The following is a 57,671-nucleotide window of genomic DNA, read 5'->3' on the forward strand; positions in this document are numbered from 1 at the left end:
TCAATGATTGGGGTGAAGTCGTAACAAGGTAGCCGTAGGAGAACCTGCGGCTGGATCACCTCCTTTCTAAGGAGTCGACAAGAAGCGATGAGCTTTCTTGAAGGTTTCATTCTCTGTTTAATTTTGAAAGACTTTTAGTAAACGGTAAATAATTAAGAGCACATCAAGTATACTTGATGTGCTCTTTTAGATTTTAAATAACTTTAATCTTACTTTATTATAGCTATTACACCTATTGACCTTCCGTCTGATTCTGCAATTCATATATTTTCTTTAGTTTTATCGTGATGTTCATTCAATTTAGTCACATGGATTTCTATATAATCATAAAATTGAGAAGTGAATCCGTTCTCTATGACACCTTATAATATACGATTTAGTGCAATAAATCCTGAATATATATGCAAAAAATATTAATATTTATTCTGAAGCTATTGCATTATTATCCGGATTTATGTATAATTATTAAAAACGTAGAATAAATATATATTAGCTTTAAATTGAAGTTTGCTTATATACCAATGTATAAAAGCTTATGTGGTAATATTAGTGAAAATATAATATTAATGATTATGCAACAATTGGCATAGAAATGAGGTATATGTATGAAGGCGATACTCGTATTACAAGATGGTACCTATTTTATTGGAAACTCATATGGCGCAAAAGGAGATGGATTTGGAGAAGTAGTTTTTAATACCTGTATGACGGGATATCAAGAAATTCTTACGGATCCATCCTATAATGGTCAAATGGTTACAATGACTTATCCACTGATTGGAAATTATGGATGTAATGATATTGATAAGGAGTCTATTAAACCTTATGTAGAGGGTTTTATTGTTAGAGAAGGCTGTGAGGAACCAAGTAATTGGAGATGCAGCATAGGAACAGAAGAGTATCTTATAAAACATGGGATTGTAGGTATAAAAGATATAGATACAAGAGCACTCACAAAACATATTAGAAGTGCTGGTAGTATGTATGGAATAATCTCTACAGAATGCTTTGATATTGATAAACAAATTAATAATATTAAAGAAAAAGAATTAATTAAAAGAGAATTTGTGAAGGAAGTAAGTACTGAGAATATGTATAGAATTGAAGGTAAAGGAAAAAAGGTTGCTGTAATAGATTTTGGAATTAAGAAAAACATCTTAAGACATCTAGAAAACAGAGAATGTGATATTTATGTTTTTCCATCCCATTCCTTGCCAGAAGATATTTTATCCATAAACCCTGAAGGTATTCTCCTATCTAATGGGCCAGGAGACCCTAAAGATTTGGCTAGTGTTGTAGAGAATGTTAAAAAGCTAATTGGCAAAAGGCCAATTATGGGTATTTGTCTCGGACATCAGCTTTTGGGAACCTCCCTTGGAGGAAACACATATAAATTAAAATTTGGTCATCATGGAGGAAATCATCCTGTAAAAGATTTGAAAACAGGTAGAATATATATCACTTCACAAAATCATAGTTATGCTCTCGAAGAAAATATAAGCAATGAAGTTGAAATTACTCATATGAATGTTAATGATGGTACTGTTGAAGGTTTTAGGCATAAGAAGTATCAAATTTTAAGTATACAATATCACCCTGAAGCAGCTCCTGGTCCTCAGGATTCAGCTTATGTTTTTGATGAGTTTATTAAAATGATGGAGGTGCAGGACAATGCCTAAGAGAAAAGATATAAAAAAGGTTATGGTTATTGGATCAGGTCCTATTATTATAGGACAGGCTGCGGAATTTGATTATTCTGGCACACAAGCCTGCAGATCATTAAAAGAGGAAGGCGTGGAGGTTGTCCTAATAAATAGTAATCCAGCAACTATTATGACCGATGTGGATGTAGCAGATAAAGTATATATAGAACCTATCACATTAGATTTCATAAAAAAGATTATTTATAAGGAAAAACCTGATGGTATACTAGCATCCATTGGAGGGCAAACAGCACTTAATATGGCAGTAGAACTTTCTGAGGATGGAATACTAGAAGAGCTTAATGTAAAACTTTTAGGTACAACGCTTGAATCTATACAAAGAGCAGAGGATAGAGAGTTATTTAAGGCAACAATGGAACAAGTAGGTGAAAAGGTAGCAGTTAGTAGCATAGTAACCACTTTAGAAGATGGATTAGATTTTGCAAATAAAGTAGGATTTCCTATAATTATTAGACCTGCATATACCTTAGGAGGAACTGGTGGAGGAATAGCTAATAATTTAGACGAATTTAAAGATATTGCTAGCCGTGGTTTAAAACTAAGTATGATACATCAGATATTAGTGGAACAAAGTGTAGCTGGTTGGAAAGAAATTGAATATGAGATTATGAGAGATAATGCAGATAATTGTATTGTAATATGCAATATGGAAAACTTTGATCCAGTAGGTGTTCATACGGGAGATAGTATAGTGGTGGCGCCTAGTCAAACCTTAAGTGATGTTGAGTACCAAATGCTTAGATCTGCATCTATTAAAATAATTCGTGCTCTTAGGATTAATGGAGGATGTAATATACAGTTTGCATTAAATCCAAATAGTATGGAGTATGTAGTTATAGAGGTAAATCCTAGAGTAAGTAGATCTAGCGCATTAGCTTCTAAGGCAACAGGTTACCCAATTGCCAGGGTTACGGCTAAAATTGCTCTAGGTTTAAATCTTGATGAAATAAAAAACTCTATTACTGAAAATACTTATGCTTGTTTTGAACCTGCACTGGACTATGTAGTAACTAAAGTGCCAAGATGGCCTTTTGATAAATTTGGAGATGCAAATCGTGCACTTGGAACTCAAATGAAAGCCACAGGTGAAGTTATGGCAATTGGAAGAAATTTTGAGGAATCCCTTCTAAAAGCAATAGATTCATTAGATGTAAAACTAGATTATCAGTTAGGACTAGAGCTTTTTGAAGATAAGTCCATAGATGAGCTTATAGAGTTTATTAAAGAGCAAAGTGATGAAAGAATATTTGCCATATCAAAAGCCCTTCAAAAGGGAGTATCTGTAGAAGAAATCATTAATATAACTAAGATAGATTATTTCTTTATTAAAAAGCTTCAGAAGATAGTAACTTTAGCTGAAGAAATAAAAAGTAATAGCATTGATGAAATGGATTATGAACTCATGAATAGAGCAAAAAAAATTGGTTTTGGAGATTCATATATTGGGAATTTACTTAACGTATCTACAGAAGAAGTTACTAAAAAAAGAAAAGAGTTTAATCTTCATCCGGTATACAAGATGGTAGATACTTGTGCAGGAGAATTTGAAGCTACTACACCATATTATTATTCAACATATGAAGAAAAGAACGATGCAGAGGTAAGTGGTAGGGACAAAGTTATAGTAATAGGCTCAGGACCTATAAGGATAGGACAAGGAATTGAATTTGATTATTGTAGTGTTCATTCAGTACAAACGCTTAAAGAAAAAGGTATAGAATCAATAATTATAAATAACAATCCAGAAACGGTAAGTACTGATTTTGACATTTCTGATGGATTATATTTTGAGCCGCTTACAAGTGAAAGTGTACTAGATATTATCGAAAGAGAAAAGCCAATGGGAGTAATATTACAGTTTGGAGGGCAGACAGCCATAAATCTTGCAGCTTCACTTCAAAAAGCTGGTGTTAAGATTTTAGGTACTGACCTAGAAAGTATAGATATGGCTGAGGATAGGGAAAAGTTTCTTAAGTTGCTTGAAAGTCTTGATATACCAATACCAAATGGAAGTACTGCCCATTGTGTACAAGATGCATTAAGTATAGCAAATAAAATCGGATATCCAGTATTAGTAAGACCCTCTTATGTAATAGGAGGAAGAGCTATGGAAATAGTATATAGCGATAAAGAAATGAAAGAATATATGAAACTTGCAGTGAACGCTTCCAAGGAGCACCCAGTGCTTATAGATAAATATATAATGGGAAAAGAAGTAGAGGTAGATGGGATTTCAGATGGAGAGAATGTTTTAATACCTGGAATAATGGAGCATATAGAAAGAGCAGGGGTGCATTCAGGTGACAGCATTTCAGTATACCCTCCAATAACCTTAAGTAAAGATACTAAGGAAGTAATTGTAGATTACACCATAAGATTAGCACAGGCATTAAAAATAAAGGGACTATTTAATATTCAGTTTGTTATAGATGAAGAAGATAAGGTTCAAATCATAGAAGTAAATCCAAGAGCTAGCAGAACAGTACCAATACTTACAAAGGTTACTGGTATACCTATGGTTAAACTGGCTACTGATATTATTTTAGGGGATAACTTAGAGAATATGGGGTATACACCAGGCCTGGCAGAGGAAAGCTCTTTAGTAGCTGTAAAGGTTCCTGTATTTTCATTCTCGAAGCTTACTATGGTAGATACTTTCTTAGGTCCTGAAATGAAATCTACTGGAGAAGTAATGGGTGTTGATAAAAGTTTAGGAAAAGCATTATATAAGGGACTCTTAGCTTCGGGTGTAAAAATTTTAAAAGAAGGGAATGTACTTTTGTCTATAGCTGAAAGAGATAAGGAAGAGAGCTTACAGCTTTCAATGAAGCTATTGAAATTAGGATATAAGGTGTTTGCAACAGAAAATACTTATACTTACTTAAAGGAACAAGATATAGATGTTGCTTTAATACCAATGAAAGAAGTTAGTGAGCAGATTAAAGAATCTAAACTTCAAATGATAATAAATACTCCTACTAAGGGAAAGATAAGTTCTAGAGAAGGTTTTCTACTTAGACGAACTGCTATGGAATATAACTTGCCATGTATAACATCTCTAGATACTGTGAGTGCAATTATAAAGGCTTTAAGCAGTTTTGATGAGAAGGATGAAGTTGAAATATATTCGTTAGATCAATATTAAGATAATTAAAGGGGATGGGAAAATGAAGCATTTATTGAGCTTAAAAGATTTAACTACAGAAGAAATTTTCAATATACTTGAGATGGCTAAAAAACTAAAATATGAACTCCAAAATGATATAGAGCATAAGATTTTAAAAGGAAAGACCTTGGGTATGATTTTTACCAAGTCATCTACTAGAACAAGAGTTTCTTTTGAGGTTGGAATGGTTCAGTTAGGTGGATACCCATTATTTTTAAGTTCTCAAGATATACAGCTTGGTAGAGGGGAAACTATTGAAGATACAGCTAAAGTGCTTTCAAGATATGTGGATGGAATTATGATAAGAACTTATAAACAAAGTGACGTAGAGGATCTTGCAAAGTATGGAACGGTACCTATAATAAATGGATTAACTGATTCATTTCATCCATGTCAGGTTTTAGCAGACCTTTTAACTATATATGAAAGTAAGTCAAAGCTTGATGGACTTAAACTTGCGTATGTAGGTGATGGAAATAATATTGCACATTCACTTCTTTACGGCTGCAGTAAGGTTGGAATGGATATATCAATTGCTACACCTAAGGGATATGAATGTAATGATGAAATAGTTAAAAGCGCAAAGGAAGATGCTAAGCTTACAGGAGTAAATATAACAATTACAGAAGATCCTATAGAGGCAGTAAAGGATGCAGACGTAGTTTATACCGATACATGGGTAAGTATGGGCCAGGAAGAAGAGAAACAGAAAAGAATAGAAATATTTAAACCTTATCAGGTAAATGGTGAGCTCTTTTCCATGGCGAAGAAAGATGCAATATTTCTTCATTGCCTTCCTGCATACAGGGGTTATGAGGTAACTTCAGAGGTTATTGATGGCCCACAATCTCTTGTATTTGATGAAGCAGAAAACAGATTGCATGTCCAAAAAGCAGTAATGGCATTATTACTATAAGAAATAGGTATCATTTGAAAAGCTAAGATCCAAAAAGGAGAGTTTATAACTCTCCTTTTTTATAAATATTAATTTAGCATTATGTATGGCATTATACAGAGTTTTATATTAAAATAGTACAAACTTAAAAATTTATTTATTCTTGCTATAAATAAAAGGAGGGCTATTATGTTTTCGAAAAAAATAGTAAACAATTTGGACAAAGCTTCTTGGATAAGGGCTATGTTTGAAGAGGGAGAAAAACTTTCTAAAAAATATGGGGCAGATAATATTTATGATTTTAGTCTTGGAAATCCTTATGCAGAACCTCCAGTAGAGGTTATGGAATCACTTAAGAAATATATATTAAATAGTGAAAAAGGGATTCACAGATATATGAACAATGCAGGATATCCAGAGGTTAGAGAAAAAATAGCAAAATCTCTACAAAAGCAAAGTAATATTGAACTCTCAGCTGATAATGTTGTAATGACAGTTGGTGCTGCAGGGGGATTGAACGTAGTTTTAAAGGCTATACTTAACAATGAAGAAGAGGTTATTGTTTTTGCACCATATTTCGTAGAATATAATTTTTATGTTGATAATCATGGAGGGAAAACAGTAGTTGTTTCTCCAGATAAATCTAATTTTGAGCCGAATTTAAGTGATTTTGAAAATAGTATTACTAAGAATACAAAAGCTTTAATCATTAACAATCCCAATAATCCAACTGGAGTTGTATATAGTGAGGAGAAGCTAAAGCATATTGCAGAAATTATAGAGAAAAAAGAAAGGGAATATGGGACAACTATATTTGTTATTTCAGATCAGCCCTATGGTGAAATAGTTTACGATGGAACTAAGGTGCCCAGTATGCTTTCAATTTTTAATAATGCAATTATAGTAAATTCATTTAGTAAGTCATTGGGGCTTGCAGGGGAGAGAATAGGGTATATTGCTGCAAGTAGCAAAATAAAAGATATAAACTTACTTATGAATGCTCTAAGCTTCTGCAACCGTACACTTGGTTTTGTAAATGCCCCAGGATTATTTCAAAAAGTTGTTTGTGATTCTTTAGAAGCTAATATAGATATTGAAGAATATAAAAAGAGAAGAGATTTTTTATACGAAAATCTTACGAGAATAGGATTTGAATGCGTAAAGCCTCAAGGAGCTTTTTATCTTTTTCCTAAAGCACTTATAGATGATGATGTTGAATTTGTAAAGAGGGCGTTAAAATATAATTTGTTACTGGTACCAGGAAGTGGCTTTGGATGTCCAGGATATTTTAGAATTTCCTATTGTGTACAGTTTGATACGATTGAAAATTCTATTTCTGCTTTTGAGAGGTTAGCTAAAGAATTTAATGAAAATTAATAAGAAGAACTTACATTAGTTTAGAGAATAGTAATACCCCAATGCTTTGTAAGAGTATTGGGGTATTTGTATTATAATTATAGTTCTTTCATAACTGATTCAAGTATATTAAGAGCTTCATCAATTTCTTGTATTGTAACATTAAGAGGAGGAAGCAATCTTATAACATTAGTTCCTGCCGTTACTACAAGAAGACCTTTTTTAAAGCATAAATTCATAAATTCTTTTGGATTTGTGTTAATGCTTATTCCAATTAATAAACCCATGCCCTTTATTTCCTCTATAACATTATATTTATTTTTAAGTTCATTTAGCTTCTCTTTTATATATATTTCTTTTGAAGCTATTGTGGAAGTAATTCCACCTTCAATTAGCTCGTTTAAAACAGCTAAAGAAACAGCGCAACCAAGAGGATTTCCGCCAAAGGTACTACCATGATCACCAGGTACTAAAGCTTTGGAAGCTTTCTCATTAGATATAAAAGCACCAATTGGGAAACCACCACCCAAGGCTTTGGCAATACATATAACATCTGGGATTACATTGAATTTTTTATATGCAAAAAGTTCTCCTAATCTTCCCATACCGCATTGTATTTCATCAAATATTAGTAAAGCATCATATTTATCGCATAAATTTCTAACTTCTTTCAAATAATCAGAATTTACAACATTTATGCCTCCTTCACCTTGAATGGGCTCTAAAATAATACCGCATACATTTTCGTTAAAGTTTTCATTTAAGTCATCTATATCATTAAAATTTATTTTCTTTACATTAGGAATTAAAGGCAAAAAATCCTTTTGATATTTTTCCTGACCGGTAATAGAAAGTGCGCCCATGGATCTACCGTGGAAAGAATTATCCATATATAAGAGGGTTGATTTATCAGTATTACCTGTTGATTTACCATATTTTCTTACTAGCTTAAAAGCGCCTTCGATTGCTTCAGTTCCGCTATTGCAAAAGAATACTTTTTCATGATCACAGTTATTTATTAATTTTTCAGAAAGCTGTGTATGCTTGGTGTTCCAATAGTAATTTGAGATATGCATCAATTGTTTGCTTTGTTCTGTTATAGCTTTAATAATTGAAGGATGACTATGTCCTAAGCAATTTACTGCTACACCTGAAACAAAATCAATATATTCATTTCCGGTAATATCGTAAATTTTACTGCCAATGCCTTTTTCAAAAGTAACGTCAAATCTTCCGTAGGTATTCATTATATTATTTTTTGACATCTAAATACACCTCTTCTTTATATAATTTTAGTTCCACAATTTGTAGTTATACCATGTAATAAACTATGATTTTTTCTTCCATCCAATAAATGAACATTTTTTGCTCCTTTTTCTAATGCATTAGTACAACACTCCAATTTGGGAATCATTCCTCCATTAATAATACCAGTGCTTATTAATTCCTTAATTTCGGCAGCGGTAATAGAGCTTAGCAGTGTAGAAGAATCATTTATATCTGTGTATACTCCTTCGATATCTGTCATAATTATTAATTTATCTGCTTTCAAAGCACCGCTTATAGAAGCTGCTGCATAATCAGCATTAATGTTATAGCTGTTGCCATCTAAGTCACAACCAATTGGAGATACTACAGGAATATAATTTTTTTCAATTAAACTAAGTAATACAGTATCATTTATATTTACGACTTCACCGACAAAACCTAAGTCTATTTTTTCATCTTTTTCATAGATGTATTTCTTTTTAGCTTTAATTAGATTACTATCTTTACCACTTATACCAATAGCATTAGCACCTATTTTGCTTAAGCTTAATGATAAATTTTTATTAACATGCCCAGATAGCACCATTTCAACAATTTCCATAGTTGGTGCATCTGTAACCCTTAAGCCTTTAATGAATTTGCTAGTGATACCAATTTTGTTAAGCCACATTGAAATTTCAGGTCCACCACCATGAACTATTACAATATTGATACCTAGGTTACTTAAAGTTAACACATCTTGAAAAAAATCATGTTGAGCTGTTTGGTTGTCCATTATGCTGCCGCCATATTTAATTACAAAGGTTTTTCCAGTATATTTATTAAGATGTAATAAATTATTTGCATCTAAAAGATTATCTTGAGGATTCATAATATCACTCCATTCATAGTGTAATATGAGTATAATTATACAATCATATCTATAAAAATTCAATAACATATTGCATTTTTTATAAATTTATTGCATAATTATTCTTAAATAAAAAATTAATATGACTGAGGTGATAGTATGATTAATGTTGGTATAATGGGAGCAACTGGATATGCCGGAGAACAATTGGTATGGATACTTAATAATCATAAAGAAGTGAATATAAAATTTTTAAGTTCTCATAATTATACAGATATGAATTATGATGAAATTTATAAAAATTATTATGGATTTTTAGATGAAGTTTGCGTTAGCACGGAAGAGGCATTTAATAGGTTAAATTTAATCCATGTGCTTTTTATAGCATTACCACATGGTAAGTCTTTTGAGATAACAAAAAAGGCTCTAGAGTTAGGAGTTAAGGTAATAGATTTAGGTGCTGACTTTAGATTAGATTCAGAAGAAGTGTATAAGAATTGGTATGGAATTAAGCATGAATATTCATCAGCATTAAAGGATTCAGTATATGGTTTATCCGAACTTAATAGAGAATGTATTAAAGAAACTAATATATTAGCAAACCCAGGCTGCTATCCTACAGCTAGCATATTAGCATTAGCACCTTTATTAAAACACAAGCTAATTGATTCCAAGACTATAATTATAGATGCAAAGTCAGGAGTATCTGGGGCTGGGAGAGCAGCGAAAATTGATTCACTTTATGCAGAGTGCAACGAATCTATAAAGGCATATGGCATTGGAAGTCACAGACATACTCCGGAAATAGAACAAGAGCTAAGTAAAGTTTTTGGGGAAGATATAATGATATCTTTTACTCCTCATTTAGTTCCAATGAATCGTGGGATTTTAGCTACCTGTTATAGTAATTTGATAGATAAGTTATCAACAGAAGAATTAATCGATATATATAGGGAATTTTATAAGGATGAATATTTTGTAAAGATAATTAATGGATCACCAGAAACTAGATGGGTAAGAGGATCAAATTTGTGCCATATTGGTATAAAGGTAGATCAGAGAACTAACAGAGTTATTGTAGTATCAGCTATAGATAATTTAGTAAAAGGAGCGGCTGGTCAAGCAGTTCAAAATATGAACATTATGTTTGATTTAAGAGAAACAACGGGATTAGAAGCTTTATCTATGGGATTATAATATAAAAAGTAATATATGGAGGAGATAATCATGAAAGTTATATACAATAAGACCATTACTGACGTACCTCATATCAAGGCAACAGGACTTCATATTGGACTTAGAAAAAATGAAAAAAAGGATTTATGTATAATTTATAGTGAAAAAAAGTCAGTGGCTGCTGCTGTATTCACAAAAAATAAAGTTAAAGCAGCTCCGCTTTTAGTAAATATGAACCACATTAATTCAAATAATACTCAAGCTATAGTAATAAATAGTGGTTATGCAAATGCTTGCACGGGTGCAAGTGGAGTTGAAGATGCCTATGAAATGGGAAGAGTTGCAGCTAATTGTCTAGGATTATCTCCGGAGGAAGTATTAATTGCATCCACAGGTAGAATTGGAATACCATTACCTATGGATAAGATTATTCCAGGTATAAAAGCAGGATGCACAAAGCTTTCTTATGATGGTGGAAAAGAGGCAGAGGAAGCTATCATGACTACAGATACCTTTACAAAGAGTATATTTGTTGAGCTAGAAATAGATGGTGAATTAATATGTATTGGAGGTATTGCAAAGGGCTCAGGTATGGTTCATCCTGATATGGGAACAATCTTAAGTTTTATTGCTACAAATGTAAATATATCAAAATTAATGCTAACAAAGGCTCTAAAAGAAAGCGTTGTTGACTCATACAATATGATATCAGTAGATGGAGATACAAGTACAAATGATATGGCTGTTGTATTATCAAATTGTACCGCTGGCAATAAAGTAATAGATGAGAAAAATGATGAATACTTTAAGTTTAAGGAAGCATTTGATTTTGTTAATAAAGAATTATCAAAGATGATAGCTAAGGATGGCGAAGGGGCTACAAAACTTATAGAAATAAATTTAAATAATGCTAGAACTATGGAAGATGCAAGGATTTGTGCCAAATCAGTTATATCTTCTAGCTTAGTAAAATCAGCTTTTTTTGGAAGTGATGCAAATTGGGGAAGAATTATGTGTTCTTTAGGGTATTCTGGTGCAGAGTTTGATCCTCAAAATGTAGATATAACTTTTAAAAATAATATAGATACGGTTAAAATTGTGGAAAAAGGTTCTGGCACTATATTCAATAAGGAATTAGTAGAAAAAATTTTAAAAGAGGATTATATAAATATAATTATTGATCTAAATGATGGAATTTATAATTCAATTGCTTGGGGATGCGACTTAACTTATGACTATGTAAAGATTAATGGATACTATAGAGCATAGTGTATAAGCAAAATATAGGAGTAAATTTAATATAGAGGAGCTAGTTTTTTTAAGCTAGTTCTTTTTAAATTTATAAAATAAATATGATATAATAATTTTATTATGGAAAAATTTACTTTTAGGGGATGATATTTTATGAAAAGAATTTTAAAAGAAAAATCAGTATTTAGTATGACAAAGGAAAATGAATGGGTAGAAAGTGCAAAAGATGGAGATATCATAGCATTTGAAACCTTCGATTGTTATAAAAATCAAATTTGCAGTGAGAATCAAGAAAGAAGCAGCATTAATCCTAACTTTGGAAACCCTGCTACAGGACCGTTGTATATTGAAGGAGCAGAAGTATCTGATATTTTAAAAATAGAAATATTAGATATAAGAGTAGCTGAAGAAGGTACAATGAGAGTCAGACCTAATGTAGGTGCTTTAGGAGATGTAATTACTCATGATCAAATTAAAAAAGTACCTATTAAAGATGGAAAAGCCATATTTAATGAAAAAGTAGAAATTCCTATAAATCCAATGATAGGGGTTATTGGAACTGCGCCAGCGGAAGGCGAGATACACAATATGGTTCCAGATTATCATGGTGGAAATATGGATTGTAATAGAATAGTAAAAGGATCAATACTTTATCTTCCGGTAAATGTGAAGGGAGCACTATTATCTATTGGAGATCTTCATGCGGTAATGGGAGATGGTGAAGTTGCTATATGTGGACTTGAAATACCAGGAGAAGTAGAAGTTAAGATAAATGTATTAAAGGGAAAAACTATGCCACTTCCTATGCTTGTTCAAGGAGAACATATAATGACTATAGCTTCAGCAAAAACTTTAGATGAAGCATCAAAAATGGCAACTCATAATATGCATAAGTTCATGACTGAAAACTTAAATGTAAATGTTAATGAAGCTGCTATGCTGTTATCTCTTGTTGGTAATCTTAGAATTTGTCAAATTGTAGACCCTTTAAAAACTACAAGAATGGAAATGCCACTGTCTATTTTAGAAGAATATAATTTAAATTATTAGATTTTATGGTATCTAATGGATGAGTTCCCACCAATTTAATAGTGTATTAATTTTCAAATAGGTAATATTAATATTACAACAATGATTATTACTTAATACAACTTAAATTAAAGGAGGAATTTATCATGGCAAATAGAAGTAGTAACAAAGCATTAGTACCAGAAGCTAAAGAAGGTTTAAACAGATTTAAAATGGAAGCAGCTAATGAAGTAGGTGTTAATCTTAAACAGGGATATAACGGAGATCTAACTTCAAGAGAAGCAGGATCAGTAGGCGGACAGATGGTTAAGAAAATGGTAGAAGCTTACGAAAGCAATTTAAGATAGTTGATAAATGAAAGGAGCTGAATTTCAGCTCCTTTTTATTTGCAGTCTGGATATAGAAAAATTTATCTAAAAAATTAAAAGATATAGTTGACATTGATTGATAAGTATGATAAATTGATAATAATAAATTTTTAGAAAATTACTATAAGTGAATATTTATAAAACAGTGATAGGGACAAGTAAACAATAGAAGGTTTAAAAGAGAGTGGGGAAAGGTGAAAGCCCATAAACTAAGACTATGTTGAAATTCACCCTTGAGTTGCAGGTTGAAATCTTAAGCAGACATCTCGAATCTATGATTTGTTGATGGTCGCTTGCTCCTTCCAAGCATGAGAAGGAACTTTATGAGAGTAGGCTGTGCCGGCAAAATGCCGTTATTTAAATGAGATACAAATTTGGATGGTACCGCGAACAGACTTTTCGCTCCAGTGAGGAGATAAGTCTGTTTTTTTATATTCAAAATTAAATATTTATTATAAAAACAGTGATAGGGATAAGTAAACAGAGTAGGAAGTTTAAAAGAGAGTGGGGAAAGGTGAAAGCCCATAAACTAAGACTGTGTTGAAATTCACCCTTGAGTTGCAGGTTGAAATCTTAAGCAGACATCTCAAATCTATGATTTATTGGTGGTTGCTTGCTTCTTCTAAGCATGAGAAGGAGCTTTATGAGAGTAGGCTGTGCCGGCAAAATGCCGTTATTTAAATGAGATATAAATTTGGATGGTACCGCGAACAGACTTTTCGCTCCAGTGAGGAGATAAGTCTGTTTTTTATTTTACAAAAAATTAAATATTTATTATAAAAACAGTGATAGGGATAAGTAAACAGAGTAGAAAGTTTAAAAGAGAGTGGGGAAAGGTGAAAGCCCATAAACTAAGAGTATGTTGAAATTCACCCTTGAGTTGCAGGTTGAAATCTTAAGCAGACGTCTCAAATCTATGATTTGCTGATGGTCGCTTGCTCCTTCGAAGCATGAGAAGGGGTTTCATATGAGAGTAGGCTGTGCCGGCAAAATGCCGTTATTTAAATGAGATATAAATTTGGGTGGTACCGCGAACAGGCTTTTCGCTCCAGTAAGGAGATAAGTCTGTTTTTTTATTTTAAAAATCAATAAATAAATTTTAGGGGGCAAAAATTATGATGTGTAAAAAAACTTTAAAAACTTTAGTAACAATTCCATTGGTGGCTTTAGCTTTATTTTCGGGGTGTTCTAGTAACAAGGGGGATGAACAAGTTATTAGTAAGGGTAATGAAAAAGTTATTAATATTGGGGTAGCTCAAATAGTTGAACATCCATCTTTAGATTCAGCTAGGAAAGGATTTATGGATGCTCTTTCAGCAAATGGTTATAAGGAAGGCTCGAATTTAAAAGTAGATTTTCAAAACGCACAAGGAGATATGCCTACAGTGCAAACTATTGCTCAAAACTTTGCATCCCAGGACAAAGATTTAGTATTTGCAATTGCAACACCTACAGCTCAGGCAATGTATAATGCAATAAAAGATAAGCCTATACTTGTAACAGCAGTAACAGATCCTGTTAAAGCAGGTATTGCAAATTCTCTTGAAAAATCAGGAACAAACGTTACAGGAACTACAGATGCAGCGCCAATTGAAAAGCAATTAGAACTATTAAAAAAACTAGTACCTAATGCTAAGAATATGGGTATACTTTATAACACCAGTGAAGTAAACACTGAATCAGAAATTGAAAAGATTAAAAAAATAGCACCTAAGTATGGTTTGAAAATTATAACTTCAGGAGTTACTAATACAAATGAGATATCTCAGTCTTTAAGTGCCCTTGTGAAAGATATAGATGTTTTATATGCTCCAGCAGATAATGTTGTCGCATCATCAATGCCGTTAATATCATCTAAGTGCATTGAAAATAAGATTCCAATTATAGGAGCTGTAAAGGCTGAAGTCGAAGGAGGAGCTTTAGCTACTGAAGGTATAGATTATTATAAACTTGGATATCAAACAGGAGTTATGGCAGTAGAAGTTATAAAAGGAAAAAGCCCAAAGGAAATGCCAATTACAACTTTAAGAGATACTGAACTAGTTATAAATATGGATACTGCAAATAAGATAAATATAAATGTTCCTGAAGACTTAAAAAAATCTGCGACAATTATAAATGGTGGTGAAAAATAATGTTTAATTTTTGGTTAGGTGTATTAGAACAAGGACTTATATTTGGCATAATGGCTCTGGGAGTATATATTTCATACAAAATATTGGACTTTCCGGATTTATCAGTAGATGGCAGCTTCCCGTTGGGAGCTGCGGTTACTGCTGCATCTTTAACATCAGGTATGTCCCCAGCTATTGCTTGTGTATTGTCTTTACTAGCAGGTGCTATAGCTGGAAGCATTACAGGAGTTTTACATGTAAAACTTAAAATAACTAATTTACTTTCAGGAATTATAGTAATGACAGGATTATATTCCGTTAATTTAAGAATCATGGGAAAAGCAAATATTCCTCTTTTCAACAATAAAACTATATTTACAGGTAGTAATAATACTTTAATAGTTATTTTAATATTTGTTTTGGTGATGAAGTATATATTAGATTTTTTCCTAGATACAAAGATAGGCTTTCTTTTAAAAGCAACTGGTGATAATCCAAAACTTATAACTTCACTAGGAATTGATAAAGGGACGATTAAAATTCTTGGACTTGCTATTTCAAATGCATTAGTAGCTTTATCTGGATCTATAATGGCACAATATCAAAGCTTTTCAGATGTAGGTATGGGAAGTGGAATAGTTGTAATGGGGCTTGCCTCCATTATACTTGGAGAAGCCTTATTCAAGAAGTTATCATGGGTTAAGTTAACAACTGTTGCAGTACTTGGAGCAATTCTATATAAACTAAGTATTGGGGCTGCTTTAAAATTAGGATTAGAGCCTACAGATTTAAAACTTATAACTTCTGTAATTGTAGTATGCGCACTTGGATTAAGTCAAAATAAATTAAAGTTAAAGATTAAAAAATTATCACTTTGGGGAGGGATGACTAATGCTCAAGATACAGAGATTGTCTAAGGTATTTAATGAGAATACTATAAATGAAAATTTAGTTTTAGATAAATTATCACTAGATATTGAAGATGGAGATTTTATTACCATAATAGGGAGCAATGGGGCAGGTAAGTCAACTCTATTAAATATAATTTCAGGTTCTATAGAAGATTATAAAGGGAAAATAGCTTTAGACGATAAAGAAATATCTAATTTATCTGAGTTTAAAAGAACAAAATTTATTGGAAGAGTGTTTCAAGACCCTTCTTCGGGAACATCACCTTCAATGAACATATTGGAGAATTTATCCATGGCCCATAACAAAGGAAGGAGATTTGGACTTTCTAAGGGGATTTCAAAAAAAGATATTCCGTATTTTAAAGAGTTACTATCAAAACTTGATTTAGGCCTTGAAAATAATCTTTATAATAAAGTAGGACTTTTATCAGGAGGCCAGAGACAGGCGATGTCACTAATTATGGCTACAATGTCAAATCCAAGACTTCTTTTGCTTGATGAACATACTGCTGCACTAGATCCTAAAACTTCTGAAAAAATAATAAATTTAACTGAAGAAGTAGTCAGAAGTAAAAAGATAACTACCCTTATGATAACTCATAATTTAAATCATGCAATAAAGCTTGGCAATAGACTTATTATGATGCATAGAGGTAATATATTATTAGATATTAAAGGTGAGGAAAAGAAGTCTCTAACTATAGAAAAATTACTAAATTATTTTGAAAATCTGCAATCTCAAGATGTTATGAGTGATAGAGTATTATTTTCATAGAAATTATAAACTGAAAGCACATTAAATAAGGAGATTGAGTAATTTTGGATCATAGTATAAAGGGAAAGGGTACTAGGTACCATCCTATAAATATTGAATAAGATGAGCAGAGGAATGAAAAACTCTGCTCTCTTTATTTTTTGGTTGAGACTTCTTTAGGGGATTCAACTTGAAATTGATTGGTTCTTCCCATGATATAAGAGAGCTTAATTATTTTCTTCTCATCTTCGCTCATTTCTCTATTAAACATCTTTTCAAATTGCTTTATTAAACTATAGTAATCAATATTTTTCTTTTCTTTGATAAGAGTATTTTGAGCTCTTTGGCTTATAGGATTATATGTTTTAACTTGAATTTTGTTACTGTAAATTCTTTTAAATATTTCCGTAGTATAATGAGCATCAGCAAATGCATTATGAAATTTACTATCAAGGGGAATGTTTAGCAAATTAACTGCTTTATTTAATCCTATATGAGTTCCCTTTGGACATTTAAGAAATTTAGATGCATACTGTTGAAGATTTATATATTTCATAGGTATAATAGATATATCTAAATTATGGTATTTTATATTACGTAATAGCTCTTTAATATCTGCAAGGCCCCATACACACAGGATGCTTTTATCTCCTTGAATAAAGTCAATAAATTCCTCATATATATCTTTAAAGGGTTTTGAAGTATTTAAATCATCCATTGTTATGCCAGTAAGATTTTCAATAAATGGATTAAGTGTAGTATATATATGAGGTTTTATTAGCCTATTAAAGGTTTGTATTGTTTCAAAGTTTTCATTAAGTTTTAGTGCTCCAATTTGAATTATTTCAAAAGGACATTTTTCATTTGTTATAGTGATTTTTTCTTTTTTGCATTGGTAGGCTTGATTAAATTCTAAATCAAATACTATATAACTCATATATTTATCTCCTAAATTTAATTCTATTATTTAGTATGCCACAAAAAATTATATATAAGAAGGGGGGAAATAAAAATGTCTGATTATAATGCAGCAAAAGAAAGTAAAATGACAAAAACTCTTTCTTTATGGAATTACTTTACCATAGGTTTTGGTGCGATCATTGGTACTGGTTGGGTTTTGCTTGTTGGAGATTGGATGATTATAGGCGGGGGACCTACAGCTGCAATAATTGCATTTATTATAGGCTCTTTATTTTTACTTCCTGTAGGTGCAGTTTTTGGAGAACTCACCTCTGCTATTCCTGTTTCAGGAGGGATAATCGAATATGTTTCACGTACTTTTGGAGATAAGGCGTCATATTTTACGGGATGGTTTCTTGCTTTAGGTAATGGAATACTTTGCCCATGGGAAGCAATTGCTATCTCCTCTTTACTTGGTGAATTTATACCTGCACTTAAAATAATTCCCTTGTATGAAATTATGGGAGCTACTGTGTATCTTCCTACATTAATTATATCTCTAATATTTGCAACTTATGTTATTATGTTAAATTTTAAAGGTGCTTCAGAGGCGGCAAAACTTCAAGGCTTTTTAACTAAATTATTGCTTTTAGGTATGGTAATTGCAATGGGTATATCTTTTTTTAGAGGAGGGCCACATAACTTAACGCCTGTATATGATGGTATTTCAAAAGGAAGTAAATCACAAAGTATATGGATGGGAGTTTTACAGGTTCTTGTTATTACACCATTTTTTTATGCAGGTTTTGATACAATTCCACAACAAGCTGAAGAAGCAGCGGAGGGGCTAGACTGGAATAAGTTTGGTAAAGTTATTAGTATGGCATTATTAGCTTCGGGAATATTCTATGTAATATGTATATACTCCTTTGGGACAATAGTTCCTTGGAAAGAATTTGTTACTTATAGTATTCCGGCATTAACTATTTTATCAGTAATTGGTCTTAAGGTTTTTTCAAAAATAATGATATTTATTGCTATTATGGGGCCACTTGGACCTATGAATTCTTTTTTTGGAGCTACTACAAGAATTTTACTTGCTATGGGGCGTAAGGGTCTACTTCCTAAAAGGTTTGAAGAACTTGACAAAAAAAATGGAACTCCAAGGCTTGCCAATATTTTAATGGCAATTCTTACAGTAATAGGACCATTTTTAGGAAAAAACATGCTGATACCACTTACCAAGGTTAGTTCTTTAGCATTCATAATTGCTTGTTTTATGGTAAGCATTGCTTGTCTTCGTATGAGAAGTACAGAACCTGAAATGGCAAGGCCTTATAAGGTTCCTGGAGGAAAACTTGGAATAGCTTTAGCTTGCATTACATCTCTTGTTATTATAGGGTTAATGGTTATCCCAGGAAGCCCTGCAAACTTAAATTTTGTAGAGTGGATTATTGTAATTTTATGGTTTGTAATAGGAGTTATATTTATGCTTATTCAAAACAAAAAAATAAAAAGTAAACAATTTATATAAATCCATGATTAATTTTTAATTATTGTGGTATACTAGTAATATCAACGAAAAAGCACTATTGATAAAAATTAGTTATATCAATTATAAAAGTGTTTTAATTTTAGGAGGAATATTAAGCAATGAAAACAGGAACAGTAAAATGGTTTAATTCAGAAAAAGGATTTGGATTCATTTCCGTTGAAGGAGAAGATGACGTTTTTGTTCACTTCACAGCTATTCAAGGTAATGAAGGAAGAAAAAATCTTGAAGAAGGTCAAAGAGTTGAATTTGAAGTAGAGCAGGGATCCAGAGGACCTCAAGCAGCTAATGTTGTAAAACTTTAAATATAGTTTTATAGTGTATTAAGATTCCCTATGCTGTAAAGCTAGGGACTCTCTTATATACAATGATTTGTAAGTAATAAATGGTTACCACCTTTATAAAGGTGGTTTTTATATTTCCATATAATTAAAATATTTTTTAAATAATTAAAAAGAAGGAGAATAGCATTGAGAAAAAATTATAAATTAAAGAGAACCATATCTATGAAACAGTTTATTAGTGAATTTGGGGAAAGCTTTTCTGATCATATGAAGGAAAGATTATTAGAATTAGAAGTAAGATGTGTTTTAACGAGAAAAGAAGAGGAAAATAAGCTTGATTTAAAACATGTGGAACATACAAAATATGATTCTAAAGAATATGCATATGGACAACTTATAGCAAATGAGGGGGAATTATACTTTTCAGAAAAGTGTATGGAAGGACCTGATGTTATGGAAAATCCAGTTGTAGATCCTATTTATAATGCTTTAAAGACAGAAGAAGTAGTGATTAATGAAAATATTAAAGCTAAAAAAGTAGATGACAGCAATATTGATTATATAATTGACAATATATTAGAAGTATGTCCTCAAGTTACGGATAGATATCTAGAAATCATGTCTAAGTATTTATAAAATTAAAAACATCTAATATAATTTAAGTATTATAATTTACAATACAAGTTGGTCAGCTTGCACATTACAATATCTGAATCATCTAAGAATTAAAATCATGCAGAATACACATACTAATAGCCAAAGGTGGTGAAAGTATGGATGAAACACTAAATCAGCTTCATAATAAAACAGACCAAGCAATAGTTATGGGTATAGAAATACCCAAGGATGGCTATTGGGGAAATAAAACTTCTAAAGAATGTGGCATGGTCGGGGGAGCAACTGGCGGAAATTTCACAAAAAATGCTGTTGAAAGCTTTGAGAAAAATTTAGTTGAGAAAAAAACAACATTTTAAAAATAAGTTTAATATAGGAAAAGCTGTAATAATAGCTATAGTTTTTGAAATTATCTTAATGAGTACAGCCATAGTTAGTATTATAAAAAAACAATGGGGAAATGTATTTTTATGTATATTAGCTATGATTGTGCTTACGGCTCCCTTTATCATTAAATATATTACAAATAAAAATAATATAAACTTGCCAAAAGGATTTGAATTAGTAACTGTAGTGTTTATAATTCTAGCACAATATTTTGGAGAAATTTTAAACTTTTATAATTTTTGGTGGTGGGATTTATTTTTGCATGGAGCAGCGGGATGCTATTTATTTATAATTGGCATGAGCTTATACAATAGCATTAATATACCACGAAAAAAAAATAATGAAAAAGTGATTATTTTGTTAAGTATAGTATTTTCATTTGGATTTTCAATTGCTATAGGAGTTTTATGGGAGATATTTGAAGCTGCAGGAGATTATATATTTAAAACTCACATGACAGAAAATGGACTTAAAGATACAGCGGGGGATCTTCTTATAAAAACAATAATAGCATTTATTACTTCCATAATATATTATTTTTGTAAGAAAAAAGATAATATTAAATTATAAGATGATATTTTTAGCCAGGAATGTATAGGAACAATTGTCCTATATTCCTGGTTTATAATTTTGTTTAAAATTATATTTCGGTGGATATTATTTAGAGTGTACTTAGTGTATAGTCTTTTTTTAGGATCTATAATAGTAAAATATTTTTTGATAATCTTAAATTTATAAAGATAAGTATGATAATATTATTTATAGGTTCAGTTGCTAAAGTTTTTAGTACTATCTATATTGGATATAACACAGATAATGAAAGCGAGATTTTATGCTTCATAAAGCATTGTTATAGGATGAATAAAATACTATTATCAAATATTATAAATTAGCAAAATTCATATAAATATTTTGGTATGCATGAAGAAAGGAAGTAATTGATTTGTTACAGAAAGCAAAAGAGCTGCTTAAAAAGTATTATGGATATTCTGAATTTAGAATAGGCCAGGAAAAGAGCATAACAAGTATTTTAAATAGAGAGGACACATTGGCTATTATGCCTACTGGAGCTGGTAAATCAATATGTTATCAAATTCCTTCTCTTATACTAGATGGCCTAACATTAGTCATATCTCCCCTTATTTCTCTTATGAAGGATCAGGTGGATTCTCTAAATGATATGGGTATAAAAGCCACCTATATAAATAGCTCCTTAAGTAATTTAGAGGTAGAAGATAGAATTTTTAGAGCTAAGAATGGCGAATATAAAATGCTGTATGTTGCTCCAGAAAGGCTTGAGTCTCAAGGGTTTTGTCAGGTTTTAAGAAATATAAATATTTCCTTGCTTGCAGTAGATGAAGCTCATTGTGTATCTCAATGGGGGCATGATTTTAGGCCGAGTTATAGAGAAATTTCAAGGTTTATAAAAAATATGCCAAGTAAGCCTATAATTGCAGCTTTTACTGCCACTGCTACAAAAGAGGTAAAGGAAGATATAATAAGGCTTCTTGACTTAAGAAATCCTAATGAATATATTACAGGTTTTGATAGAGAAAATCTTTATTTATCAGTGGTACAAGGAGTAGATAAAAAGGATTATATTTTAGACTATGTAAAAGATAATGAAGACAAGGTTGGAATTATATATGCTGCAACGAGAAGAGAAGTTGACAGTATTTGTGAATTGTTAAGTAAAAAGGGATTTAAAGTAGGAAAATACCATGCGGGCTTAAGCGAAGATGAAAGAAGCAAAAATCAGGAGGATTTTTTGTATGATAATGTGAGTATTATTGTTGCAACTAATGCCTTCGGAATGGGAATAGATAAATCTAATGTTCGATATGTAATACATTACAATATGCCTAAAACTATGGAAGCATATTATCAGGAAGCTGGACGTGCAGGAAGAGATGGAGAGCCTAGTGAATGCATATTATTATTTTCTGAGCAGGATGTTGTGCTTCAAAAATATTTAGCTCAGCAAAACTTAAATTCTCATGAAAGAAAAATTGGAGAATATAAGAAAATTCAAATGATGGCAGATTATTGTCATACGCAGAGATGTCTTAGGGGATATATATTAGATTATTTTGGAGAACATGATTTTAAGGATAATTGTAACAACTGTAGTTCCTGCAAGGATGATAGGGAAAGCGTAGATATTACTATAGAAGCACAAAAGATATTCTCATGTGTTGCAAGAATGAATCAAAGATTTGGAACAAGTCTCGTAGCATTAGTACTTAAAGGTTCTAAAAATAAAAAGGTTATGGAGCAGAGGTTTGACGAGTTATCTACCTATGGAATAATGAAACAGTACAGTGAAAAAGAAATTAAAAATATGATAAATGTACTTATTGCTGAAGGATATCTGCTTCTTACAGAAAGTGAATTTCCAGTAGTAAGACTTACCCAAAGGGCTTTAAATGTCCTTAAAGGTAATGAAAAGGTATTTAATAAAATTCAAAAGAAAGCAGAAAAGAAAAAGGAAGATAACTCTCTATTCCAGCTCTTAAAAACCCTTAGAAAAGCTATATCTGAAAGAGAAAAAGTTCCACCATATATTATATTTCCAGATAATACTCTTCGTGAGATAAGTGAGTATTTACCTTTAGATAAAGCGTCATTAATTAAAATTAAAGGGGTAGGGGAAACAAAGCTTCAAAGATATGGAGATGAGTTTTTAGAAGTTATAAGTAAGTATGTAGAGGAAAATCACATTGAAATAAACTCATCTACACAGGAAGTGGCTATAGAGGAAGTAGCAAAAGAAAATATAGAAGAAAAGATTCCAAGTCATGTGATAACACTTAATATGTATAGACAAGACAAATCTTTAAATGAAATAGCGGAAGAGAGAAGTTTAAAGATTACTACTGTACAAGATCATATTATAAAATGTTTTCTTGAGGGATTAGAAGTTAATTTAGAAGAATTTATTCCACAAAAGTATAGAGATATTATTTATGAAACAATTAAGAATATAGGTGCAGAAAAGTTAAGACCTATAAAAGAGGCCTTACCTGATGAAGTTGACTACATGGCAATTAAAGCAGCACTGTGTAAACTATAGAAATATTACGACGGTTTTTAATGTTAAATCTTCCGCATAGGTTCTGCATAATTAATGCAACATCTCAGTTTGCTGAGATGTGCTGATTTATAACGAAATCAGAGATTTCTATAAATCATGCAACCGTTCACTGCTCAAAGAAGCTCTAATAGCTCTCAATCTAAAGCACCTAAATTTTCTAAACTCACTACCGTTCAAACAGTAGAAAATTCTTAACGTTGCTTTAAATTAATATTTATCAAAGGGCTGAGAAGTCTGCAAACCGATAGGTTGTAAAATATTAATTATATCTTCTCTTATTAAAAGTTTTTTATTGCATTAACTTATTTTCAATTGATAAATTAAACTTTTTCATTTAGTGCGTACAAGTTCTTGTAACCTTCATGGCTGCCGTCCTAAAAGATCTCTATGTGCTAAGTCCTATAATATTTTAGAAATTCAGGTAGCTGAATTTCTTCCTTCATCAGTTTACATGAAGAACTTTTTAATGCTCTGGAGCATAGAATTTTCATTGTAGAAGGTATTGAATGAGCCTTAGAACGGCTTTATTTATAAATTTAAAATACCGTTAAGAACCGGATACTGTCTGAGCGACAGCGAGTTTAGACGGCTTAGGAATTTTAAATTTATAAATATTAGCCGCTCTTGGCGAAATGAACGCCTTCATAGATGAAAATTCTATACGGCCCAGAGCATTAAAAACGTCACAATTTCCTTTTATTACATATGAATAACTGTTTGATTTTTTTGAAAATAGTGTTATAATAATTAATGTGTCAGAATAGTTTGAATTATTCAAAATGTTCTTAGTGCTAGAGTCAGTACTTTGATTAGAATTTCAAAAATGCACTACATTTTTATGTATTATGTATGGGGGTAATAAGATGAGTTTAAGGATTATTGAACAAAGAAAATTAAGTTTATTAATTGAGGAGTATAAAAATAATTATCAAGGCTTATTACGACAATACTTAAATAATAATAAAATGTTATCTAGATTAGATTTGCTATATTGTGCATCACAGGGAATTTACATAATTTTGAATGAAAATGGTGGCGTTGAATTTAAGGAGCATAAAAGTTGGTGCAACATACCTGATATGATAAAGGATGAAATAGAGACAAGCTTATGCGAAATAAAGGAAGATATATTTAGTAAGGATATACCTGATTTTGAAACGCTTTTTAATATTATCTATAATAGTATTAGTGGAATTTATGGGGTGAACGAGTTGATGTGCTACGATATTGCCTTAAGAATAGGAGCTACAAACGATATACTTCCTAAAGAATATATAATGTAGTTAAATAATTATCAGTAATATAGGGAATTATAAACATAGGTGATGATAAATGAAAAATATAGGATTTTTTATATTACTAATTATAACACTAATTGTAACTGTAATTACTATGAAAATGAAAAGATATAAACTTATGGATTTCATTATGACTATCAGTTTAGTAGGCATTTCAGCTATTATCGATAAATTATTTTCTTCTCAGTTTCAACTGTATTATTATGTAGATTATGATAATAAGCTAATTTATTCAGCAATATATGATTTGTTAATTTATCCATGTTATGGAGCTATGTTTTCTTTTCTTATGCCGAAAAATAGAAGTTATAAATCTGCAGTTTATTATATTCTTAGTTGGACGATATTTTTGACTTTTCTTGAAGCCATAGTAGTATATCCTTTCCATATAATTATTTATACAGGTTGGTGGATATTTCCGTATTCACCTATGTTCTATGTTATAGGACTTACTATAACATATATCTATTATCAACTTGTAGAAAATAAATTTGCTTCGTAAAACTACGAAGCATTTTTGTATAATTATTTATCTAATTGTAGAAGTTTTTTGGCATTGTTTCCAAGTATGCCGTTAATTTCATCAGGATTTAATTTTAATGACTTAATAAGAGAAATATCCATAGCCTGATCTCGCCATGGAGAATCAGTTCCGAAAAGAATTTTCTCAGGACCGTGAGTTTTTATGAAATCTGTTGCCCGCTCTATTCCTAACTCATGTATTGAGTAAGCTGTATCAAAATATATATCCTTTCCAAGTAGGTACTTTTCTGCATCATCCCAATATCTATATCCTCCCATATGCGCTGCAATTATAGGGCTGCCTGAAAATGTATCTAATACTTTTTTTAGCCTTGCAGGTGTAGTGTGGAATGGTTCTGAAAATGCAGTATCAACACCAGAGTGAAATAATATAATGAGACCTGCATCAAATATTGCTTCATAAATCTTAAACAAATGTGGATCATCTACAAAATAATTTTGACAATCACCATGAACTTTTACACCCTTAAAACCATGACTTGCTAGCCAAATTATTTCTTCTTTCCAATTTGGAAAATCGGGATGTATACTGCCAAAACTAAATATATTATCATCTTGTACACTTGCAGCCCATCGATTTATTTTCATATTTTTTTCTGGTTTTGTAGCTATATTCTGAAGTACACTTATATTTACATCAGAGTTTAACATAGAACGTTTTAGCCCTCCTACAGTTCCATCAGTAGAAGGTGTAAGTCCAAATTTTTGTGAACGTACATATATTGCCCTTTGAGCTACCTTATCTGGAAAGCAGTGAGTATGTATGTCTATTATCATTTGATAGTTCAACTTCCTATTTATAAAAACAACTTATATTATTATAGCATATTGATAAAGTACTAAATAATCACATATTATATTGAAAAATAATGAAATGTCTTTAAAAGAATTAAAGATATATAAGAGGAAATACTAATGATGAAAGTAAGAGTTTTCAAGGAGGAATAATGATGTCAAAAATAGATGATGCAATTGAAAGGATAAAAATATTAGAATGTCCAACAGGAAACGTAGAATCTAGAATTGCTCAAATACTTGAGGATTTTGGGGTAGCAAATAGTAATGAAATAAGTATAGAAAGAGATAAATATACTGATAATGTTAAGGGAGAAGCATATAGAACTAAGATTTCTGGTGATGCTAATAAGTCTATTATAGTGGTGGCTGAATCAGGATTAGATGATTATGTGGCAAAGGTTACAGATGTATATATGAGCTAATTTTAAAATGGTGTTCTCTAGAAAGGAGAGCACCATTTGTAATTTATAAGCAAAAACAAGAGTATTAATTATCTGCTCAATAAAGATTCTGATAAAATGATTGATGTTATAAAAGTAAAAACCACTTTCTTTGACCTAGGGACAATTGAAGAATTTAACTAAAAGTATATTTACAACATGCATTTTTAATAAGAAATAGTTAATTATGTGATCTTTATGAGATTAAAACATACTTTAAAGGCACTAGAGCAAAATTCTAGTGCCTTTAAAATTTACTTTTAATATTAATTAAAATATAATAGAGAAAGAAATAAAGTTAATTGGATCAAATACTTATGATATTAGAGATATTAAAAGGAGAACAAGATTAATGGAACTATCACAAGAAAATGAATATGAAGATTTGACATTTAAAGGGCTTAAAAAAATTAATGAAGATATAGCAAATAAAACTTTTATAAATTGTGAGTTTAATAATTGTGATTTTACACAAACAGATTTTTCAAACTCAAAGTTTGAAGACTGTACTTTTAATGAATGTAATTTGACGTTAGTGAAATATGATGATGTGAAGCTAAGAAATGTAAAGTTTAAAGGTTGCAAATTAGTAGGAGTAAACTTCAATAAGTGCGATACCTTTATATTAGAAATTGGATTTCAGGACTCGTTAATTGAAAACTGCAATTTTTCTAGTTTGGCATTAAAAAAATCCTTGTTTAAAAATTCCAATATACTCGAAAGTGATTTTGTAGGAACAGATTTATCAGAATGTGATTTTACTTCTTCAAGTTTAGGTGGAACTATATTTGATAATTCGAATTTATCAAAGGCGAATTTTTCTGATGCCAAGGATTATGATATTAACCCATTAAATAATATAGTTAAGAAAGCAGTATTTACTATGCCAGAAGCTATGATGCTTTTAAGACATTTTAATATAACTATAAAATAAAAAGAGGTAAGACTATGGAAGTTAAGCAAATTTGTGAAAAATCTACTGCTTATGTTTATGACGAAATTGAAAGTTATTTAACTAGTGTTTTTTTAATAGAAAAGAAATCTAAAATTTATCTTATTGATACCTTTTGTGGATCGGATACCATGGAACCAATTATAAATGAAATAAATAAAATTTCACATGATAAAGAAGTTATAGTTATCAACACTCATTTTCATTGGGATCATGTATGGGGAAACTGCAGCTTTAAAGGAAATAATATAATAAGCCATGAACTGTGTAGAAAGTTACTAGATGAATTTTGGGAAGATCAAATAAATAAAAACGGTGAGTATGTATTTGGTAAAGCAGAAAAGCAGCTGCCAAATATAACTTTCAAGGAAAAGATTGCTTTTGAAGATGATGGTATAGAATTATTTTATAGCCCAGGACATACTGTTGATTGTATATCTGTATTTGACCATGGCGAAGGAATATTATATGTGGGGGATAACTTAGAAAAGCCTATAATATATGTTGAAAGTTATGATATTGATACATATATTAGCACATTAGAAAATTATTTAAGATATAATCCAAAGAAAATTATAGCAAGTCATACACTGGAGATAACAAAAGAAGATTTGTTAAATACAATCAAATACTTAAAATCTTTACAAGTTAATGAAAAAATAGAATTTGAAACAGAGTATGAAAGAAAAATACATAGGGAAAATCTAAAAGCAGTAAATAAAAGACCTATTTAAATAAAATGGTGTTTTCTACAAAGAAAATGCCATTTTGTTTTTTAGTTAAATTTAAAACAATATGTTTATTTATCATTCTAAAAATATAGAGTGTCCCATTCCATAAATGTTGAACAAAACATTCTATAAATATTGAATTTTATATTCTACAATGATAGAATATAACTATAAATTAAATAAGGTGGAGATAGAATGAATATTATTGATTTATCAAAAGGAAAAAGAGAGACATATCAAATTGAAATGAAATACTCACTGTTATTAGAAAGTGCTTTAGGAATTGCAGCAGTTACAAATGAAAGATTAAAAGATACTCTTGAAAAAGATATGCCATTAAAAAACAAGGCGTTTAAAATACAATCTCAAGAATTAAAAAAGGAACTTGAATATGTTTCAGAGCATAATACCTGGAAGGCTCTGTTGCAATTATTACATTATTGTGAAGAACAGGACTTAGAATCTTTTAAGACATGTATAGATAATCTTAGTGAAGAAAAATTAAAATTTTACTGTATTCCATATTTAGGAATAGATATGCAAGAAACTAGGTTAAGTGCAGCCAAAGGGGATTTAATAGCACTAGAAGAAATAATTGAAATTACAAAGTCTAATATATTTTTTCCTAAATATATCGATTTTATTGTTAGCGTAGATTCGAATCTTCTTAAAGAGCATCTTATATCAGTTATAACAAAATGGTTTTATGAAGTGATTTTAGAAGAAAAAGAATCCTATGAAAAAATTCTTGAAAGAGACGTTGTTATGAAAAGTGCAATGCTTAATAAACTTCAACCAGAAGAATTTGTTAAATGGGCAACTGGAGGTATAGATTATGTTTCAGAGCCCTCTGTTACAAGAGTTTTATTAGTACCTCACTATATATATCGTCCTTGGAATATTGAAGCAGACTTTGAAAATACTAAAGTATTTTATTACCCTATTTCCAATGAAAGTATTTACCCAGATGATAAATTAACTCCAGATAATTTTCTTGTTTTAAAGTTTAAGGCATTAGGAGATGAAACTCGATTAAAAATCATGAAAATATTATTTGAAAGTGAACAAACTTTACAGGACTTAGCCTTACAATTGGATATTCCAAAATCTTCACTTCATCATCATTTATCCACTTTAAGATCTGCAAGATTAGTGACAACAAATAACGGAGTGTATCAAATAAATAAATGGTCAACTGAAAGTCTCACTGATGAATTTTTTAACTTTTTAAAGAATTAGAAAAGTAAATATTGAATTTTTAATATTATTAGCAAATAGGGGCAAGGAGTCACCAAAGAAACTTAGCATAACAAATAGCTATGCAATAAAATATTTATTGAGGGAGATAACAATATGAAATTAATAAGGGAAATAACTGAAAAGGATATTACAAATAAAGAAACTTATGAAGAGATAAGTTATAAAATAAGAAAGGCTTCAAGAGCCGTTGTATTTAATGAAGAAAATAAAATAGCAATACTTAATGTTTCAAATGACAATTATCATAAGCTCCCTGGTGGTGGAATTGAAAGAGATGAAGATATAATCACTGCATTAAGACGTGAATTAATAGAAGAAGTTGGTGTTGAAGTAGATGTTCTAGATGAATTAGGAATGATAATTGAATACAGGGATAACTTCAAACAGCTACAAATTTCCTACTGTTATTTATGTGAGGTAGTAGGAGAATATCAAGAAACGTCCTTTACAGAAGAAGAAAAGAATAATGGATTTATATTGGAATGGGTAAGTTTAAATGAAGCAATATCCATTTTAGAGAAGGATAATCCGGAAAAATATATGGGGAAATTTATAAGAGAAAGAGACCTGGAATTTTTAAAGAATGCAGAGGTATAGAAATATTACGACGGTTTTTAATGTTGAGCACAAGTATGGTATTTGCATTGTAGAAAGCATTGAGCAAGCAATTAAAAGCTCTTTATTTCTGATTTTAAGGCGCCATATAGAGCCTTCTACTGTTTGAGCTGTAGGCGAGTTTAGAAGGCTTAGGCGCCTTAAAAGGAAGAAATATTAGAGCTTTTTTTGTGTAGCGAACGCTTTCTTAAAAGCAAATTCCATACGAGCCGTTCAACATTAAAAATGTCGCAATATCCTTTCAAAGTTACTGTTTTTTAAAAGGTAATATATAATGCAAAACTGGCTCTGATGAAGTTTCAGGCCTTACATTAACTTTATTTTTAGGAAGTAAATTAAAGCCTAGTGAGTCAGTGGTTAATAAGTTTATCCAATGATTATTTTTAGCAAAGGAAAGTTTGAAATAAAAAGATATCAAGCTTGTAATGTCCTCTGAAATTATTTCGATGGAGTTCTTTATTCCCTTAAAATCTTCATTACTATATATTACAATCGACAATAGGGATTCATTAATGTTTTTTATAAAGTCATAAAATTTACTTTCAGTATTGGGGTTATTTATTAAATCAGAGAGAGAGTGATTCTGTGGATTCTTACTATAAATATAGAGATATGCAAAATCATTAAATAAGCTTTTAATTTTTTCTAATTTTTCATGATTAATTTCATACGCTGTAACCGATAAATTTAAGTCCTTGATTAAGTGTTTGAGAAATAAGTTTAAACCATTTATATTACTGTGTTTAGTAACTAAAGATAAGAACTTATCATAGGGCAGTCCTTCATAGGGGGCATGACTAATGTATGTTACCATGCTCTTAACTGAACTTTTATTATATTGTGCTAATTCATAAACAATTTCAACAGAATTCATATAGCACATATCAAGAACCAATGTATCGATTTCACAATTTGAACTTTTACTTGCAGAGTTAATAGCCTCAATCATTTCAGGTATGCCCATAATGTAAGGTACTTTTAGGCTTAAATCTGTCATACATCCTATAAAATTTGAACCATGATCAGACAATACAATCATATATTTTTCAGCTTTATAATTGTCAAAACCCCATTTTATAAACTTATATAAGTTATTTGGGTCAGCCATATTAATTTTTCCTAAATCCTCTATTAAGTAAGATATGGGGTTTTTTATATAATATCGTCTTACACCAATCCAGTTGTTCGCACCAATGGCTTTATTATAATCTATAAGTCCAATTTGCATAATTACATTGACATTTTCGTTAGAACCAGACTTTTCACAATCTAGCATGTTTTTGTATATAACATCAATCATTTCGTTGTTACCATCAGCATAAACTAAAATAGTCCATTTTTTTACTTCACTCATCTAAATCATCCTTTATGAAAGTTGTGTAATTATCCTTTAATCACCTCTCCTAGTTCTTAAATCTTAAAATTGAGAAATGATATATTTAGTAGAGACCAGTGCTAGGACTGAGCAAACTTCTAATTTATAATATGAAGCTAAAGGAGAATTAGTTATAACTTTACTTGATAAATTTTTTATTATATAGATCTAAAGGGTTATGGTAAAATATACTGGAACGGATTTTGAATTTTAGGAGGATAAGTTAATGTATTATGGGGAAAAGGTTTGCTTAAGAGCTTATAAAGAAGAAGATATTGATATAGCAACATCCTTTGTTAATGATAAGGAGCTTAAAAAGTTTTTGGTTACAACTATACCATTTCCAATGAGCTTTTGGGAAGAAGAGGCTTGGATAAGATCTCAAACTGGTAATCAAAGCGGTGAATATAATTTTGCAATAGAAGATATAAAAACTAATAAATATATTGGAGGCTGTGGCATTCAAAAGGTGAACTGGATATCACGTGTTGCAACTGTTGGAATAATGATTGGAGATAAAGAGTATTGGAGCAAGGGATATGGAACTGATGCCATGAAAGTGCTAATGGAGTTCATATTTGAAAATATGAATATTAACAAAATAAGATTAAGTACATTTTCTTTCAATGAAAGAGCTCGAAAATGTTATGAGAAATGTGGATTTAAAGTAGAGGGCATTTTAAAAGATGAGATATTTAAGGAAGGAAAATATTATGATGAGATAATCATGGCTGCATTTAAAAGTAACACGACATTTTAAAAATTATTTAATAAAATATAGAATTAGTCGTTTTTCACAACAAAAATTTTGTTGGAAATTATGGACTAGAGAGCAGAGAGTGAAAAAGAAATTACATTGTAATTTCTTTTTTTTATTTATTATAGTCACTATGTAAGCCATGAAAATCAGTAATATAATTTATAATATTTGTCGAAAAAATATTCACCTAAGCATATTGTAAAACATATATTAATAGTGTAAAATTACACTAAAGAGATAAAAATACACGGAAAAAGCTATGAGATTTTTAGCTGAGCAAAATTATAGAGGTGGTAATATGGAGGGATTGACGCAAGAGGAACTTATAAGCATAGTTTCTAAAAAGCTTAGACTTATAAGGAGTGAATACAACTTTTCTCAAGATAAGATGGCTGAAGTGTTGGGTATTTCTAAGAAAACTTTGATACAAATAGAGAAGGAAAGAATGGAAGCTTCTTGGACACTTGTAATTGCAGTATGCGGACTTTTTAGAGAAAGTGAAATTTTAAAAATGGTTTTAGGAGATGAGCCTATAGAGCTTATAGAAACTATAATATTTGAAAATATGGCTACACCCAAAAATTTAACGGGAGGTGGCAAGGCGTTTTGGAGAGATATTAGTTCACAAGGAAGGTTTAGGCTTCAAAAAAATATAATAAGCTCTCACTATAGGATAATTGATGGAAACAACAGAAGATGGTACAGTTCTTTTGATAAGGATTATATTTTAAATCAATTTAAAGACCTTTTGGAAGGAGGAAAAGATAATGAAGAAGAAATTGAGTAAAGATCGTTACAGATTTATTTTAAAAGAATTTAATGAGCATAGGGACAGAGGAATAATTACTAAAGAACAAGTAGATGACATGATGACCTTTTATGAAGAAGAATCATCCATGAATTTTATAAAAATCCTAGTAACTATTGGAGCAATTTTAGTAGGACTTGGAGTTTTAAGTTTTGTTTCAAGTAATTGGATGTATATTAATAAACCGTTTAAGGTGGGTATCATCATTTTAGCGCTTGGACTTTCAATATTTGCTTCATTTAAATTGGAAAAGGTGTACCCTAAAACTTCAAAGGCATTATTGTATTTAAGTGTGCTGATTTATGGGGCAGGGATATTTTTAATAGAACAAATATTTCATTTCGGAGGAGAATTTACTCAATCGTTCCTCCTATGGACAATAGGGGCAATACCCATAGGATTACTTTTAAAAGAAAAGATTATTTTTATATTTACTCACATTTTATTTATGGTTTATATTAATGGAAGTTTTGATAATAATATAATAGTTTATTCAGTAATAATTTTAGCTATTTTATATGCAGGAAATAAGTATTTTAATTTTTCAAAAATAGTAACGTTTTTTAACAACTTAGTAGGATTAAACTTCTTACTATACTTTTTAAATTATATAGATATGAAAGCTATATATGTAATATTAATCTTCTTTGGAATAGGTCTCGCCATGTATTATACAAAGCATAGCTTAAACTTAGAGGTATTTAAATTTGAAGGCCTTGTAACGCTGGGAATAAGCGGACTATTTTTAACTTCAAAACATGCGTGGCAAGAATTAAACTTTATAAGTAACGGCAATGCTATAGCAATTACCTGTGGAATTCTTTTATTGGTGTATTTACTAACTTTAGTTAAAAAGGGAATGTTAACACCGCTTATATTTGTGTGTGCTTTAATTTTGAGATATTATTTTGATACCTTATATGACTTCATGCCAAAATCAATATTCTTCATCGTTGGAGGAGCTATATTATTAGGTTTTGGTTATTACTTTGAAAGACTTAGAAAGAATTTAGGAGGTGCCTTAGATGAAAAAAATAATTAAAAAAAGATGGCTTAAATATCTAATGGCATTTTTAATACCATTTATTGTACTGCTTTCTATGACTATAAAACCATCTATAACAAATGCTTTGGGAAGTGAAATTCTCATAAAAACAAAACCCTTTGATCCTAGAGATGTGTTTAGAGGAGACTATGTATATTTAAACTATGAAATTAGTGAGATCACTTTAGATAAACTTGACGACAGTATTTTAAATATTAAAGATGATACAGAAGAATATGAACCTTTTAGAAAGCTTAGGAAGAAAGATTTATATGTAATCTTAAAGGAAGACAAGGGTTTTTATGAAGTGGATAAAGTATCCTTAAATAAACCTAATCAGGGAATATATCTTAAAGCAAAATATAGATATACCCTTCAAGAGATGCCAGACAAAGAAAATGAAAACTTTGATAAGGAAAAAGAAAAATATATAATACCAAAAGCTATTGGAATTAATGTGGATTATTCATTAGATAAATACTTTGTGCCTGAAAATACAGGTAAGGATTTAGAAGATAAAGCATTAAAGGGAGAACTTTTAGCAAAAGTAAAGGTATATAAGGGATATTCATTGTTAAAGGAAATAATTTCAAAGTAATTAGAAGAAGCTCTTGGAGAAATCCAGGAGCTTCTTAGTATTTAAAAGATATTAAGCGCTTTACTATTAACCCAAAAGATAGACTATGTTTTTGACCAGCATGAATGCGTAAGATCAGTAACTAAAAATTAAAATTTGCTTTTCCAATCTGCTACAAAGTCATCAAGAACAGTATGTAGTATTTCTCCAATTTTTATATAATCCTCATCTTGAAGATTTGCAAGAGATATTCTAACGGACCATTCAGGTCCATGAAATCCAGAACTATCTAGCAGCACTATAGAAGATTTTTCAGCTAAATGAAATAAAATATCTACTGGTTTTTTAGTTTCTCTTAAATATGCTGCAAAATCATCTCCATAATAATTATAAGCCCAATCTAATAAATTAAACTCTGTGTAATAGGAAGCATCATAAGGATCTTTTTTTAAGTCTAAGCCTAAGCTATCAAATAATAGCTTTTGACGACGTCTACAAATATCTATTGTAAGCTGTTTATATTTATTTTCCTTGTCAATTAAAGAAAATAAGCAGAAAAAAGCCATTTGTACTTGCTGAGGTGTTGATAATCCAGCTGTATGATTTAATGCTACCTGTCGACTATCTGCTACCATTCTATCGATAAAAGAAATATCCTCTGGATCACCTGCAAGTGCTTCATAACGGTGATGTAATTCTCTCTTACTATCTTGTGGTAAGTTTTTTAATAGCTTATCAAAAATGTTTTCTTCATGTAATGCAACAATTCCAAGTCGCCATCCAGTGACGCCAAAGTATTTTGAAAAGGAATAAACACCAATAGAGTTATAAGGCAAATCTGCCATTAAAGAACGAAAATCATCTACAAAAGTGCCATATACATCATCAGAAATAATCATTAAATTTTGATTATGTTCCTTTACGATTTGAACTAATTGTTTAACGGATTCAGGCCTAATTGCCACAGAAGGCGGATTACTTGGATTAACAACAAATAATGCTTTAATACTTGTATCTTTAAGTTTTTCAAGCTCAGATTTTGGATATTGCCAAGTAGAAGTTCCATCTTCTGAAGTATCTGATGCATGAATTTCAACCACATTAAAATCATAGCGAGATAAATGAGGAATTTCAAGATAAGGTGTAAATATTGGTACCATTAAGGCAATTCTATCTCCCTTAGATAATAACTTGTTTGCAATTAATGAATCAAATATATAGCACATGGCAGCAGTAGCGCCCTCTACAGCAAATAACTTGAAGTTTCCTTCAGGAGGCTTATTATAGCACATTTCTTGAACAAGATATTTATAAACAATCTTTTCTGTGTGTATAAGCATTCTATCTGGCACAGGATAATTATCTCCAATGATTCCATCAGCAAGTTCATAGACAAAATCATCAGGGGTAAATTCAAGCTGATCTATGCCATAATCTACAATAGTATCTAAAAGCTTTATCCCAGGTGCGTTTTTATGACTTGCTATGTAAGATTTAAAACGATTATAAATACCTTCTTGGTGAGGCATTCCTGCTAAATCATCTTGATTCCATACTCTGCGGGTCTCTTCTACAGCAAACAATCCAAAGATAAAGAAAGCTTCACGAGGAGTAGCAGCAGTCCAATTTGGATTACCTCTTCCAGCATCAAGTAAGGTACGGGTGCTCTTTTCAGCAGTATCCTTTGCAAGGGTAACTAATTTATTTTTAAGTTCAAAAGGACTAAGTTTTCCATAAATATTTTCTATTTGTTTACGTTCTATATTCTCTGTATCCATAGACTTTGAAGCCTCCCTTTTTACAATATCTATTTTGATAGTTTCATAAAATTTAAATAATATTTAATTTCTAGTAATTGGGTATATTAAATTTAAATTTAGATAAAGCATAAATCATACATAATTATAATTATCTATATTGTAAGAAGTTATACTTATTTCATACCTGAACCATTTAGAAATATTACGACATTTTTAATGTTAAATCTTCCGTATTGATTCTGCATTTAAGAAAGTGTTCATTGTGCAAAGAATCTCTAATATCTCTCGATTTAAATCACCTAAACTTTCTAAACTCGCTGTAGCTCAGACAGTAGAAAGTTCTTTACGGTGTTTTAAATTGAGAGATAAAGAGCTTCTAATTGCTTATTCAATACTTTCTACAATGCAGAACCAATACTAAATTTAACATTAAAATGTCTTCATTCACACTGCTGAAGGAGGGAATTTCATTTTGACGAAATTCCTTTAAATTTACACTTATCAAAGGGCTGATAAGCCCGAGACCGATAGGTCGTAAAATATTAATCATTCCAATTTCTTATTAAGAATCTTTTATCATACTCTCATATATTTAATTTATAAATTAGATTTTTTCATTTATTGCGTACAATTTCTTGTAACCCACAGGGCTATCGGCCCAAAAGATTTTTATGTGCTAGGTCCTAAAATGCTTTAGAAATTCAGTTGACTGAATTTCTTCCTTTAGCAGTTCACATGAAAATTCTATACGACCCAGAGCATTAAAAACGTCGCAATATCTTTTTTATTTGAACATAAACAGTGCAGAAATAAATAGAACTACATAGACTATCTTAGTAAAAGATCCTTCTTTAATTTTATGATGTGCTAAATTTCCGAGGACTGCACCTGCTACTAAAAATGGTAAAGTGTAGAGGGAGAGTTTTAAAACATCAGGAGTTATCCTATGACTTAGAGCGCTTTGTAATACTATAATACTGTTTAATGAAACCCAAAGCATAGAAAGAGTTGCTCTGAAGTTACTTTTATTTGGCAGTTTTTCTGAGGCGTAAAGTATGACAAGGGGACCTCCTGATGAAAAGGCACCATGAATGCATCCTCCTAAAAATAAGAATACACTTAGTATTGAATTATTTATAGGTTTATTATGTTTACTTCCTTTATAAGTTATGATTAATCCTCTTATAGAAACTATAATCATAAACAATCCAAGTATCACCTTTAGTGTGTCCTCAGGTAGTTTATCAAATAACCACATACCAACTGGAAGACCTAAAACTACAAAAGTCACAATTCTAAAGTAGTGTTCCCATAAGATATCTTTATAGGAGATTATGACAACATAAAGTGAAAGAAGTAATCCTACAATTGTAAGGATGGGTTTTGCTATGTTTATTCCAACAAGCATTATAGCAAAGGGCATAGCAAGTACCGTGGATCCAAAGCCTGTAAGTCCTTCTAGAAAATCGGTTATTAATATTAAAAAGCCAAGCAATAAGATAGTTGAAATACTCATAATATAAAGCCCTCCTTATGGCTAATGTTTGATATCGATATTTACCTTTATAGATATATATTCTAAGGAGGGCATAAATATTATGCTGGGTAGAAGTGCCTAAACCTTCTGGCTTGAGTTTGGGAAACAAAGGTGTCATATATTCTGGATAATAGCTTAAAGTTAGGGCGAGCGGCTACATCCATAAAATAAGCAGAGGTTTTGGAGTCTTCTTTTCTATTTTCATTCAGTGAATTTATAATTTCATCTGCATCTCCTACGCCTATGCCATGACCATAATAGGTCTCATTACCTAGGTCGATGACATTTTCGCCTTGCCATTCAGGGGTTTCAGGATTCACATCTGGATTTTTGAAATACCTACGATCACCAGGTAAATAATCAGGATATTTTTCGACATAACCTATATGACGAAGTTCTTTATTAATGTAGTGCCAATTCATTAAGTGAATTTTAGGAAAAACTTTATTAAATAACTCTTCAGGATATATGCTTAAAAGTGCTTTATAATATATAATTACCATAGCTGTAGCACATTCAGTAGCATACTCATCTCCATTTTGAAAAATATCCCTAATAGCATCAGAAGCTTTTACTCCATTTTTTAGTAAAAAACCTCCTTCTGGCGTGAGTTCCCAATACTTAGCATTACATTTAGCATCATCAAAAACTTCAAAGGAGAAATCACTTCTATAAAGTTCCATAGAGGCTTTAATAATATTAATTCTAAATTTTATTTCAAATTCTAGTTCACTTAATGATGTATATTCGTATTCATTATTGCTTGAATTAAGTATGTTGATAATTTTAGTTGCTATACTATCTGATGAGTACTTTTGCATAATATCCTTTGTATCAAGTTTTTTTCCGGAAATTTTAATCATAATAAATTCCTCCCATTCTAGCACTTCTTATTTGAGAGTTAATGGAGGAATGAATCCAAGTATTCCAAGAGTATAAATTTTGACGATACACGGCATGTGAAAAGCTTGAAAGAAGCTTTTGGAAATCATCATCTAGTTTATTAAATTGGTCTAAAAGACTGAATTCATATCTAGTTAAAGGAGTTATAGGTTTCCCAGTATCAACGGATATTTTCTTACAAATATATTTAGCAGGATAAACTATTGTGTATGGACATGGAGTAGTTGTAAGTTGAAAGCTTTCTCCGGTAAATTTTAAAAATGATTGATTATCTTCTATCCAGTTAGTGAAGCATAAATACTTATTAAGATTATCTGTATTTCTGTAGCTATTTATTTCAGGTATAAATGACAAAAGTTCTTCTGCTAACTTAACATCCTTTAAATTTGAAGATTGAAGTTTATTGCCAATTAGATTTAGGCTGGATGGTTCTTTGGCCTCAAAAAAGGACCAAATTAAATTATGAGTGAAAAGTCCCTTTCTATGACGTAAAAAAATAGCATTTGCCACAGTAGGTAAAATGCTGTTGTCCTTATAATTGCATATCAAAACAGCTGCAATTTTATCAAAAGTTTTATCATAATCTTTGTCAAGTCCAACATATTTAGATAATTCATAAAAATTTTTGGTTAAATTCTCAGGAGTATCCTTTAGGTTTATATTATTTAGCAGGGATTTAGAATTTAAAGTCTTTCTAAACACATGTATTCCACCTTTTTAGTATTACAATACATAATATGCAAAAGAGACATAGAGGTGTATATGAAAGCCAGATGTAATTCTCTTGATTATAAATGTTAACATGTAATGTTGTTATAACTTATGATTAGTAAATAAACAGAATATATCGTAATTTTTACTGGTAAACTAAAAAGTGAAGGTATATAATAAATGGTAGATATGAGCATGGAACCCGGTAAATAAAAATTTCAAACGAAGTGGAGGAAAACATGAGATGCTTAATTTATTAATGAAAAGAAGAAGTATAAGAAAGTACAAGAACATGGGAATTTCAAAGGACAAGGTAGACAGCTTAATAAAAGCTGCATTATTAGCCCCATCTGCAAAGGGAACAAGACCTTGGGAATTTATTGTGGTAGAAGATAAAGAAATGCTTGAAAAGCTAGGGAAGGCTAAGCAGCATGCAAGCGGCTTTATATCAGAAGCACCTCTTGCTATTGTGGTTGTTGCTGATAGTACTAAAACTGACGTATGGGTAGAGGATACATCAATTGCTTCCACAATAATTCAATTAGAAGCAGAGCATTTAGGATTAGGATCTTGTTGGGTGCAAATAAGAAATAGGATGCATGATGAAGATAGTAGTGCTGAAAAATACGTAAAAGAAGTTTTAGGAATACCAGAAAATTATGTAGTAGAATCCATAATATCCATAGGATATATAGATGAAGATAAGAAACCTTATGCTGAAGAAGATTTAAAATATGAAAAGATCCATAGAGAAAAGTTTTAGGTAAGTTTTAATGATAAGAGGAGAGCTATAGTCTCCTCTTATTTTACTTATATCGTATTAATTTTATAGTTAAATTTGGAGGAGAAAATTCAACTTCCGCCTCATCAATCATCATTCCAATTAAGCTTAATTGATCAGTGCCTTCATCGCTACCAGCTAATTGCCAATAATATTCTTCGATTTCTCTTTGTCTTTTTAAATTTAAAATTTGTTTTAAATTGCTAATTTCTTGATTAGAGGACGTAACGTTATATGAGTGAGCAATAATTTCAAAGAAATTTTCTGTGTTAGATAAGGATATATTTAAATTTAAAGCTCCATTTAAAAGACAAAAGTCCATTAGTTCCTGAACTATCTTAGAGATTTTTTTTAGCTCGTTTTTCATTAGGTTAATCTCCTTTCTTAAATGCTTCAATAAGAGGAACTACTATTGCAGCAACCACTCCTCCAGAGAAGCCATTATTATATAAATTTAGCCCGCCGTGAACAACTCCAATATTCATAACGACAGAAAGATGAAGAAAACCTGCTAAAATGCCAGCAAGTGGACCGTAGGCTCCAGCAACAGGGGCTAAGGTTGTTCCAAACAATGCACCTATTATAACAACAGTTGAGCAAGGGTCCCAAATTTTTATGTTAGCTGCTATAAATACTCCAATTAAAATAGGTATAGCATTTCTAGGATGTTTTCCAAAAGCTGCAAAACCAACCATTGTTAATATTCCAGCGGCAATAGGTCCATTTACAATTCCCTTGGATATAATTACATAAACTATACCTATTAAACCCATAATTCCCATATTTACAAATGTTATACCATATCCACAAAGTTGTGTAAAGTCTGTAACTGTTTTACCAGAATAATGCAGGACATTCTTATATCCTTTAAAGTTTTTGCCGTTTATATAATATCCTAAGAAAATAAGGAGTATAAAGCAGGAAATGAGAAGCAGCTTTAAAAATGAGTCATATTCAGTTGATAATATTTCTGTTGATTTAATTATTAGACCAAAACCTCTAAGTACAGAGGTTATTATGGAACCGATGAGGCCTGCTGTAAATCCAATATTATAAAGATTATATCCATCATGGACTTTTATAAGATGTGATGACAGTGGTGTTATTACAAATCCTATTAGTATTCCAAATAGTATGCCAATAGGAAGACCTAATTTTATAGATACATGTAATCCAAAGCTTATCTCACTTACTACTGGTGCAAGAGCTGTACTAAACATCATTATTACTACTATGTTTTTGAAATTTATTTGTTGGTACTTAACATAGAGATATCCTCCTAAATATATAGGCCAGACATTGAATAAGTTTTTTCCTATAAATGAAAAGCCCATAATAGTAAATACAGATGCAATTAATGCGCCATTAACTTTTAATTTTAATTTCCATATTATAAAAATGTTTACTAAGGTTAAAACACCTGCATTTATAAAGGTTGCTCCAATTCCCCCAACTGATATATAATCGGTTAATAGTATGTCTGGACTTACAACTATTCTATAAAGTCCTTTACATATGTTTTTAGGGTTATCAAATATAAAAGCTAAGATGATTAGGCATAATGGAAATAAACTAAGTATAGTTAAAACTCTTTCTTTTCCAATATCTATAGAATCCTTTGTAATTGCGATAACCTCCAAATGAACACCTCCAATGAAATTTTAAGTGTTCTATAATATTTTGATATTGATTAACTTATGTATACTTTACATAAATTTAATAGAATTTCATCAGCCTTAAATTTCCTATTGCAATCTAGATGATATTTGATATAATAATTTCATAAGGTTAATCCCTTATTTCTGAAATATTTGTGAAGCTCTTATTTTGAACCTACATTACTTAAAAGGGAGTTCAACATTTAGATGTGAATTGACTCATAAGTCCAATATAAATGGCAAGGTCTATAAAGCATCTGTGAGGACACCCACCTATCGTAGAGATAGGTGTCAAAATTAGGGCAGCGGTATTTTGGATACTTTCTTTGATTATAATTAGATTATTATATATGGTAAGAGATGACATTAGTCATCTCTTATTTTTGTATGAATAAAAATCTCCAATTATGTTTCTAATATTAATCACTTAAAAAAGTCTTGGCATTTTTAAGCTATTGTGGTAATATGACTTTGTAAGATTAAAGCGAAAAGTAGTTTATGTAAGATTAGATTTTAATAGTATTACATATTGTCAAACATAACAAGTTCATAAAAAATCCCGGGGGGGCTGGTGTTGCTGGCTGAGAGTAAGAACGAAATTCTTAGACCCTTTTAACCTGAACTGGATAATTCCAGCGTAGGAAGAGGTTTTACATATACATATATTTTGAGGATATAGGTACAAATCTCTTTTGTAGATTTGTACCTTTTTATTTTTCTACAGGTCCTTAAAATATTAGTCTTACAAATATTAAGTGTTACGACTAAAAGGAGCAATGGAGGGAATAATAATGAAACTTTCACAAAGTTTATACAAGAGTGTTGAAGATATTTGGGAATCTTATTACAAACATCCTTTTGTAGATGGTATAGGACAAGGAACTTTAGATGTGGACAAATTTAAATTTTACATGATTCAAGATTATATTTATCTTATTGATTATGCGAAAATTTATGCTCTGGGTATAGTTAAGGCTGATACTGAAGAGGTAATGAAAGGATTTGCCACTATGGTAAATGGAATATTAAATGGTGAAATGAGTATTCATAGATCTTATATGAGAAGGCTTGGAATTACTCCGGAGGAAATTAGAGATACAAAGGCATCCCTTGCTAATATTTCCTATACTAATTATATGCTTTCTGTATCTCAAAGAGGAACTTTGGCAGATCTGACTGTGTCATTATTATCTTGTATGTGGAGTTATTTAGAGATTGGAAGACATTTAAGTAAAATTCCAGGAGCTGTAGATCACGAGTTCTATGGAGAATGGATAAGAGGATATATTTCAGAGGATTATATAAAGCTAACTAACTGGGTAATAGACTTAGTAGATGAACTGACAAAAGATCTACCCAAAAGAGAGCTTGAAAAGCTAGAGGAAATATTTGTGAACACAAGTAAATATGAGTATATGTTTTGGGACATGGCTTATAACAAGGAGATGTAATTAGTATGTTAGAGTTTTCTAATGTGAACTTTAAATATGAAAATGATTCAAAGACCCTTATAGAAAATCTAAGCTTTAAAATAAATAAAGGAGACTTTGTAAGTATAATAGGACCTAGTGGTTGTGGTAAAAGCACAATCTTTAGATTGATTTCAAAACTTGAAAAAGCTTCTAGCGGAGATATTTTATTAGGTGATAATAATATTAAAGATTTACATGGACATATAGGGTACATGCCTCAACGAGATTTATTAATACCTTGGAGAACGATTCTAGAAAATGCTTCATTACCCCTGGAAGTAGGTTCTAGAAATGTTAAAGAAGCTAGACAAAAGGCAGAGGAATATTTAAAGATTTTTGGCCTAAATGAGTATAAAGATAAACATCCAAAGGATTTATCAGGAGGAATGAGGCAAAGGGTTTCTTTTATCAGAACACTACTAACAGGATCAGAGGTAATGCTTCTAGACGAGCCTTTTAGTGCCTTAGATGCTATAACAAAGGTTTCTATGCAGGAATGGCTTCTAAGTCAATGGATTAATCTAAAAAAGACTATCTTGTTTATAACTCATGACGTAGAAGAAGCTTTATTTTTATCTAATAGGATATTTGTGATATCAGAAAAGCCTATTGTAAGGGTAAAGGAAGTTATAGTTCCCCTTAATTATCCAAGAGATAGACATGCTTTAAGCAATAGGGAAATACTTGAGATAAAAGAAGAACTTATAAATGAATTAAAGCAGAGGGTAGAGTTATGAAGAAATATAAATCATCAGCAATTGTAGGAATTTTCTTTTTTATTACCTGGGAAATTATTGCACGATATATAAATGCAATGTTTATACTTCCATCTCCTACTAAAGTTTTAATGAAAACTTGGGAACTTAGGGAGCCGCTTTTTTTAGTCCATCTTCCTGCTACGATGCTAGTTACTTTCATAGGACTTTTAATATCGATAGTTTTAGGAGTTATGCTAGCTATAGCTATGAGTTTAAATAAAAGAATTGAAGAAGCAATATATCCTATTTTAGTAATAACGCAAACTATACCGATAACCGCATTAGCACCGATATTTGTACTTTGGTTTGGATACAGCATTTGGAGTAAAGTTGTAGTAACTATACTTATTACCTTTTTTCCTATAGTTGTAAATACTTATGATGGCTTCCGTTCTACTAAAAGGGAAATGGAAGAGCTTTTGGTAACCTTTGGGGCAAGTAAAAAGGAGATTTTTATTAAGTTGAAATTTCCTCATGCACTACCATACTTCTTTTCTGCACTAAAAATAGCTGTACCTTTAAGCGTAATAGGTGCTGCAATTGGAGAATGGCTTGGAGCTCAATCGGGACTTGGATATTTTAGTAAAAGAATGATGACTCAATTAGATGGTGCGGCAGTTTTTGCTCCAATAATGATTTTATCTCTTGTAGCAATAGTTTTAGTTTGGGTAATTAATATTTTAGAAAATAAAATAATAGGGGATTTTTATAGAGAATAACCTTTATTTTTATATTAAGGTATCTTGAAAAAGTAATCAGTTAGGATGATAACTTATTTTTAAGAGCCTAAAAGGAGGAGTAAATTATGAAAAAGTTAAAGTATTTATCATTATTATTAGCATTTTTACTTTTAGTAATGACTGGATGTAGCAGTAAACAATCTAATCAAAATGAGGCAAATAAGCTAGAAGAGGTGGATTTGGTACTTGATTGGTATCCAAATGCAGTACATAGCTTCATATATGCAGCTATAGAAAAGGGATATTTTAAAGAGGAAGGATTAAATGTAAATATTAAATTTCCATCTAATCCTACAGATCCACTATCACTACCAGCAGCAGGAAAAGCAACGGTTGGAATATACTATCAACCTGATGTTATAATTGCAAGAGCTAATGAAAAGGTACCTGTAAAATCTATTGGATCTATAGTGCAATCACCTCTAAATGTAATAATAGCTTTAAAAGAAAAGGGGATAAATTCTCCTAAGGACCTATCAGGGAGAACTATAGGATTTTCAGGGAATCCATTAAATACAGAATATGTTAAAACAATGGTAAAAGAAGATGGGGGAGACCCAAATTCAGTAAAGGTAATAGACGTAGGATTTGAGCTTTTATCTGCAATGATTACAAAAAAAGTTGATGCAACAACTGGGGGACTTATAAATCATGAGGTTCCTGTTATGAAACATGAAGGACATGAAATAAATTATTTCGATCCATCTAAGTATGGAGTACCTAACTATTATGAATTACTTTTTGTTACAAGTGATAATACATTAAAAGAAAAGCCTGAAACTTTAAAGAAATTTATGAAGGCATGCAAAAAAGGATTTAATTTTACGAAGGAAAATCCAGATGAGGCATTAAGTATATTATTAAAGAATCAACAAAAGGATAATTTCCCTCTTATAGAAGCGGTAGAAAAGGAAAGTATGAATACTTTACTTCCAAAGATGGAATTAAAAGATAGTCCATTTTCGACTCAAGATAAGAAAGTTTGGGAAGACAATATGAATTGGTTATATGAAAAGGGAATGCTTAAAGAAAAGGTAAAAGCAGAGGACTTTTATGTAGACTTACTTTCTAAATAGTATATATAATTAACAAGCAGTAAGTAGTATATATAATATATAACTACTTACTGCTTGTTTTTATTAAAAGGTATTTTGTGTGTGCTGAATACTTATCCAAGCGTCCTGTGGTAAGCTTACAAGTATGCAGCTTACTGCAGAAATGAAAAGTATTAGTAGTATTAAAAAGATACTAATACCTTTTATCTTAAATCTTTCTGATGAAAAAAGGCACATAGAATTAGAAATTAAAAGTTCTGTACCTAACAATATTAAAAGTACTGGCCACCATTTAAGAAAGATTACAAGGGTTAGTATATCTTGAGAAGGAGATAAAAAAAGAACAATGCCTAGAAATATACAAGATATTCCTAAGGTAAAAGATCCTGTTGTCCATTGGCGCATGGCTTATCTCCTCCAGTTTTTTTAGATTTTTTACCTGATAGAAGCTTTATTCCAATACCTATACATAAGATAGAAGCTATTGAAGTTCTTATATAATTTTCAATTCTCATGTCTAGATATATGTTTAACGCAGGAAATACTACTCTGTTTATCATAGATAAAATCCCAATTACTATAAGTCCATAAGCTATTAACTTTACTTCATCACCTTTACATACAAAGTTGATGCCTTCATCTTCTGCAATAGGTTTATCAGACATTAATTGCTTTCGAACATCAAATATACTAAAAAACCAAATTATTGGAACTAAAAACATAGTAAAGGAAATACGAAGCCAGTCACTTAACCCAATTATTAAGAAAAACGATGCCATAATTTGAATTCCTTTTCGCTGCAGCCCTATATACATGTGACCAGCCCCAGGCATTAATGAAAATAGCATTGCTAAAGATTTATTGTTTTGCATTTTAACAACTCCTTAAAATTTTCTTTCTAATAAATACTATAAGACTTAATTCTTAAATAAAAGAAAATATAAATATTAAAAATTTCTTAAGTTTATTCAGTATAAGCTTGGAGAAGCAATTAATTAGAATTATTATATATAATAAAATTAATGGTATATTAATGTAATTGATAATAATATTTTGTGGTAAACTAAAAGTATAAATTAACTAAGGGGGCATTAAGAAATGAAACAAAATAGACTAGAAAAAGTATTAAATGATATGGAGAAAAAAGATATACCACAACTTATCATAACAGACCCATCTTCTATATTTTACTTAACAGGAAAATGGATTCATCCAGGAGAGAGAATGCTCGCGCTTTACATAAACTTAGATGGAAATCATAAGCTGTTTATAAATGAGCTTTTTCCAGTATATGATGACTTAGGAGTAGAAAAGGTTTGGTTTAAAGATACAGATGATAGTATAAAACTTTTAGGTAATTATATAAATAAGGATCAGGTAATTGGTATAGATAAAAACTGGCCGGCTAAATTTTTATTGAAATTAATGGAGCATAATGCAGCTAAGGGTTATATAAATGGATCAGATATTATAGATGAAATAAGAATGAAAAAAGATGAAGAAGAAAGAGAACTCATGAGAAAGGCTTCCAAGATAAATGATGAAGCTATAGAAAGACTTATAAATATAATACCTGAAGGACTAACAGAAAAGGAAATGGGTCAAAGACTATTAAAGATATATGAGGAAATAGGAGCAGAGGGATTTTCCTTTGAACCAATTATAGCTTATGGGGCAAATGCAGCAGATCCACACCATGAAGGTGATAACTCACGGGTAAAAGAAGGGGACTGTGTAATTATTGATATAGGATGCAAATATAAATCATACTGTTCTGATATGACTAGAACTGTATTTTATAAAAGCATACCTAAAAAGTCAGAGGAAATATATAATATAGTATTAGAAGCAAATAAAAGAGCTATAAATATGGTAAAGCCAGGAGTTAGGTTTTGCGATATAGATAAGGCTGCAAGAGACTATATAGAATCCAAAGGCTATGGTAAGTATTTTACTCATAGAACAGGTCATTCCATAGGTATAGATGTACATGATTTAGGAGACGTGTCATCAATAAACACAGACATAGTAGAGCCAGGTATGATATTTTCCATTGAACCAGGAATATACCTTCCAGGAGAAGCAGGAGTAAGAATTGAAGATTTAGTATTGGTAACAGAGAAAAGCTGTGAAGTGCTAAATAGCTTTACAAAAGATGCTATGATAATAGAATAAAGCAAAAGTTTTACTAGTTAAATAAGTAGAATTTAAAAGAAGTTTGCAAATGTAAACTTCTTTTTTATAACAAAAACCATCTGGTTATATATGGTATTTATGGTTAATTAATGACGATTATATTGTAAAATGGCAAAATATATGCTATTATTCAATTAATAAACGTTCGTTAAGTTAGGGGTGATATTGTTGTCAGTTGAATTTAAAGAAACAGCAATAAACTTATTTTCAAAGAATGGATATTCAGGAACCTCTGTAAGGGATATTACAAGATCATTAGGAATAACTTTTTTTAAATGTGTTTACGGAAGCCTGGGAAGAAATAATAAAAGAGGCTAATAGTATTATAGCAAGCAGTGAGGGTAAACCATATAAGGATATATTGCATTATGTAACTGATTATATAAAGGACAAGCAAAGAACTATTTTTGTACTTAAAAGCGTAATGTTTACTCCAGATGAACTAAGAGAAAAAGTAGTTGATATTTTTTATAAAAATGCAAGTGAATTCAATATTTATATGAAGGAAATATTTAATAAATGTATGGAAAAAGGTATTATAAAAGATTTACTACTCCAGGAACATGAGGATATATTTTATAAATTTGTAGATTGTTTTTTATTTGAAATAACAGCAATAAATAAAGTAATTACTTCCGATGAAATTGAAAAGCATTGGATGTTTTATTGGACACTTATAGAAAATAAGCGCTAAAGAGGAGAGACTTGTATGAAAATATTTAAATTTACTTCGATACGCAAAAGAATACTAACTACTGTATTACCATGTGTAATAATTTCAATGTTAGTTTTATCTGTTTTAAGTTATCAAAATTCTAAGAGTATAATAAACAACGAAATTAATTTCAAAATGGATTTTAAAATTAATCATATAGTTGAATCTATAGAAAAAAGTCTTGAAAATCACAGTAGAATCCCAAATACTCTTGCTAGAACTATTGAATCTGTGGGACTTCATATGACAAAAGAAGAATATCAATCCATTTTAAAAAAATATGCTGCAATAAATAAAGACACTTTTGGTGATGGAGTTTGGTTTGAGCCTTTTAAGTATGAAAAAGATAAGAAATATTTTGGTCCTTATGTTTATAAAGATAAAGATAATATAGTTTATACGGATCAATATAATAATGAACAATATGATTATCATAATTATGAATGGTATAAAATTGCAACTAATACTGATAAACAAGTGGTATGGTCAGATCCATATTATGATGAAGTGGGAAAAATAACAATGGTTACAACTACAGTTCCATTTTATGATAATAACAAAAAACTTTTGGGTGTAACCACAGGAGATATAGATTTAACAAATATTCAAAAGTTCATTGACGAAGTAAAAATAGGAAGTACAGGAAGGGCCTTCTTACTTGACAAAAATGGAGTATACATGGCGGGAGTAGATGCTTCAAAAATAATGAAAATAAATATAAAAGAAGATGAAAATAAAAGTATAGCAGAGCTTGGGCAAAAGATGGCATCAAAACAAAAGTCTGTAGGTGAGTATTCAGATATTAATGGGGATAATATTGTATATTATGCACCTATAGCGGAAACAGGATGGATGCTTGGAATTTCAATAGCAAAAAGTGAACTTTATAGTCCTTTAAAGAATTTGATGTATAAGCTAATATTTATAAGTTTAATATCTATAGTACTAATAGTAATTATTATTTTATTATTTGAGTCTTATATTAGTAAAAACATCAAAAAGATTTTAGAATTTGGACAAGCTTTAGGAACTGGAGATTTAACTCATAGTTTAGATATAAAGTCTCATGATGAGCTTAGAAGCCTTGGAAAGTCTTTGAATTCAGCACAGGAAAATATCAAGAATATGCTAACTGAAATAAATGAAGGTTCGGAAAAGTTAAGTACATCTAGTGTAGAACTTTCGTCAACTATTGATAATATTTTTTCAAAGGTAGATGCAGTAAATATGGCTATTAACCAAATATCAAGGGGGACTCAGGATTTAAGTTCTACTGCGGAAGAGGTAAATGCTTCTACAGAAGAAATTACCTCTACTGCTCATGAGCTTTCTAAAAAAGCTGACAATGGCAGTGAAGCTTCAAAGGAAATTAAAATACGTGCTGGGCAAATAAAGAAAACTGGTAAGGAATCTATAGAAACAGCAACGAAAATTTACGAAGAAAAACAAATTGATATTGTTAAAGCTATTGAGAAGGGGAAAATTGTAGAGGAAGTTAGGATGATGGCAGAGTCAATTTCAGATATAGCAAGTCAAACTAATCTTTTGGCTTTAAATGCAGCAATTGAAGCTGCAAGAGCTGGGGAACAGGGAAGAGGATTTGCAGTAGTTGCAGATGAAGTTAGAAAGCTTGCAGAAAAGTCATCGGAGGCAGTATCAGCTATTCAAAATACAGTAGTAGACGTGCAAGAGGCATTTAATAACCTTTCTAAAAATGCTCAAGATGTATTAGAATTTATAGAGGATAAGGTTAAGCCTAATAATGAACTTCTTTTAAATACAGGAGAGCAATATGAAAAGGATGCAGAATTTATAAATGCCTTATCAGAGCAGATAGCTATTGCAAGTAAATCAATGAGTGAGATTATGACTCAGGTAGGTAGTGCTATTGAAACTGTATCTGCAACTGCAGAAGAAACAGCAGCAGGCTCTGAAGAAATTTCTGCAAGTACCAATGATACAGCTGCTGCATTAGAGGAAGTAGCAAAAGCCTCACAAGAACAATCTGAACTTGCAGAAACCCTTAATAATATAGTAAAGAATTTTAAATTATAACAAAATACTTCTGAGAGTATATCAACATACACTCAGAAGTATTCTGTTTTTTGAATAATAGTTGAAAATAAAACGTAATTCCACTAAAAAGGTATAGTTTTTTACAAAGTGGTAACGTAGGATACCGAGTTTTAAATTAATAACATATAAAATAAGAATTAAGAAAATACTAGTAGAGAAAATAAATTTAACAAGTGAATTTTAGGAGGAATATAAATATGAGCAAATTTTTAGGTAAAATACATTATTGGTTATTTGATAAGATAGCGTGGTTTGAATCTTTGGAACAGGAAATAATAGATTGGGGCAAAGGTAAATCAGATTTGTCTATGAATGAATGGCAAAAAGAATCTATAGAAAAGTTTGGCGCTCCTGTAGGAAAAGTAGTCCTTGAAGATGTAATAGATACATCAAATATTCATGGATGGCTTCAAGATAAAATAAATAGAGCAGAACTAAGACAGGCATTTATAATAACTAAGGTTATAGATTCAGCTAATGGAGAAAGTTACAAGGAAGATTTAAAGAATATATATAAGTCTCAAGGTACAGAAGCAGGTACAAAACACAAAGGAGAATATGCACTTGAGACACCAGATGAAATATTTAATGTTATAAATAACTATATATTAGAAGGAATGCCTTGTGATCGTGTAAACGAGGTTTCTGAAAATACTAAAGATGCATTTAGCTGGTTTGCAACAACTTGTCTTCATACACAATACTGGAACCAAGTACAGGGCAACGTTTCAAACTTTTATGCATTAAGAGAAGAATGGACTCGTGCATTTGTAGAAGCTCTTTCGGACGAATATTCATATGAAGTAAAAGATGAAAATGGACACAGATTAAATACAATATATAGAAAGTAATTTAAAAGGAGGTATTATTATGAATGCTATTGAGCTTATGATGAGTGAACATAAAAATATAATAAGAATGCTTCATGTTGTAAGAAAATATTCTTATAAAGTGTTAAAGAATGAAGAGGTTGATATCAACGATTTTTACAAGATAATAGATTTTATTAGAAATTATGCAGATAAACATCACCATATGAAAGAAGAAAATTCTCTATTTAATAGATTAAGTGAAAAAATGGGGGGAGCAACCCAAAGTGGACCTATAATGGGAATGCTTATGGAGCATGACTTAGGAAGAATGCATATAAAATTATTAGAAGAAGCTCTCGAAGAATTAAAAAAGGGTAATGATGAAGCTAAACTTGATGTAATAGCTAATGCTATAGCTTATGCAGAACTATTAAAAAGGCATATTGAAAAGGAAGATACAGTTATATATAAATATGCAGAAAGAGCTTTATCATCTGAAGAACAAAAAGCAGTTGAAGAGGAATGCATTAATGTAGAAAAAACTGCTGAAGAAAGTAAAACACAACAAAAATATATAGACTTATTAGAAGAATTAGAAAAAAAGGTGCAATAATATAAAACGGAGCCTCGTTATGTGGGCTCCGTTTTGTATTATTGTAGTGACTATGTTAAACAAATAAAAGTAAAGCAGTAATATCTTATTGCTTTATATGGTTATTCTTCCTCATATTCCTTTACAGATATGATTTCTTCAATAGTACATAAATCCTGTATTAGTGAAGATGGATAAATCGATAATGGCGTGGAGAGGGTATAAAATGCTTTATGATAGTTTAGTTCTTCGTCAGTGGTAAATGACACGCATGTAACTTCTATACTTCTAGCATTAAAAAGTCTTTCAGCCTTTTGTACAAATCTATTATTTAAATATTGTAGTTCGATTTTTATAATTTTATTTTTGTCTAAAAATTTCACTTCAAATCTTTTAAGACTAACTAATACTAAAAATACTCCTACTGCTGCAGCAATACTTAAAAAATAATATCCAAGGCCTATAGCGAGTCCAATACATGCTACGGTCCATATACTTGCAGCGGTAGTAAGACCTCTTACAGAACCCTTTTCATGAATTATAGTACCAGCACCTAAAAAACCAACACCAGTTATAACTTGTGCACCCATTCTGCCTATATCTACCTTAAGTGATGACACAAGAGCGGGATTTGCTGCTATCTGCTTTGTCATGTCATGAACAGCTACTTCTTGGATTATTGAAATTGTAGCGGCGCCAATGCAAACTAAAATATGGGTTCTAAAACCAGCTGGACGTTGTTTATATTCTCTCTCATACCCTATAAGTCCGCCAATTATTATAGCAAGAAAAAGTCTTACAATAATTTGTATATATAAGTTGTTAAAATCCATTTAAAGCCCTCCTATAAGTTGTTTAATTAGTTTTGTATGATGAAGATTATTAGGCATTTTTTCTATTTTCCCATTTTTAGCTAATAAAATCAACATATTTATAAACATATGTACTAAATAATACTTTAAATATACAAGAATTATGAATATAGCATTTAAAATAGAAAAGAGAAGAGTTTATTATTTCCAAACTCTCCTCAGCTTTAAAATCTCCTGGAAGTATCCAATTAATGACATAGGGCTCATAAGCATTTGATATGCTAGTACATAAACTAAAAATCCTAAAAAGTTTTTTCTAATTTGCAGGTTAAGACTTTTAAATACATTTCGTTGATATCTATACAGTACATAGTTTTGAAGAAGTGCTAAAGGAAGTACAAATAAAGTCATTACACCAACTATGGCATGATTACCAAATATGGCAAGTATTAATCCAGGGATGAAAAAAAATGTATATGCAATATCTAAGTAAGGCATAATAAAGTTAATTGTAGTTAAATACTTGATATACATTACAGGCTGATGCCAAGGCTTTATAAGTTTTAGAGCCTCAATCATACCCCTTGCCCATCTGCTCCTTTGGCGAGTTAAGTGTTTTAAGCTAGTAGGTACATCTGTAAATGCAACAGATAGTGGTTCAAAAAAAACCTTTTTATTATTATTTAAAATGTTCCAGGTAAGAACTATATCTTCTCCTATGGCGTTGGGCCACCCGTTAATGCTTCTTATTATACTTGTTTCGTACAATGAAAAAGCGCCTTGAGCAACTAGTGTACCTTGATAAAGACCTTGAAATCTTTTAATACTTGCAATACCTAGAAAGTAATCCCATTCTTGAAGCTTGGTTAGAAAGTTGTAGCGGCTATTTCTTGTGAGTACAGTTCCGGCTACCGCACAAACATCGGAAGGAGAAGATTCCATTCTAGATATCAGATGTTTCAAAGCAGATTTATGCAAAATAGTATCAGCATCTAAGGTTATTAAATAGCTAGTTTCAACATATTTTAAAGCTGTATTCAAAGCATTGTGTTTTCCAGGGTTCTTTTCCTGGATAACTAAAATATTTAGTCCAAGCCGTTCACCTTCATGTTTAGCTGTTTTAAATGTATTATCAGTAGAAGCGTTATCAACTACAATTAATTTAATAGCTCCCTCAAAGTCTTGCTTTGGGATATATGAGAGGGTATCTGCAATTGTTTTTTCTTCATTATGACAAGCTATAATTATTGTGATTTCATTTATAGACTTTCTTTTATTGAACCTAGGTTGTCTGTCTAATAATAAACTTATTAAAACAAACATATTTATATAGCCAGGGATATATCCAAGTCCTCCTATTGCAAATAGTGCGACGGGAAAGGTTATTAAGTTTGAAAGATCTTTAAGCCATGGGAGGGATAAAATTATAGAAAATGTCATCCATAAAAATGCAATAAAATTACTTATAAAAAACTTAGTATTAACTTTAACATACCTATCTTTCTTATTAGAAGTATAATTTAGATTATATAAAGTATGATAAAGAATATTTTTAAGCATAAGCTCACCTCAACACCTGACGTTCGTCAAAATTCGACAATTATAGTGTAATTATATCAATACTCTATAGTACAGTCAACAGAAGAGGTATATAGATATCTTTACAATATGTGTAGTTATCAACAAATGATGTTAACTTTATTTTAATAAAATAATAAAAATATTTTTTTGTGGTATCATATATGTAGGTGATAATTTAAAGCTAATATTATCACTTGAATATTATATATTTAAATATAAGAGGATAATTATGGATAAGAATTGCTTGAATTTTAATAAAGAAAAGGAAGTAAAAAAATTAAGTAAGGTTCAATATGATGTTACCCAGAAGAATGCTACAGAAGCACCCTTTGAAAATGAGTTTTGGAACCATAATGAAGAAGGCATATATGTAGATATAGTCTCAGGAGAGCTACTTTTTACATCCAAGGATAAATTTGATTCAGGGTGTGGTTGGCCTAGTTTTACTAAGCCTGTAGAAAAGGAAAATATAAAGGAAAAAGGGGACTTTAGCTTTGGTATGCATAGAATAGAGGTCAGGAGTAAACATGGGGATTCTCATTTAGGACACGCATTCACAGATGGACCCGAAGATAAAGGTGGGCTTAGATACTGCATAAATAGTGCAGCGTTAAGGTTTATACCAGTAGATAAACTTGAAGAAGAAGGTTATGGACAGTACTTAAAATTGTTTAAATAATTGACAATTTCTTGTTAGTTGAAAAGTTAAAAATAATAAGGAAAAAATTAATAAAAGTAGTTGACTAAAATATAAATTTAGCATAGAATAGTAATATAAATAATACCCCTTAGGGGTATAATGGAGGTATTTAAAATGGTAACAGAAGTAAGAGATAATAGTTTCGAACAAGAAGTTTTAAAATCTGATATTCCAACTGTAGTTGATTTTTGGGCAGTATGGTGTGGCCCATGTAAGATGCTTGCACCTGTAATAGATGAAGTTTCAGAAGAATTAGGTGGTAAAGCTAAATTTGTTAAAGTAAATGTAGATGAAAATCCTGCAACAGCTAGTCAGTTTAGAATAGCAAGTATTCCTACTGTTATGATATTTAAGGGTGGTAAGGCAGTAGATACTTTAGTTGGATTTAGACCTAAGGATGCTATTAAAGCTGCTATAGAAAAGCATCTATAATATTTATAGATAAATATTATTAATAATCAATAAGTGATTTAATGAATTGATATATAACAATCACTTATAAAAAAGGAAGTTTGCAAGTGCAGGCTTCTTTTTTATTTCCTTAACTTAATAGAGGTTATTAACAAACAATAAACATTTATGAACTTTATGGATTTATATGCTGGCTATGGGATAAAATATAATAAGGAATATGTACGAGGTTAGATACAGTAATTTTAAAAATTTAATATATATGGAGGGGAATGTTATGGTAATTAGTGTAAATGATGATAATTTTAAAGAAGAAGTTTTAAATTCCAATATACCAGCAATAGTTAAACTTTACGCGGATTGGTGTCCGTACTGCAGAAAATTTGCTCCAGTATTTGATAAGGTATCAGCGGAATATGAAGGTAAGGTTAAATTTATTGCAATGGATGTGGATTTGAGTCCAGAAACTCCTAAAGAATACAAGGTTAATACCATTCCAACGGTTATAATTTTTAGGGATGGGGAAAAAGTGAATGAATATGTAAATCCTCAAACTGAGGAAGTTTTGAAAAACTTTTTACACGAAAATCTTAATTAAAAATCTCTAGTTTCTACTCTCTAGCCGATAATTGTCTTTAAGTAATTTTAAATATGGCGGTTAGAGAGTAGTAGTTAGAGATTTTTTAATTACAAATATACAAATTTAAATAGCATTAAGTTTTATTAAATTACCAACAATAAAATTTTAAACTAATCTAATATTTAGCAGTAGCTGCTAGATTTTTTAATAACAAAGTTACTTCCTAATTTTACTATTTCAGTAGGGCCAACAATGCGAGCAAGTTTTTCTTCTATGACAAATTTCACACCATCTTTTTCTACAGTTATATCATCTTGCTGCTGCTCATCCAGAACAACATTTAAATTAGGGCCTCCTCAGCCAAAACCAGCCATATTAACTCTCACAGCGCTTTTATTTGAAGTACTTAAGGCTTCTTTTAAGTCTATTAATACTTCTGGTTTAACTACAACGTTAAATGTAGGTGGTTCTTTATGTCCTTTAAATAAAGAAAATAAACCCATATTAATTTAACCTCCTTTATAGTGGTTATATTATTAGGATACCAAAAAACACATAAAAATAGACAAGAAAATTTCATATATATAATTAAATAAAATTTGCTTTTTTATTATAAATCCCAGGTCTAATTAATGAAACCTTAGGCATGCCAATTTTAATCATACATACTAGAATGTACTTTAAGGAATAATAATAAAGCAAAGACAATTAATAAAATATAAAAATAATATAAAATATGCAAAAATTAAAGCTGAAAACTTACAATTGTTAATGTAGAAAGGCAGGTAATTTACTATGTTTACTGGTGTAGTTAAATGGTTTAACAATGATAAGGGATATGGGTTTATATCTGCAAATGATGGAAGAGACGTGTTTGTACATCATATGCAAATAAAAGAAAAAACCCATGATAAGGACTTACAC

59 protein-coding genes, 1 rRNA gene, 1 other RNA gene, 1 riboswitch and 1 other annotated feature (1 of these 63 running past the window's edge) are annotated in these 57,671 nt (G+C 30.5%); of the genes, 45 read left to right on the top strand and 16 right to left on the bottom strand.

Going from position 1 to position 57,671, the window contains the following annotated elements; translation table 11 throughout:
* The 5 genes from BSD9I1_RS07390 to BSD9I1_RS07410 all read left to right on the top strand — a co-directional run.
* Positions 1 to 66, top strand: a 16S ribosomal RNA gene (locus BSD9I1_RS07390); the annotation flags it as partial.
* Between the two features lie 539 nt (positions 67 to 605).
* On the top strand, positions 606 to 1,679 hold the full coding sequence (gene carA / locus BSD9I1_RS07395) for a glutamine-hydrolyzing carbamoyl-phosphate synthase small subunit (RefSeq protein WP_186429796.1): 1,074 nt from the start codon (positions 606 to 608) through the stop codon (positions 1,677 to 1,679).
* Positions 1,672 to 4,869, top strand: coding sequence for a carbamoyl-phosphate synthase (glutamine-hydrolyzing) large subunit (gene carB, locus BSD9I1_RS07400; RefSeq protein WP_186429797.1), 3,198 nt, complete (start codon positions 1,672 to 1,674; stop codon positions 4,867 to 4,869). Before carA ends, carB begins: the two co-directional genes overlap by 8 nt.
* 22 nt (positions 4,870 to 4,891) lie before the next feature.
* Positions 4,892 to 5,806 (top strand): ornithine carbamoyltransferase, encoded by a 915-nt coding sequence (gene argF / locus BSD9I1_RS07405; protein ID WP_186429798.1) that lies wholly within the window; start codon positions 4,892 to 4,894, stop codon positions 5,804 to 5,806.
* 168 nt (positions 5,807 to 5,974) lie between these two features.
* Positions 5,975 to 7,162 (top strand): pyridoxal phosphate-dependent aminotransferase, encoded by a 1,188-nt coding sequence (locus tag BSD9I1_RS07410; RefSeq protein WP_186429799.1) that lies wholly within the window; start codon positions 5,975 to 5,977, stop codon positions 7,160 to 7,162.
* A gap of 77 nt (positions 7,163 to 7,239) precedes the next feature.
* Here the strand turns inward: BSD9I1_RS07410 and BSD9I1_RS07415 are convergent, their stop codons facing one another.
* Together BSD9I1_RS07415 and argB are read right to left on the bottom strand one after the other, a co-directional pair.
* Positions 7,240 to 8,406, bottom strand: a complete 1,167-nt coding sequence (locus BSD9I1_RS07415) for an aspartate aminotransferase family protein (RefSeq protein ID WP_186429800.1) — start codon at positions 8,404 to 8,406, stop codon at positions 7,240 to 7,242.
* A gap of 17 nt (positions 8,407 to 8,423) precedes the next feature.
* Positions 8,424 to 9,281: an acetylglutamate kinase gene (gene argB / locus BSD9I1_RS07420; protein ID WP_186429801.1), complete on the bottom strand. Its 858-nt coding sequence runs from the start codon at positions 9,279 to 9,281 to the stop codon at positions 8,424 to 8,426.
* A gap of 138 nt (positions 9,282 to 9,419) precedes the next feature.
* Here argB and argC point away from each other — a divergent pair, with 138 nt between their 5' ends.
* The 7 genes from argC (at position 9,420) to BSD9I1_RS07455 (ending at position 16,884) form a co-directional block, all read left to right on the top strand.
* Entirely contained in the window at positions 9,420 to 10,457 is a 1,038-nt protein-coding gene (gene argC / locus BSD9I1_RS07425; RefSeq protein ID WP_186429802.1) for an N-acetyl-gamma-glutamyl-phosphate reductase, read from the top strand.
* A 30-nt stretch (positions 10,458 to 10,487) separates the two neighbouring features.
* The gene (argJ, locus tag BSD9I1_RS07430; protein WP_373419347.1) at positions 10,488 to 11,705 is read left to right on the top strand and encodes a bifunctional glutamate N-acetyltransferase/amino-acid acetyltransferase ArgJ; all 1,218 of its coding nucleotides are present in this window, start codon (positions 10,488 to 10,490) and stop codon (positions 11,703 to 11,705) included.
* 135 nt (positions 11,706 to 11,840) lie between these two features.
* Positions 11,841 to 12,737, top strand: coding sequence for an acetamidase/formamidase family protein (locus BSD9I1_RS07435; RefSeq protein WP_186429804.1), 897 nt, complete (start codon positions 11,841 to 11,843; stop codon positions 12,735 to 12,737).
* Positions 12,738 to 12,862: 125 nt separating this feature from the next.
* Complete coding sequence (locus tag BSD9I1_RS07440; protein ID WP_035311976.1) at positions 12,863 to 13,063, top strand: alpha/beta-type small acid-soluble spore protein; 201 nt, start codon at positions 12,863 to 12,865, stop codon at positions 13,061 to 13,063.
* A gap of 475 nt (positions 13,064 to 13,538) precedes the next feature.
* Positions 13,539 to 13,814: a binding site (T-box leader), on the top strand.
* Positions 13,815 to 14,199: 385 nt separating this feature from the next.
* Positions 14,200 to 15,219 (top strand): ABC transporter substrate-binding protein, encoded by a 1,020-nt coding sequence (locus BSD9I1_RS07445; protein WP_186429805.1) that lies wholly within the window; start codon positions 14,200 to 14,202, stop codon positions 15,217 to 15,219.
* Complete coding sequence (locus BSD9I1_RS07450; protein WP_035310612.1) at positions 15,219 to 16,115, top strand: ABC transporter permease; 897 nt, start codon at positions 15,219 to 15,221, stop codon at positions 16,113 to 16,115. Before BSD9I1_RS07445 ends, BSD9I1_RS07450 begins: the two co-directional genes overlap by 1 nt.
* A complete protein-coding gene (locus BSD9I1_RS07455) occupies positions 16,090 to 16,884 on the top strand; it encodes an ABC transporter ATP-binding protein (RefSeq protein ID WP_186429806.1) in 795 nt (264 codons plus the stop codon). The genes BSD9I1_RS07450 and BSD9I1_RS07455 overlap by 26 nt, the downstream gene beginning before the upstream one ends.
* Before the next feature lie 133 nt (positions 16,885 to 17,017).
* On the opposite strand, the gene BSD9I1_RS07460 is transcribed toward BSD9I1_RS07455, so the two are convergent.
* Positions 17,018 to 17,800, bottom strand: a complete 783-nt coding sequence (locus BSD9I1_RS07460; protein WP_186429807.1) for a 3'-5' exonuclease — start codon at positions 17,798 to 17,800, stop codon at positions 17,018 to 17,020.
* 75 nt (positions 17,801 to 17,875) lie between these two features.
* On the opposite strand from BSD9I1_RS07460, the gene BSD9I1_RS07465 reads away from it, so the two are divergent.
* The 8 genes from BSD9I1_RS07465 to BSD9I1_RS07500 all read left to right on the top strand — a co-directional run bounded on the left by BSD9I1_RS07465 (position 17,876) and on the right by BSD9I1_RS07500 (position 25,495).
* Positions 17,876 to 19,297, top strand: coding sequence for an APC family permease (locus BSD9I1_RS07465; protein ID WP_186429808.1), 1,422 nt, complete (start codon positions 17,876 to 17,878; stop codon positions 19,295 to 19,297).
* Between the two features lie 119 nt (positions 19,298 to 19,416).
* Positions 19,417 to 19,620 carry a cold-shock protein gene (locus tag BSD9I1_RS07470; protein ID WP_035310619.1) on the top strand — a complete coding sequence of 68 codons (204 nt, stop codon included), beginning with the start codon at positions 19,417 to 19,419 and terminating at the stop codon, positions 19,618 to 19,620.
* Between the two features lie 165 nt (positions 19,621 to 19,785).
* Entirely contained in the window at positions 19,786 to 20,235 is a 450-nt protein-coding gene (locus tag BSD9I1_RS07475) for a hypothetical protein (RefSeq protein WP_035310621.1), read from the top strand.
* A 137-nt stretch (positions 20,236 to 20,372) separates the two neighbouring features.
* Positions 20,373 to 20,573, top strand: a complete 201-nt coding sequence (locus tag BSD9I1_RS07480; RefSeq protein ID WP_186429809.1) for an alpha/beta-type small acid-soluble spore protein — start codon at positions 20,373 to 20,375, stop codon at positions 20,571 to 20,573.
* Complete coding sequence (locus tag BSD9I1_RS07485) at positions 20,551 to 21,171, top strand: hypothetical protein (RefSeq protein ID WP_242966440.1); 621 nt, start codon at positions 20,551 to 20,553, stop codon at positions 21,169 to 21,171. The genes BSD9I1_RS07480 and BSD9I1_RS07485 overlap by 23 nt, the downstream gene beginning before the upstream one ends.
* A 373-nt stretch (positions 21,172 to 21,544) precedes the next feature.
* Entirely contained in the window at positions 21,545 to 23,674 is a 2,130-nt protein-coding gene (gene recQ / locus BSD9I1_RS07490; RefSeq protein WP_186429810.1) for a DNA helicase RecQ, read from the top strand.
* An 884-nt stretch (positions 23,675 to 24,558) separates the two neighbouring features.
* Positions 24,559 to 24,978: a hypothetical protein gene (locus BSD9I1_RS07495; RefSeq protein ID WP_186429811.1), complete on the top strand. Its 420-nt coding sequence runs from the start codon at positions 24,559 to 24,561 to the stop codon at positions 24,976 to 24,978.
* Positions 24,979 to 25,027: 49 nt separating this feature from the next.
* Entirely contained in the window at positions 25,028 to 25,495 is a 468-nt protein-coding gene (locus BSD9I1_RS07500; protein ID WP_186429812.1) for a hypothetical protein, read from the top strand.
* 23 nt (positions 25,496 to 25,518) lie between these two features.
* Here the strand turns inward: BSD9I1_RS07500 and BSD9I1_RS07505 are convergent, their stop codons facing one another.
* Positions 25,519 to 26,313, bottom strand: a complete 795-nt coding sequence (locus BSD9I1_RS07505) for an amidohydrolase family protein (RefSeq protein ID WP_186429813.1) — start codon at positions 26,311 to 26,313, stop codon at positions 25,519 to 25,521.
* Positions 26,314 to 26,486: 173 nt separating this feature from the next.
* On the opposite strand from BSD9I1_RS07505, the gene BSD9I1_RS07510 reads away from it, so the two are divergent.
* The 5 genes from BSD9I1_RS07510 to BSD9I1_RS07530 all read left to right on the top strand — a co-directional run bounded on the left by BSD9I1_RS07510 (position 26,487) and on the right by BSD9I1_RS07530 (position 30,314).
* Complete coding sequence (locus BSD9I1_RS07510; RefSeq protein ID WP_186429814.1) at positions 26,487 to 26,756, top strand: hypothetical protein; 270 nt, start codon at positions 26,487 to 26,489, stop codon at positions 26,754 to 26,756.
* A gap of 370 nt (positions 26,757 to 27,126) precedes the next feature.
* The gene (locus BSD9I1_RS07515) at positions 27,127 to 27,708 is read left to right on the top strand and encodes a pentapeptide repeat-containing protein (RefSeq protein ID WP_186429815.1); all 582 of its coding nucleotides are present in this window, start codon (positions 27,127 to 27,129) and stop codon (positions 27,706 to 27,708) included.
* A gap of 14 nt (positions 27,709 to 27,722) precedes the next feature.
* On the top strand, positions 27,723 to 28,460 hold the full coding sequence (locus BSD9I1_RS07520; RefSeq protein ID WP_186429816.1) for an MBL fold metallo-hydrolase: 738 nt from the start codon (positions 27,723 to 27,725) through the stop codon (positions 28,458 to 28,460).
* Positions 28,461 to 28,652: 192 nt separating this feature from the next.
* Positions 28,653 to 29,696, top strand: coding sequence for a helix-turn-helix transcriptional regulator (locus BSD9I1_RS07525; protein ID WP_186429817.1), 1,044 nt, complete (start codon positions 28,653 to 28,655; stop codon positions 29,694 to 29,696).
* Between the two features lie 114 nt (positions 29,697 to 29,810).
* A complete protein-coding gene (locus BSD9I1_RS07530; RefSeq protein WP_186429818.1) occupies positions 29,811 to 30,314 on the top strand; it encodes an NUDIX hydrolase in 504 nt (167 codons plus the stop codon).
* A gap of 265 nt (positions 30,315 to 30,579) precedes the next feature.
* Here BSD9I1_RS07530 and BSD9I1_RS07535 read toward each other — a convergent pair whose 3' ends face one another.
* Positions 30,580 to 31,686: a clostripain-related cysteine peptidase gene (locus BSD9I1_RS07535; protein ID WP_186429819.1), complete on the bottom strand. Its 1,107-nt coding sequence runs from the start codon at positions 31,684 to 31,686 to the stop codon at positions 30,580 to 30,582.
* A 247-nt stretch (positions 31,687 to 31,933) separates the two neighbouring features.
* Here BSD9I1_RS07535 and BSD9I1_RS07540 point away from each other — a divergent pair, with 247 nt between their 5' ends.
* The 4 genes from BSD9I1_RS07540 to BSD9I1_RS07555 all read left to right on the top strand — a co-directional run bounded on the left by BSD9I1_RS07540 (position 31,934) and on the right by BSD9I1_RS07555 (position 34,918).
* On the top strand, positions 31,934 to 32,467 hold the full coding sequence (locus BSD9I1_RS07540; protein ID WP_186429820.1) for a GNAT family N-acetyltransferase: 534 nt from the start codon (positions 31,934 to 31,936) through the stop codon (positions 32,465 to 32,467).
* A 298-nt stretch (positions 32,468 to 32,765) separates the two neighbouring features.
* Positions 32,766 to 33,254 (top strand): helix-turn-helix transcriptional regulator, encoded by a 489-nt coding sequence (locus tag BSD9I1_RS07545; RefSeq protein ID WP_207653894.1) that lies wholly within the window; start codon positions 32,766 to 32,768, stop codon positions 33,252 to 33,254.
* Complete coding sequence (locus BSD9I1_RS07550) at positions 33,235 to 34,317, top strand: DUF2157 domain-containing protein (RefSeq protein ID WP_186429821.1); 1,083 nt, start codon at positions 33,235 to 33,237, stop codon at positions 34,315 to 34,317. Before BSD9I1_RS07545 ends, BSD9I1_RS07550 begins: the two co-directional genes overlap by 20 nt.
* The gene (locus tag BSD9I1_RS07555; protein ID WP_186429822.1) at positions 34,301 to 34,918 is read left to right on the top strand and encodes a GDYXXLXY domain-containing protein; all 618 of its coding nucleotides are present in this window, start codon (positions 34,301 to 34,303) and stop codon (positions 34,916 to 34,918) included. Before BSD9I1_RS07550 ends, BSD9I1_RS07555 begins: the two co-directional genes overlap by 17 nt.
* 128 nt (positions 34,919 to 35,046) lie before the next feature.
* Here the strand turns inward: BSD9I1_RS07555 and aspD are convergent, their stop codons facing one another.
* The 4 genes from aspD to BSD9I1_RS07575 form a co-directional block, all read right to left on the bottom strand.
* Complete coding sequence (gene aspD / locus BSD9I1_RS07560; protein ID WP_186429823.1) at positions 35,047 to 36,675, bottom strand: aspartate 4-decarboxylase; 1,629 nt, start codon at positions 36,673 to 36,675, stop codon at positions 35,047 to 35,049.
* A 766-nt stretch (positions 36,676 to 37,441) separates the two neighbouring features.
* Positions 37,442 to 38,173, bottom strand: a complete 732-nt coding sequence (locus BSD9I1_RS07565) for a sulfite exporter TauE/SafE family protein (protein WP_186429824.1) — start codon at positions 38,171 to 38,173, stop codon at positions 37,442 to 37,444.
* Between the two features lie 80 nt (positions 38,174 to 38,253).
* Positions 38,254 to 39,057: a protein-glutamine gamma-glutamyltransferase gene (locus tag BSD9I1_RS07570; protein ID WP_186429825.1), complete on the bottom strand. Its 804-nt coding sequence runs from the start codon at positions 39,055 to 39,057 to the stop codon at positions 38,254 to 38,256.
* Positions 39,050 to 39,799: a hypothetical protein gene (locus BSD9I1_RS07575; RefSeq protein ID WP_186429826.1), complete on the bottom strand. Its 750-nt coding sequence runs from the start codon at positions 39,797 to 39,799 to the stop codon at positions 39,050 to 39,052. The genes BSD9I1_RS07570 and BSD9I1_RS07575 overlap by 8 nt, the downstream gene beginning before the upstream one ends.
* A gap of 253 nt (positions 39,800 to 40,052) precedes the next feature.
* Between BSD9I1_RS07575 and BSD9I1_RS07580 the strand changes: the two genes are divergently transcribed.
* The gene (locus BSD9I1_RS07580) at positions 40,053 to 40,571 is read left to right on the top strand and encodes a nitroreductase family protein (RefSeq protein WP_186429827.1); all 519 of its coding nucleotides are present in this window, start codon (positions 40,053 to 40,055) and stop codon (positions 40,569 to 40,571) included.
* Positions 40,572 to 40,614: 43 nt separating this feature from the next.
* On the opposite strand, the gene BSD9I1_RS07585 is transcribed toward BSD9I1_RS07580, so the two are convergent.
* Both BSD9I1_RS07585 and BSD9I1_RS07590 read right to left on the bottom strand, forming a co-directional pair.
* The gene (locus tag BSD9I1_RS07585; protein WP_186429828.1) at positions 40,615 to 40,956 is read right to left on the bottom strand and encodes a hypothetical protein; all 342 of its coding nucleotides are present in this window, start codon (positions 40,954 to 40,956) and stop codon (positions 40,615 to 40,617) included.
* Between the two features lie 4 nt (positions 40,957 to 40,960).
* A complete protein-coding gene (locus tag BSD9I1_RS07590) occupies positions 40,961 to 42,229 on the bottom strand; it encodes a DUF1576 domain-containing protein (protein WP_242966441.1) in 1,269 nt (422 codons plus the stop codon).
* 156 nt (positions 42,230 to 42,385) lie between these two features.
* Between BSD9I1_RS07590 and ssrS the strand changes: the two genes are divergently transcribed.
* The 5 genes from ssrS (at position 42,386) to BSD9I1_RS07615 (ending at position 46,293) form a co-directional block, all read left to right on the top strand.
* Positions 42,386 to 42,571: non-coding RNA, 6S RNA (gene ssrS, locus BSD9I1_RS07595), on the top strand.
* A gap of 227 nt (positions 42,572 to 42,798) precedes the next feature.
* Positions 42,799 to 42,908, top strand: a riboswitch (TPP riboswitch).
* A gap of 130 nt (positions 42,909 to 43,038) precedes the next feature.
* Positions 43,039 to 43,698, top strand: coding sequence for a thiaminase II (gene tenA / locus BSD9I1_RS07600; RefSeq protein ID WP_186429829.1), 660 nt, complete (start codon positions 43,039 to 43,041; stop codon positions 43,696 to 43,698).
* Between the two features lie 5 nt (positions 43,699 to 43,703).
* Complete coding sequence (locus BSD9I1_RS07605; protein ID WP_186429830.1) at positions 43,704 to 44,456, top strand: ABC transporter ATP-binding protein; 753 nt, start codon at positions 43,704 to 43,706, stop codon at positions 44,454 to 44,456.
* Positions 44,453 to 45,196 (top strand): ABC transporter permease, encoded by a 744-nt coding sequence (locus tag BSD9I1_RS07610; RefSeq protein WP_186429831.1) that lies wholly within the window; start codon positions 44,453 to 44,455, stop codon positions 45,194 to 45,196. The genes BSD9I1_RS07605 and BSD9I1_RS07610 overlap by 4 nt, the downstream gene beginning before the upstream one ends.
* Positions 45,197 to 45,282: 86 nt before the next feature.
* Positions 45,283 to 46,293 (top strand): ABC transporter substrate-binding protein, encoded by a 1,011-nt coding sequence (locus BSD9I1_RS07615; protein ID WP_186429832.1) that lies wholly within the window; start codon positions 45,283 to 45,285, stop codon positions 46,291 to 46,293.
* Positions 46,294 to 46,356: 63 nt separating this feature from the next.
* Here the strand turns inward: BSD9I1_RS07615 and BSD9I1_RS07620 are convergent, their stop codons facing one another.
* Complete coding sequence (locus tag BSD9I1_RS07620; protein WP_186429833.1) at positions 46,357 to 46,677, bottom strand: hypothetical protein; 321 nt, start codon at positions 46,675 to 46,677, stop codon at positions 46,357 to 46,359.
* Positions 46,644 to 47,144 carry a hypothetical protein gene (locus tag BSD9I1_RS07625; RefSeq protein WP_186429834.1) on the bottom strand — a complete coding sequence of 167 codons (501 nt, stop codon included), beginning with the start codon at positions 47,142 to 47,144 and terminating at the stop codon, positions 46,644 to 46,646. Before BSD9I1_RS07625 ends, BSD9I1_RS07620 begins: the two co-directional genes overlap by 34 nt.
* A gap of 226 nt (positions 47,145 to 47,370) precedes the next feature.
* Here BSD9I1_RS07625 and BSD9I1_RS07630 point away from each other — a divergent pair, with 226 nt between their 5' ends.
* The 6 genes from BSD9I1_RS07630 (at position 47,371) to BSD9I1_RS07655 (ending at position 52,684) form a co-directional block, all read left to right on the top strand.
* Positions 47,371 to 48,447, top strand: coding sequence for a Xaa-Pro peptidase family protein (locus BSD9I1_RS07630; protein ID WP_186429835.1), 1,077 nt, complete (start codon positions 47,371 to 47,373; stop codon positions 48,445 to 48,447).
* Between the two features lie 189 nt (positions 48,448 to 48,636).
* Entirely contained in the window at positions 48,637 to 48,786 is a 150-nt protein-coding gene (locus tag BSD9I1_RS07635) for a TetR family transcriptional regulator (RefSeq protein WP_186429836.1), read from the top strand.
* Complete coding sequence (locus BSD9I1_RS07640) at positions 48,746 to 49,162, top strand: hypothetical protein (RefSeq protein ID WP_186429837.1); 417 nt, start codon at positions 48,746 to 48,748, stop codon at positions 49,160 to 49,162. Before BSD9I1_RS07635 ends, BSD9I1_RS07640 begins: the two co-directional genes overlap by 41 nt.
* 15 nt (positions 49,163 to 49,177) lie before the next feature.
* Positions 49,178 to 51,238: a methyl-accepting chemotaxis protein gene (locus BSD9I1_RS07645; protein ID WP_186429838.1), complete on the top strand. Its 2,061-nt coding sequence runs from the start codon at positions 49,178 to 49,180 to the stop codon at positions 51,236 to 51,238.
* A gap of 218 nt (positions 51,239 to 51,456) precedes the next feature.
* Positions 51,457 to 52,110 (top strand): hypothetical protein, encoded by a 654-nt coding sequence (locus tag BSD9I1_RS07650; protein WP_186429839.1) that lies wholly within the window; start codon positions 51,457 to 51,459, stop codon positions 52,108 to 52,110.
* Positions 52,111 to 52,129: 19 nt separating this feature from the next.
* The gene (locus BSD9I1_RS07655) at positions 52,130 to 52,684 is read left to right on the top strand and encodes a hemerythrin domain-containing protein (RefSeq protein ID WP_186429840.1); all 555 of its coding nucleotides are present in this window, start codon (positions 52,130 to 52,132) and stop codon (positions 52,682 to 52,684) included.
* Between the two features lie 101 nt (positions 52,685 to 52,785).
* On the opposite strand, the gene BSD9I1_RS07660 is transcribed toward BSD9I1_RS07655, so the two are convergent.
* Positions 52,786 to 53,496, bottom strand: a complete 711-nt coding sequence (locus BSD9I1_RS07660; protein WP_186429841.1) for an MgtC/SapB family protein — start codon at positions 53,494 to 53,496, stop codon at positions 52,786 to 52,788.
* A gap of 180 nt (positions 53,497 to 53,676) precedes the next feature.
* Entirely contained in the window at positions 53,677 to 55,035 is a 1,359-nt protein-coding gene (locus BSD9I1_RS07665) for a glycosyltransferase (RefSeq protein WP_186429842.1), read from the bottom strand.
* 250 nt (positions 55,036 to 55,285) lie between these two features.
* Between BSD9I1_RS07665 and msrB the strand changes: the two genes are divergently transcribed.
* From msrB to BSD9I1_RS07680, 3 genes are all read left to right on the top strand, one after another.
* The gene (gene msrB / locus BSD9I1_RS07670) at positions 55,286 to 55,735 is read left to right on the top strand and encodes a peptide-methionine (R)-S-oxide reductase MsrB (protein ID WP_186429843.1); all 450 of its coding nucleotides are present in this window, start codon (positions 55,286 to 55,288) and stop codon (positions 55,733 to 55,735) included.
* Between the two features lie 135 nt (positions 55,736 to 55,870).
* Positions 55,871 to 56,188, top strand: coding sequence for a thioredoxin (gene trxA, locus BSD9I1_RS07675; RefSeq protein WP_186429844.1), 318 nt, complete (start codon positions 55,871 to 55,873; stop codon positions 56,186 to 56,188).
* A gap of 256 nt (positions 56,189 to 56,444) precedes the next feature.
* The gene (locus BSD9I1_RS07680; protein ID WP_186429845.1) at positions 56,445 to 56,765 is read left to right on the top strand and encodes a co-chaperone YbbN; all 321 of its coding nucleotides are present in this window, start codon (positions 56,445 to 56,447) and stop codon (positions 56,763 to 56,765) included.
* 338 nt (positions 56,766 to 57,103) lie between these two features.
* Here the strand turns inward: BSD9I1_RS07680 and BSD9I1_RS07685 are convergent, their stop codons facing one another.
* Entirely contained in the window at positions 57,104 to 57,250 is a 147-nt protein-coding gene (locus BSD9I1_RS07685) for a hypothetical protein (protein ID WP_186429846.1), read from the bottom strand.
* Between the two features lie 292 nt (positions 57,251 to 57,542).
* Here BSD9I1_RS07685 and BSD9I1_RS07690 point away from each other — a divergent pair, with 292 nt between their 5' ends.
* Positions 57,543 to 57,671 carry the 5' portion of a cold shock domain-containing protein gene (locus BSD9I1_RS07690; RefSeq protein WP_035310694.1) on the top strand. It continues 78 nt past the right edge of the window, so the window shows 129 of its 207 coding nt (coding positions 1–129); its start codon is at positions 57,543 to 57,545; its stop codon lies beyond the right edge, outside the window.

This window comes from Clostridium sp. BSD9I1 (assembly GCF_900185645.1).
Lineage (GTDB): Bacteria > Bacillota > Clostridia > Clostridiales > Clostridiaceae > Clostridium_AK.

Coding starts and splice junctions, on each gene's coding strand:
- carA (WP_186429796.1), top strand. CDS start 606: ATGAAGGCGATACTCGTATTACAAGATGGTACCTATTTTATTGGAAAC.
- carB (WP_186429797.1), top strand. CDS start 1,672: ATGCCTAAGAGAAAAGATATAAAAAAGGTTATGGTTATTGGATCAGGT.
- argF (WP_186429798.1), top strand. CDS start 4,892: ATGAAGCATTTATTGAGCTTAAAAGATTTAACTACAGAAGAAATTTTC.
- BSD9I1_RS07410 (WP_186429799.1), top strand. CDS start 5,975: ATGTTTTCGAAAAAAATAGTAAACAATTTGGACAAAGCTTCTTGGATA.
- BSD9I1_RS07415 (WP_186429800.1), bottom strand. CDS start 8,406: ATGTCAAAAAATAATATAATGAATACCTACGGAAGATTTGACGTTACT.
- argB (WP_186429801.1), bottom strand. CDS start 9,281: ATGAATCCTCAAGATAATCTTTTAGATGCAAATAATTTATTACATCTT.
- argC (WP_186429802.1), top strand. CDS start 9,420: ATGATTAATGTTGGTATAATGGGAGCAACTGGATATGCCGGAGAACAA.
- argJ (WP_373419347.1), top strand. CDS start 10,488: ATGAAAGTTATATACAATAAGACCATTACTGACGTACCTCATATCAAG.
- BSD9I1_RS07435 (WP_186429804.1), top strand. CDS start 11,841: ATGAAAAGAATTTTAAAAGAAAAATCAGTATTTAGTATGACAAAGGAA.
- BSD9I1_RS07440 (WP_035311976.1), top strand. CDS start 12,863: ATGGCAAATAGAAGTAGTAACAAAGCATTAGTACCAGAAGCTAAAGAA.
- BSD9I1_RS07445 (WP_186429805.1), top strand. CDS start 14,200: ATGATGTGTAAAAAAACTTTAAAAACTTTAGTAACAATTCCATTGGTG.
- BSD9I1_RS07450 (WP_035310612.1), top strand. CDS start 15,219: ATGTTTAATTTTTGGTTAGGTGTATTAGAACAAGGACTTATATTTGGC.
- BSD9I1_RS07455 (WP_186429806.1), top strand. CDS start 16,090: ATGCTCAAGATACAGAGATTGTCTAAGGTATTTAATGAGAATACTATA.
- BSD9I1_RS07460 (WP_186429807.1), bottom strand. CDS start 17,800: ATGAGTTATATAGTATTTGATTTAGAATTTAATCAAGCCTACCAATGC.
- BSD9I1_RS07465 (WP_186429808.1), top strand. CDS start 17,876: ATGTCTGATTATAATGCAGCAAAAGAAAGTAAAATGACAAAAACTCTT.
- BSD9I1_RS07470 (WP_035310619.1), top strand. CDS start 19,417: ATGAAAACAGGAACAGTAAAATGGTTTAATTCAGAAAAAGGATTTGGA.
- BSD9I1_RS07480 (WP_186429809.1), top strand. CDS start 20,373: ATGGATGAAACACTAAATCAGCTTCATAATAAAACAGACCAAGCAATA.
- BSD9I1_RS07495 (WP_186429811.1), top strand. CDS start 24,559: ATGAGTTTAAGGATTATTGAACAAAGAAAATTAAGTTTATTAATTGAG.
- BSD9I1_RS07500 (WP_186429812.1), top strand. CDS start 25,028: ATGAAAAATATAGGATTTTTTATATTACTAATTATAACACTAATTGTA.
- BSD9I1_RS07505 (WP_186429813.1), bottom strand. CDS start 26,313: ATGATAATAGACATACATACTCACTGCTTTCCAGATAAGGTAGCTCAA.
- BSD9I1_RS07510 (WP_186429814.1), top strand. CDS start 26,487: ATGTCAAAAATAGATGATGCAATTGAAAGGATAAAAATATTAGAATGT.
- BSD9I1_RS07515 (WP_186429815.1), top strand. CDS start 27,127: ATGGAACTATCACAAGAAAATGAATATGAAGATTTGACATTTAAAGGG.
- BSD9I1_RS07520 (WP_186429816.1), top strand. CDS start 27,723: ATGGAAGTTAAGCAAATTTGTGAAAAATCTACTGCTTATGTTTATGAC.
- BSD9I1_RS07525 (WP_186429817.1), top strand. CDS start 28,653: ATGAATATTATTGATTTATCAAAAGGAAAAAGAGAGACATATCAAATT.
- BSD9I1_RS07530 (WP_186429818.1), top strand. CDS start 29,811: ATGAAATTAATAAGGGAAATAACTGAAAAGGATATTACAAATAAAGAA.
- BSD9I1_RS07535 (WP_186429819.1), bottom strand. CDS start 31,686: ATGAGTGAAGTAAAAAAATGGACTATTTTAGTTTATGCTGATGGTAAC.
- BSD9I1_RS07540 (WP_186429820.1), top strand. CDS start 31,934: ATGTATTATGGGGAAAAGGTTTGCTTAAGAGCTTATAAAGAAGAAGAT.
- BSD9I1_RS07545 (WP_207653894.1), top strand. CDS start 32,766: ATGGAGGGATTGACGCAAGAGGAACTTATAAGCATAGTTTCTAAAAAG.
- BSD9I1_RS07550 (WP_186429821.1), top strand. CDS start 33,235: ATGAAGAAGAAATTGAGTAAAGATCGTTACAGATTTATTTTAAAAGAA.
- BSD9I1_RS07555 (WP_186429822.1), top strand. CDS start 34,301: ATGAAAAAAATAATTAAAAAAAGATGGCTTAAATATCTAATGGCATTT.
- aspD (WP_186429823.1), bottom strand. CDS start 36,675: ATGGATACAGAGAATATAGAACGTAAACAAATAGAAAATATTTATGGA.
- BSD9I1_RS07565 (WP_186429824.1), bottom strand. CDS start 38,173: ATGAGTATTTCAACTATCTTATTGCTTGGCTTTTTAATATTAATAACC.
- BSD9I1_RS07570 (WP_186429825.1), bottom strand. CDS start 39,057: ATGATTAAAATTTCCGGAAAAAAACTTGATACAAAGGATATTATGCAA.
- BSD9I1_RS07580 (WP_186429827.1), top strand. CDS start 40,053: ATGCTTAATTTATTAATGAAAAGAAGAAGTATAAGAAAGTACAAGAAC.
- BSD9I1_RS07585 (WP_186429828.1), bottom strand. CDS start 40,956: ATGAAAAACGAGCTAAAAAAAATCTCTAAGATAGTTCAGGAACTAATG.
- tenA (WP_186429829.1), top strand. CDS start 43,039: ATGAAACTTTCACAAAGTTTATACAAGAGTGTTGAAGATATTTGGGAA.
- BSD9I1_RS07605 (WP_186429830.1), top strand. CDS start 43,704: ATGTTAGAGTTTTCTAATGTGAACTTTAAATATGAAAATGATTCAAAG.
- BSD9I1_RS07610 (WP_186429831.1), top strand. CDS start 44,453: ATGAAGAAATATAAATCATCAGCAATTGTAGGAATTTTCTTTTTTATT.
- BSD9I1_RS07615 (WP_186429832.1), top strand. CDS start 45,283: ATGAAAAAGTTAAAGTATTTATCATTATTATTAGCATTTTTACTTTTA.
- BSD9I1_RS07620 (WP_186429833.1), bottom strand. CDS start 46,677: ATGCGCCAATGGACAACAGGATCTTTTACCTTAGGAATATCTTGTATA.
- BSD9I1_RS07625 (WP_186429834.1), bottom strand. CDS start 47,144: ATGCAAAACAATAAATCTTTAGCAATGCTATTTTCATTAATGCCTGGG.
- BSD9I1_RS07630 (WP_186429835.1), top strand. CDS start 47,371: ATGAAACAAAATAGACTAGAAAAAGTATTAAATGATATGGAGAAAAAA.
- BSD9I1_RS07645 (WP_186429838.1), top strand. CDS start 49,178: ATGAAAATATTTAAATTTACTTCGATACGCAAAAGAATACTAACTACT.
- BSD9I1_RS07650 (WP_186429839.1), top strand. CDS start 51,457: ATGAGCAAATTTTTAGGTAAAATACATTATTGGTTATTTGATAAGATA.
- BSD9I1_RS07655 (WP_186429840.1), top strand. CDS start 52,130: ATGAATGCTATTGAGCTTATGATGAGTGAACATAAAAATATAATAAGA.
- BSD9I1_RS07660 (WP_186429841.1), bottom strand. CDS start 53,496: ATGGATTTTAACAACTTATATATACAAATTATTGTAAGACTTTTTCTT.
- BSD9I1_RS07665 (WP_186429842.1), bottom strand. CDS start 55,035: ATGCTTAAAAATATTCTTTATCATACTTTATATAATCTAAATTATACT.
- msrB (WP_186429843.1), top strand. CDS start 55,286: ATGGATAAGAATTGCTTGAATTTTAATAAAGAAAAGGAAGTAAAAAAA.
- trxA (WP_186429844.1), top strand. CDS start 55,871: ATGGTAACAGAAGTAAGAGATAATAGTTTCGAACAAGAAGTTTTAAAA.
- BSD9I1_RS07680 (WP_186429845.1), top strand. CDS start 56,445: ATGGTAATTAGTGTAAATGATGATAATTTTAAAGAAGAAGTTTTAAAT.
- BSD9I1_RS07685 (WP_186429846.1), bottom strand. CDS start 57,250: ATGGGTTTATTTTCTTTATTTAAAGGACATAAAGAACCACCTACATTT.